47 protein-coding genes and 1 tRNA gene (1 of these 48 running past the window's edge) are annotated in these 57,671 nt (G+C 35.3%); 22 read left to right on the plus strand and 26 right to left on the minus strand.

Annotated features, from left to right (window positions below; genetic code table 11):
* Nucleotides 1–29: 29 nt before the first annotated feature.
* Genes IIF7_RS14045 through IIF7_RS14055 form a run of 3 tightly spaced genes read right to left on the minus strand, consistent with a single transcriptional unit; the run spans nt 30 to nt 7,286 of the window.
* Nucleotides 30–2,915 carry a M16 family metallopeptidase gene (locus IIF7_RS14045; RefSeq protein WP_084842336.1) on the minus strand — a complete coding sequence of 962 codons (2,886 nt, stop codon included), beginning with the start codon at nt 2,913–2,915 and terminating at the stop codon, nt 30–32.
* The gene (locus tag IIF7_RS14050) at nt 2,915–4,282 is read right to left on the minus strand and encodes a RagB/SusD family nutrient uptake outer membrane protein (protein ID WP_245801645.1); all 1,368 of its coding nucleotides are present in this window, start codon (nt 4,280–4,282) and stop codon (nt 2,915–2,917) included. Before IIF7_RS14050 ends, IIF7_RS14045 begins: the two co-directional genes overlap by 1 nt.
* 43 nt (nt 4,283–4,325) lie before the next feature.
* Complete coding sequence (locus IIF7_RS14055; RefSeq protein WP_139801336.1) at nt 4,326–7,286, minus strand: SusC/RagA family TonB-linked outer membrane protein; 2,961 nt, start codon at nt 7,284–7,286, stop codon at nt 4,326–4,328.
* A 712-nt stretch (nt 7,287–7,998) separates the two neighbouring features.
* On the opposite strand from IIF7_RS14055, the gene IIF7_RS14060 reads away from it, so the two are divergent.
* Nucleotides 7,999–8,304 (plus strand): helix-turn-helix domain-containing protein, encoded by a 306-nt coding sequence (locus IIF7_RS14060; RefSeq protein ID WP_176218964.1) that lies wholly within the window; start codon nt 7,999–8,001, stop codon nt 8,302–8,304.
* Nucleotides 8,305–8,569: 265 nt separating this feature from the next.
* Here IIF7_RS14060 and IIF7_RS14065 read toward each other — a convergent pair whose 3' ends face one another.
* Nucleotides 8,570–10,363 carry an SLC13 family permease gene (locus tag IIF7_RS14065; protein WP_084842470.1) on the minus strand — a complete coding sequence of 598 codons (1,794 nt, stop codon included), beginning with the start codon at nt 10,361–10,363 and terminating at the stop codon, nt 8,570–8,572.
* A 97-nt stretch (nt 10,364–10,460) separates the two neighbouring features.
* A tRNA-Gln gene (locus IIF7_RS14070) sits at nt 10,461–10,533 on the minus strand.
* A gap of 304 nt (nt 10,534–10,837) precedes the next feature.
* Here IIF7_RS14070 and IIF7_RS14075 point away from each other — a divergent pair.
* Together IIF7_RS14075 and IIF7_RS14080 are read left to right on the plus strand one after the other, a co-directional pair.
* Nucleotides 10,838–14,143 carry a DUF2723 domain-containing protein gene (locus IIF7_RS14075; protein ID WP_084842340.1) on the plus strand — a complete coding sequence of 1,102 codons (3,306 nt, stop codon included), beginning with the start codon at nt 10,838–10,840 and terminating at the stop codon, nt 14,141–14,143.
* A gap of 51 nt (nt 14,144–14,194) precedes the next feature.
* Nucleotides 14,195–14,842, plus strand: a complete 648-nt coding sequence (locus IIF7_RS14080; RefSeq protein ID WP_084842341.1) for a polysaccharide deacetylase family protein — start codon at nt 14,195–14,197, stop codon at nt 14,840–14,842.
* Here the strand turns inward: IIF7_RS14080 and IIF7_RS14085 are convergent.
* Complete coding sequence (locus tag IIF7_RS14085; RefSeq protein WP_084842342.1) at nt 14,839–15,135, minus strand: thioredoxin family protein; 297 nt, start codon at nt 15,133–15,135, stop codon at nt 14,839–14,841. The genes IIF7_RS14080 and IIF7_RS14085 overlap by 4 nt on opposite strands.
* A gap of 123 nt (nt 15,136–15,258) precedes the next feature.
* The gene (locus IIF7_RS14090; protein WP_084842343.1) at nt 15,259–16,473 is read right to left on the minus strand and encodes a metallophosphoesterase; all 1,215 of its coding nucleotides are present in this window, start codon (nt 16,471–16,473) and stop codon (nt 15,259–15,261) included.
* 202 nt (nt 16,474–16,675) lie between these two features.
* Here IIF7_RS14090 and IIF7_RS14095 point away from each other — a divergent pair, with 202 nt between their 5' ends.
* From IIF7_RS14095 to polA, 3 genes are all read left to right on the plus strand, one after another.
* A complete protein-coding gene (locus IIF7_RS14095; RefSeq protein ID WP_084842344.1) occupies nt 16,676–17,650 on the plus strand; it encodes an isoaspartyl peptidase/L-asparaginase family protein in 975 nt (324 codons plus the stop codon).
* An 18-nt stretch (nt 17,651–17,668) separates the two neighbouring features.
* Complete coding sequence (locus IIF7_RS14100) at nt 17,669–18,991, plus strand: sugar MFS transporter (protein ID WP_084842345.1); 1,323 nt, start codon at nt 17,669–17,671, stop codon at nt 18,989–18,991.
* Nucleotides 18,992–19,105: 114 nt separating this feature from the next.
* On the plus strand, nt 19,106–21,934 hold the full coding sequence (gene polA / locus IIF7_RS14105) for a DNA polymerase I (protein WP_084842346.1): 2,829 nt from the start codon (nt 19,106–19,108) through the stop codon (nt 21,932–21,934).
* Nucleotides 21,935–22,108: 174 nt separating this feature from the next.
* On the opposite strand, the gene IIF7_RS14110 is transcribed toward polA, so the two are convergent.
* The gene (locus IIF7_RS14110) at nt 22,109–23,644 is read right to left on the minus strand and encodes a RagB/SusD family nutrient uptake outer membrane protein (protein WP_245801646.1); all 1,536 of its coding nucleotides are present in this window, start codon (nt 23,642–23,644) and stop codon (nt 22,109–22,111) included.
* 54 nt (nt 23,645–23,698) lie between these two features.
* On the minus strand, nt 23,699–26,773 hold the full coding sequence (locus IIF7_RS14115) for a SusC/RagA family TonB-linked outer membrane protein (protein ID WP_084842348.1): 3,075 nt from the start codon (nt 26,771–26,773) through the stop codon (nt 23,699–23,701).
* A gap of 755 nt (nt 26,774–27,528) precedes the next feature.
* Here IIF7_RS14115 and rplM point away from each other — a divergent pair.
* The 6 genes from rplM (at nt 27,529) to IIF7_RS14145 (ending at nt 32,276) form a co-directional block, all read left to right on the plus strand.
* Nucleotides 27,529–27,984 carry a 50S ribosomal protein L13 gene (gene rplM / locus IIF7_RS14120; RefSeq protein ID WP_084842349.1) on the plus strand — a complete coding sequence of 152 codons (456 nt, stop codon included), beginning with the start codon at nt 27,529–27,531 and terminating at the stop codon, nt 27,982–27,984.
* Nucleotides 27,984–28,370, plus strand: coding sequence for a 30S ribosomal protein S9 (gene rpsI, locus IIF7_RS14125; RefSeq protein ID WP_084842350.1), 387 nt, complete (start codon nt 27,984–27,986; stop codon nt 28,368–28,370). The genes rplM and rpsI overlap by 1 nt, the downstream gene beginning before the upstream one ends.
* Nucleotides 28,371–28,535: 165 nt before the next feature.
* The gene (gene rpsB / locus IIF7_RS14130) at nt 28,536–29,339 is read left to right on the plus strand and encodes a 30S ribosomal protein S2 (protein WP_084842351.1); all 804 of its coding nucleotides are present in this window, start codon (nt 28,536–28,538) and stop codon (nt 29,337–29,339) included.
* 90 nt (nt 29,340–29,429) lie between these two features.
* Nucleotides 29,430–30,257, plus strand: a complete 828-nt coding sequence (tsf, locus tag IIF7_RS14135; protein ID WP_084842352.1) for a translation elongation factor Ts — start codon at nt 29,430–29,432, stop codon at nt 30,255–30,257.
* A 64-nt stretch (nt 30,258–30,321) separates the two neighbouring features.
* A complete protein-coding gene (locus IIF7_RS14140) occupies nt 30,322–31,044 on the plus strand; it encodes a tRNA1(Val) (adenine(37)-N6)-methyltransferase (RefSeq protein ID WP_084842353.1) in 723 nt (240 codons plus the stop codon).
* Nucleotides 31,045–31,100: 56 nt separating this feature from the next.
* On the plus strand, nt 31,101–32,276 hold the full coding sequence (locus IIF7_RS14145) for an acyl-CoA dehydrogenase family protein (protein ID WP_084842354.1): 1,176 nt from the start codon (nt 31,101–31,103) through the stop codon (nt 32,274–32,276).
* Between the two features lie 58 nt (nt 32,277–32,334).
* Here IIF7_RS14145 and IIF7_RS20870 read toward each other — a convergent pair whose 3' ends face one another.
* Entirely contained in the window at nt 32,335–32,508 is a 174-nt protein-coding gene (locus IIF7_RS20870) for a hypothetical protein (protein WP_176218965.1), read from the minus strand.
* Nucleotides 32,509–32,627: 119 nt separating this feature from the next.
* Here IIF7_RS20870 and IIF7_RS14150 point away from each other — a divergent pair, with 119 nt between their 5' ends.
* Nucleotides 32,628–33,407 carry a DUF3050 domain-containing protein gene (locus IIF7_RS14150; RefSeq protein ID WP_176218966.1) on the plus strand — a complete coding sequence of 260 codons (780 nt, stop codon included), beginning with the start codon at nt 32,628–32,630 and terminating at the stop codon, nt 33,405–33,407.
* On the opposite strand, the gene IIF7_RS14155 is transcribed toward IIF7_RS14150, so the two are convergent.
* The 8 genes from IIF7_RS14155 to trmB all read right to left on the minus strand — a co-directional run bounded on the left by IIF7_RS14155 (nt 33,399) and on the right by trmB (nt 38,978).
* Nucleotides 33,399–34,103, minus strand: coding sequence for a hypothetical protein (locus IIF7_RS14155; protein WP_084842355.1), 705 nt, complete (start codon nt 34,101–34,103; stop codon nt 33,399–33,401). The two genes, IIF7_RS14150 and IIF7_RS14155, sit on opposite strands and share 9 nt — an antisense overlap.
* An 89-nt stretch (nt 34,104–34,192) precedes the next feature.
* Nucleotides 34,193–34,528, minus strand: coding sequence for a 2Fe-2S iron-sulfur cluster-binding protein (locus tag IIF7_RS14160; RefSeq protein ID WP_084842356.1), 336 nt, complete (start codon nt 34,526–34,528; stop codon nt 34,193–34,195).
* A gap of 33 nt (nt 34,529–34,561) precedes the next feature.
* Entirely contained in the window at nt 34,562–35,623 is a 1,062-nt protein-coding gene (locus IIF7_RS14165) for an NAD(P)/FAD-dependent oxidoreductase (protein ID WP_084842357.1), read from the minus strand.
* Nucleotides 35,624–35,749: 126 nt separating this feature from the next.
* Nucleotides 35,750–35,992 (minus strand): NifU family protein, encoded by a 243-nt coding sequence (locus IIF7_RS14170; RefSeq protein WP_084842358.1) that lies wholly within the window; start codon nt 35,990–35,992, stop codon nt 35,750–35,752.
* On the minus strand, nt 35,993–37,135 hold the full coding sequence (locus IIF7_RS14175) for an Mrp/NBP35 family ATP-binding protein (RefSeq protein WP_084842359.1): 1,143 nt from the start codon (nt 37,133–37,135) through the stop codon (nt 35,993–35,995).
* A gap of 199 nt (nt 37,136–37,334) precedes the next feature.
* Complete coding sequence (locus IIF7_RS14180) at nt 37,335–37,676, minus strand: MGMT family protein (protein WP_084842360.1); 342 nt, start codon at nt 37,674–37,676, stop codon at nt 37,335–37,337.
* Complete coding sequence (locus tag IIF7_RS14185; protein WP_084842361.1) at nt 37,673–38,296, minus strand: LysE family translocator; 624 nt, start codon at nt 38,294–38,296, stop codon at nt 37,673–37,675. Before IIF7_RS14185 ends, IIF7_RS14180 begins: the two co-directional genes overlap by 4 nt.
* Nucleotides 38,297–38,303: 7 nt before the next feature.
* Nucleotides 38,304–38,978 (minus strand): tRNA (guanosine(46)-N7)-methyltransferase TrmB, encoded by a 675-nt coding sequence (trmB, locus tag IIF7_RS14190; protein ID WP_084842362.1) that lies wholly within the window; start codon nt 38,976–38,978, stop codon nt 38,304–38,306.
* Between the two features lie 190 nt (nt 38,979–39,168).
* Here trmB and IIF7_RS14195 point away from each other — a divergent pair, with 190 nt between their 5' ends.
* Nucleotides 39,169–40,227 carry a glycosyltransferase gene (locus IIF7_RS14195; RefSeq protein WP_084842363.1) on the plus strand — a complete coding sequence of 353 codons (1,059 nt, stop codon included), beginning with the start codon at nt 39,169–39,171 and terminating at the stop codon, nt 40,225–40,227.
* Here IIF7_RS14195 and IIF7_RS14200 read toward each other — a convergent pair.
* Nucleotides 40,159–41,244, minus strand: coding sequence for a sensor histidine kinase (locus IIF7_RS14200; RefSeq protein ID WP_084842364.1), 1,086 nt, complete (start codon nt 41,242–41,244; stop codon nt 40,159–40,161). The two genes, IIF7_RS14195 and IIF7_RS14200, sit on opposite strands and share 69 nt — an antisense overlap.
* On the minus strand, nt 41,244–41,927 hold the full coding sequence (locus IIF7_RS14205) for a response regulator transcription factor (protein ID WP_084842365.1): 684 nt from the start codon (nt 41,925–41,927) through the stop codon (nt 41,244–41,246). Before IIF7_RS14205 ends, IIF7_RS14200 begins: the two co-directional genes overlap by 1 nt.
* 173 nt (nt 41,928–42,100) lie before the next feature.
* On the opposite strand from IIF7_RS14205, the gene IIF7_RS14210 reads away from it, so the two are divergent.
* From IIF7_RS14210 to IIF7_RS14225, 4 genes are all read left to right on the plus strand, one after another.
* Nucleotides 42,101–44,890, plus strand: coding sequence for a TonB-dependent receptor (locus IIF7_RS14210; RefSeq protein ID WP_084842366.1), 2,790 nt, complete (start codon nt 42,101–42,103; stop codon nt 44,888–44,890).
* A gap of 52 nt (nt 44,891–44,942) precedes the next feature.
* Nucleotides 44,943–46,928 (plus strand): hypothetical protein, encoded by a 1,986-nt coding sequence (locus IIF7_RS14215; protein ID WP_084842367.1) that lies wholly within the window; start codon nt 44,943–44,945, stop codon nt 46,926–46,928.
* Nucleotides 46,929–47,086: 158 nt separating this feature from the next.
* Complete coding sequence (locus IIF7_RS14220; protein WP_084842368.1) at nt 47,087–47,431, plus strand: T9SS type A sorting domain-containing protein; 345 nt, start codon at nt 47,087–47,089, stop codon at nt 47,429–47,431.
* A 204-nt stretch (nt 47,432–47,635) separates the two neighbouring features.
* Nucleotides 47,636–48,622 (plus strand): LuxE/PaaK family acyltransferase, encoded by a 987-nt coding sequence (locus IIF7_RS14225; RefSeq protein WP_084842369.1) that lies wholly within the window; start codon nt 47,636–47,638, stop codon nt 48,620–48,622.
* Between the two features lie 259 nt (nt 48,623–48,881).
* Here the strand turns inward: IIF7_RS14225 and tyrS are convergent, their stop codons facing one another.
* Entirely contained in the window at nt 48,882–50,177 is a 1,296-nt protein-coding gene (gene tyrS, locus IIF7_RS14230) for a tyrosine--tRNA ligase (protein ID WP_084842472.1), read from the minus strand.
* Nucleotides 50,178–50,258: 81 nt separating this feature from the next.
* On the opposite strand from tyrS, the gene IIF7_RS14235 reads away from it, so the two are divergent.
* On the plus strand, nt 50,259–51,296 hold the full coding sequence (locus IIF7_RS14235; RefSeq protein ID WP_084842370.1) for an NAD-dependent epimerase/dehydratase family protein: 1,038 nt from the start codon (nt 50,259–50,261) through the stop codon (nt 51,294–51,296).
* Here the strand turns inward: IIF7_RS14235 and IIF7_RS14240 are convergent.
* Genes IIF7_RS14240 through IIF7_RS14250 form a run of 3 tightly spaced genes read right to left on the minus strand, consistent with a single transcriptional unit; the run spans nt 51,293 to nt 53,909 of the window.
* On the minus strand, nt 51,293–51,835 hold the full coding sequence (locus IIF7_RS14240) for a DUF4296 domain-containing protein (RefSeq protein ID WP_084842371.1): 543 nt from the start codon (nt 51,833–51,835) through the stop codon (nt 51,293–51,295). The two genes, IIF7_RS14235 and IIF7_RS14240, sit on opposite strands and share 4 nt — an antisense overlap.
* Complete coding sequence (locus tag IIF7_RS14245; RefSeq protein ID WP_084842372.1) at nt 51,835–53,178, minus strand: dihydroorotase; 1,344 nt, start codon at nt 53,176–53,178, stop codon at nt 51,835–51,837. The genes IIF7_RS14240 and IIF7_RS14245 overlap by 1 nt, the downstream gene beginning before the upstream one ends.
* 2 nt (nt 53,179–53,180) lie before the next feature.
* The gene (locus tag IIF7_RS14250) at nt 53,181–53,909 is read right to left on the minus strand and encodes a polyprenol monophosphomannose synthase (protein WP_084842373.1); all 729 of its coding nucleotides are present in this window, start codon (nt 53,907–53,909) and stop codon (nt 53,181–53,183) included.
* Between the two features lie 102 nt (nt 53,910–54,011).
* On the opposite strand from IIF7_RS14250, the gene IIF7_RS14255 reads away from it, so the two are divergent.
* Together IIF7_RS14255 and IIF7_RS14260 are read left to right on the plus strand one after the other, a co-directional pair.
* A complete protein-coding gene (locus tag IIF7_RS14255) occupies nt 54,012–54,671 on the plus strand; it encodes a DUF4271 domain-containing protein (protein WP_084842374.1) in 660 nt (219 codons plus the stop codon).
* Nucleotides 54,672–54,694: 23 nt separating this feature from the next.
* Entirely contained in the window at nt 54,695–55,441 is a 747-nt protein-coding gene (locus IIF7_RS14260; protein WP_084842375.1) for a uroporphyrinogen-III synthase, read from the plus strand.
* An 84-nt stretch (nt 55,442–55,525) separates the two neighbouring features.
* On the opposite strand, the gene pckA is transcribed toward IIF7_RS14260, so the two are convergent.
* Together pckA and IIF7_RS14270 are read right to left on the minus strand one after the other, a co-directional pair.
* Nucleotides 55,526–57,136 carry a phosphoenolpyruvate carboxykinase (ATP) gene (gene pckA / locus IIF7_RS14265; protein ID WP_084842376.1) on the minus strand — a complete coding sequence of 537 codons (1,611 nt, stop codon included), beginning with the start codon at nt 57,134–57,136 and terminating at the stop codon, nt 55,526–55,528.
* Nucleotides 57,137–57,212: 76 nt separating this feature from the next.
* The gene (locus IIF7_RS14270) at nt 57,213–57,593 is read right to left on the minus strand and encodes a DUF423 domain-containing protein (protein WP_084842377.1); all 381 of its coding nucleotides are present in this window, start codon (nt 57,591–57,593) and stop codon (nt 57,213–57,215) included.
* A gap of 49 nt (nt 57,594–57,642) precedes the next feature.
* Here IIF7_RS14270 and IIF7_RS14275 point away from each other — a divergent pair, with 49 nt between their 5' ends.
* Nucleotides 57,643–57,671 carry the 5' end (the start) of a saccharopine dehydrogenase family protein gene (locus tag IIF7_RS14275; protein ID WP_084842378.1) on the plus strand. It continues 1,345 nt past the right edge of the window, so 29 of the gene's 1,374 nt are visible here — the first part of the coding sequence; it begins with the start codon at nt 57,643–57,645; the stop codon falls past the right edge of the window.

The following is a 57,671-nucleotide window of genomic DNA, read 5'->3' on the forward strand; positions in this document are numbered from 1 at the left end:
TTCAGACAGAGTTTATTTTACACTCTCTTTTATTTATCCAATAAAAACTCATATTTATTATGATCATTAATCAATTTCTTTGCAAGAGTAATAATGTCTTCCGTCTCTATAGAATTAACAAATTGTTCTTTTTTTAAAGGATCTACCCAAGGCGTATCGAATCGATAATACTCATATAGTTGTTGTGATATTTCTCGCTGCTGCATACCTCTCCCCTGAGTGCTATACTTTGATTTAATTTGTTTCATTCCAGCATCAATAACATTCTGGGGAATTTTACCATTCTTTATAGAATATAGGATTCTATTACTTTCTTTTCTGACCCGGTTCAGATCCTTAAAATCACAAAATACACTTATGGCTAATTCTAATCTCAATGCTTCGAAATTATATCCACCGGAAGCAGTTAAATCATACAATCCTATCCCATCCTTAAATCTTAAATTCCAAAAATAAGCCTTTGTAATTGCTGCCAATGCTTCGAGTTTAATCCATTCCTCCCAATCTAATCTCTTTTTATCTTTTAAAATTCTTATACTATAAATTCCATTTTTCGATTTATAGTATTTTGGGGTAGGAATTGAAATATAATGTCTTTCAGGATAACTTCTATTTTCATTAAATCTACTCGCTTTCAAATCACCAAAAGTTTGACTTGGTAAATTTCCCAAATATTTTCGAACAAGATTCAGAACAGGATCTAAAGGAAACTCTCCACTAAATATAAAAGTAAATGCCTCAGGCTTACCAAATAATTCTCTATAAGATTGCATTCCATTTTCTAAATTTGTTCCATCAAGACTTTCGAATAATTCAGTTCCCATTAAGTTTTTTCTAGGTTCATCCAAAAACTCATCTATTTTATTACTAAAATCTACAGAGTTTAAAGGGTAAGAAGGTTCTTTATATTTCTTTTCCTCAAGACGTTTCCAATCATTGAAAGCTGCAACATCATATCTTATATTTGAAAAATACAGATAAACTGTCTGCAACATCGTCTCTAAATCATTCAGATCAGATTTTGCTTCTATCCCACTTTCAATGTCTGTGATATATGGAAATGCACCCAAAAAATGATTTGTATTTTCTCTAAAAAAATATTTTAAATCAAATTTATTTATAGTATCTAACCCAGTATGCATTAAAAATTTAGGTGAGTTTAAAGCAGAAACCTGATAATCTTCAGGTAAATGCGATGCGCCAACTCGACGAAATCCATGCATTACAATTTTTTTTTCATCCAAGCCTTTTGTCGGATGGTATGATTTAAAAATAGCCTTGACTCCATTTTCTAACTTGATTTCTAGTGCTCCGCTTTCTCCTATACAACTGCTTATAATAGACGATTTTTTCAGTTTTTGAAGCTTATTTTTATCTAACAAAGCTGTGATTTTGTTTGGGTAACTAAACTTCGGAACAGTATCATTATTAATTATACCCTCAAGCGAAGACCTAATATCATACTCTGAATAGTTTAAGAGCTGGTGACCTTCTGGCGCTACTAGACCAATATCATTTGGCATACTTATCATATATTTATTGAGTAATAAATTTAAGTTCTTCAAGTTCATTTTATTTAACCAATCTAATAACTCATCCTTATATTGAAGGTTAAATTGCTCTTTATATAAAAAGTGATTCTGAATATCATTGACCCAATATTGTGACGTCTTAAAATATGAAGAGTTGAAATTACTGACAAGTTCATTTCTTATATCCTGCCATTCATCTTCAAGTACACCTTTCCTAAGCAATTGATTGAGGATATAAATTGATTTTTCAATACCTTTCCTTCCGGAATCCTCATCACAATTTATATTAAGCTCTAAAAAATTTTCAGGAAAACTTCTGTTATCAGAATTGACGCTATAGGCATAATCAATATTATAGTCGTTAGTTATTGCAGCAAGGCGACTTGATATTACCTTTTCCGCAATATTTGATAATACTCTTTGTTTCCACTTTTCCAGTTGATCCTCTGCTTTCGATTCTCTATTTCTGAAATAAAGATGCCATTGTAGATCATTTTTTGCCAACTCTCTTTTGTTTTCCGGCTTCCTAGCAATACTGACGTATTGATTAGGAAGATTTTTATAAAGAGAATCACATTTATCAAAAGGCAAAGTCCTTTTTGAAGAAGGTAGTTTCGAAAATCCAGAAATAATTATTTCTTCCATTTTATCAAGATCTTCGATATCCCCAACAATACTTACCCCCATCAAATCAGGTTGATACCATTCCTCATAAAATGAACGTAAATCCGTTATCTCAAAAGTTTGCAAATGGTCAAAAAAACCAGTTTTATCATTATAACAAGGAAAAAGACCATTAATCATCCTTTTATTAGCAAAATAATCTTCAGGATTATCCCCATGCCTAGAAAGGAATTCTTGCTGAATACTACTTCTTTCAATATCCACATCATTCTTACTTAAGGTCAATTCAGAAGCTATTTCCTTGAACCAGTGTAATCCCATAGTAAGAGCTTTAGAATTACCTACAGGAATTTTAGCAATATACTTTGTAGAATTCATTCCAGTATAGGCTTTAATATTCGATAATGTTAAACCTGCGTCATTAAAACTTGTACTATTCAAAATCCCTGATCTAAAATTTGTACTTTCCCGAAAAGCTAAATGCTCTATTATATGGGAAAAATCCATTTGATTTCTGGATTCAGCTTTATGTCCAACTTGAACTAAAAAACGAATATCTAAGACTTTACTATCCTGAACTTTTTTCAAATAATAAGTCAGTCCATTAACTAATCTACCTTTTCTAAAGCTTCTCGAATCAAAATAATTACTATCTAAATTCTCCTGAGAAAATAAAGTATTTACTCCACCATTAGTTAGGCTATAAAAAACCAGAAATAATGATAGAAACTTTTTAGCTTGTTTATCTTTCAACTTCATCAATATCCTGGATTCTGGGTTAGCATATTATTTTTCTGACGTTCCTCTTCTGGAATAGGAAACAAAATATCCGTATCTTCCCAGAACTCGTTGCTTTCAGAAAGAACTAAAGACGCAAGATTTTTTCTTTTAAGGTCTAACCATCTATGCCCCCATTCGGTAAATAATTCTTTTTCCCGCTCCTCTAAAACCATCATTAAAAGATCTTCCTGATTCAGATTCGAAATTGATGATCCTAATACAGGGATACCTGCACGTTCCTTAATTCTATTTAAATCCGCAATTCCACCCATAAAATTTCCTTGCATAATCCTGGCTTCAGAACGTATAAGGTATTGCTCTGCCAAACGCATAACCATTGAATATTCAGACACCGGCTCCGTACTATAACGTATTTTATATTTAAAGGAATAATAATCATCTCTGCCAGACTGAAAACCGATCCAATCTTCAAACCTTAAATCTTGTTCATTAAAACCCTGCACAAAACTTTCTCTTAATTGTACAGGTGTAATCGCCGCTATAACCGGATGAAAGACAAAGATCGCTCCTTCATAAGTATGCGTACTGATAGCGCCCCGCCCTAATGGGGATATTTGCCATATAGCCTCATTACTATTCGCTAAAAAGACATTGTTTAATTCGTCAAGCAATTCATAATTACCGGAAGTAATTATTTCGTTGCTATAGGTTTCCGCTTCATCCCAATTTTCAAGAAACAAATGTACTCTGGCTAAAAATGCCATTACTACCGATCGATTAACGTGAGTTCGTTCTCCTCCATTATATTCCAGACTAACTAACGTAAGACTACTCTCCAGATCAGAAAGTATTTGGTCATATATTGAAGATGTAGCAATCCGTTCCATAGTTGCATTATCTTCATAAGAAGTTGACAATATTAAAGGAACATCTCCATATAAATTAATTAAATAGAAGTAGCTAAATGCACGTATAAACAAAGCTTCTCCTTTTATCTGATCAACCACAGAAGGGCTTAAGTTTTCCGAGCCATCAATACCTGCCAAAATCCCATTAACCATGTAAATGATATTATAAGCACTGGACCACAAATAGAAATTACCAGTGTTTTGAGGATTAATTTCGTTAATTTCAAATTCCCGATAGGTTTGGTCATTTACTAAGATAGACTCTATTTCGTGAGCAGATAAACTCGCAAGCATGGTTACACTACTAGTATAACCGCTGCTAAAAGACGATTCTGCCAGTTGGTTGTAAACACCTTGCATAGCACTTTTGGCAGTCTCATCACTACCAAAAACCACATCTGTATTTATGCTATAATCTGGTGAACCAACTTCTAAAAAGTCCTCACAAGAAATTAATACCGAACACCCGAAAAGCATAATAATTATATTTATTTTATTGTATAATTTCATAATTACCTAATTAAAAATTTAATTGAATTCCTCCAGTCACACTACGTAGTTGCGTAAAACCTGTCCCCAGATATGGTGACTCAGGATCCAGACCTTTATAATCAGTAAATGTGTAAAGGTTTTGTCCGTTGATAAAGATATTAGCACTCGTAAATCCAATTTCTTGTATCAATGTATTGGGTAACTTATAAGTTAACGAAGCTGTTTTAAGCCTTAAAAAAGAAGCATCAACTATTGGGAAATTAGAGTTCAAAACATTATTATAAGCGGTTCTTGATGAGGTACTTTGTGAAATGTTTTGATAATCCGTATCATTATCTAAAACATCAGCTCTTTGATTACCAATAAATCCTGTATTAAATAGTCCTAGTGTTCCTTCCTGCTTTACAAAATCAACTAAGAACTGAAAACTAAATTGCTTATATTCGATTTGATTAGTAATACCTCCAAAAAACTGACGTCCACGATCCCAGGCATATTGCCGGTCTTCATAATCATATCTACCGTCTTCATTTACATCTACAAATGTATATTCTCCAGTTGTTGGATCCATTCCTTGGTAACTGTACAGCAAAGCTATGTTAAGCGGTTCTCCTACACGATAGGTATTCGCATAAGAAGATTCTTCTAATCCCGGGTAACTAACTAATTCATTCCTCGGAAAACTAATATTTAAGGAAGTAGTCCAATTAAATTTCTTAGATTGAATATTTAATGTTGACAACTCGATCTCCAAGCCTCTATTTTCAACAGTTGCTGGAAGATTTGCCTGTACAGAATTGAATCCTGTTATAGCAGGTAATGGATAACCTACTAACTGATCCGAAGATCTATTTCGGTACCAACTAATCCCTAAATCAATCCTATTTTTAAAAATGCTAAGCTCCGTGGCTATTTCAAATTTCTTGTTGGTTTCCCAAGAGAAATTAGGATTTGATAATTGTGTTGGGTATAAACCTCCAGGACCAGGTGTAGCTTCATAAGCATCGAGATATCCATAATCCCCTATTTGATCATTACCTGTAGTGCCATAACTACCTCGAAATTTCCAGAAGCTTATAACCGGGAAAAGCTTTTTCATAAAAGCTTCTTCACTAAAAATCCAGGCAGCTCCTATGGCGCCAAAATTCGCGAAACGATTATTAGCTCCAAAACGAGAGGAACCGTCTCTCCTACCAGTAAGATTTAGCAAGTATTTATTATCCCATTGATATCCAATTCTTCCAAAAACAGCATTATACCGGTATTCTGAATTAAAATATGAAACCGAACGTATGTTTTCTGCTGCATTTAGGTTTCCAATTAAAGACTCAGTAACATATCCTTCACCATATAAAGAAATTTGCCGTGTAGTTCGTTCTTGAAAAGTTGCTCCTAACAGAATTGATAGCTCACCTTTTAAAAATTCTGAATTAAAAATTAATTGGGGTTCGAAAATCCATGAATTTCTATTATTCTGTAGATGTCCAGATCTATTTTCGATATTATCCCAATTTTCCGGGTTGTATGATCGCTGTGGCCGTTTAACCAACTCATCTCCATCGTAATTGGTGTACCCCAGATTTGTTTTTAAATTAAGACCATTAAATATTTCATAATCCAGAGATAGATTGGTAATTAAGTTTTTTACTTCTGTATTACTCTTATTAAAAAAGCCTTCATACGGATTACTCCAACTAGATTCTTGCCAATCCTCCCAATTCAGCGTACCATCAGGATTAAATATAGATGGAGCATTAGGTGGTAATTCAAAAGCATAGGTGGTCATATTAAGATAACCTACCAAATCATTTTTATCTATCCCATAGTTCAATGAGAGATTTAAAGAAAGTTTATCATTAAGTGTTTTATGTGAAATTTGAGCCCCGGCAGATATTTTCCGGTAATTATAATCTCCGATAAATACGCTTCCCTGAGCATGATAGCCTCCACTGAGTCTGAAAGTTGTTTGTTTATTACCTCCTGATGAACTGAGAGTAACATCGGTAACCTCTGAAGTACCTCCAAAAAACACATCCTGCCAATCTGTATAGCGATTTGCATCCCAAACCAGCAAATCATAAGCATTTCCTACTGTTGGTTCAACATCATCATTCTCAAAAGCACGTCTACGCACATTTAAATATTCTTCTGTTCCTAATAGATCTACACGATTTGGGACCTCAGAATATCCTGTATAGGCTCTTATTTGAATATTATTCCTTGCCGATATACCTTTTTTTGTTGTGATTAAAACAACACCATTAGCTCCTCTGGATCCATAAATTGCAGTAGCATCCGCATCTTTCAGAATTTCTATGCTTTCTATATTAGATAGATTTAAGGTATTTAATGGATCTATCCCTCCGTTAAATGTCAAATTACTATTACTGTCTACCGGAATAGAATTTATGGGAACACCATCTATAATATATAAGGGGAAGTTCCCTTCTTCTCTTAAACTATTGGTACCACGTATTCGTATAGTAGAAGCGCTTCCTGGAATATTACCATTAGGAATAACCTCTACACCAGCCATACGTCCCTGAAGGGCTTGTAAAGGACTGGTTACCGGCTGTAATTCGATTTCTTCAGCAGTAACTCTGGAAATATTCCCCGTACGCTCACGCTTAGTGGTATTATAATAACCGGCATTAATGATAACCTCATCAAGGGCATCAACAGCCGCATGAAGAGTGATATCACCAGAAAATGTTTCAGTTACTTGAACTATAAATGTTTTAAATCCAATATAGGAGTACACCAGGGTATCCCCTACACTAGCATAAATACTATATTCACCATCGAGGTTGCTCATGGTACCGGTAGATGACCCCGAAACAATTACATTGACCCCGGGAATAGGAACACCTTCCTGATCTTTTACGGTTCCGGATATTTGTTGCTGTTGCAAGCTCGGGTGAGTAGGGGTTGCGGCATGTGCAGCTTTGGACAGGAACAAGAGTATTCCGCCTATAATTATTAGTGCCATGTATATATGGCACGAGTAATTATTTTTCATAATTTTACGTGTGATTTAAATGAAACAATGTTTTATTTAAGCTTAAGCCTTCCCCGTCCAGACGCCAATCTCGCGGGGAAAAGCTTATGCTCAGCTAAATGCAAATTAATCCCCGTCCTAATGATAAAGGAGCAGGGGCATGACGGCTCCCTATAGCCGACATTGTAATACTAACAATGTTCCCAAAGCCCATTTGGAGCTTTCCCAACCCACACTGTAAAAAATAGGGTTAACAGCACCCACGGGATGATATAAATTTTAGCCTGTCCCGCAACAAACTTATAATTAGACAAATATTTGATTCCCAAAACAATAAGCTTTAGGATTGCGAGACTTAAAAATTATAGAAAATCACTTTGAAAATTATGAAGAGACACGCCGGGTTTAAGAAAACAAAAAGGCGTGGAAACTCAGCTTATTGCGCGGGCGGTACTGGTATACCATTGGAACAATAAGAGAGCCCACGCCCCGGGTCGTGAGCATCTTGCTTATTCTCTCGTTCCAATTAAAAATTACCAGTTTTCCAGCACGAGATTCAAAGCGAATGCTTCTAATATTTTTACTTAAAGAAGTTTCGCAAAAATAATTTATTAATCCAAATATACATAATTTTTAAATCATTCTCTATCGAGAATAGATATTTTTTAAATAATAACGTCTTTGTTGGTTAAATAGTTCCATTTTGACCAAGAAAAACGCAAAGTCACCAAGAATACAACAGCAAAAATTAGTTGACACATTAGTTTGCAGGTTCATTGCTGAAAATTTTTTATCTCCACCTCATAACAACGAAGGAAAAGAGATATCTCAAAATGAATATTCAAAGATTATCGATATATCGTCATCAGTTTTATCTAAAATGAAAAATGAGGAAGGTTACCAAATACCTCTGTCTACTATAAATAAAATTTGTGAAAAGGAAAAAATATCACTTTCAGAATTTTTTAAGAAATTTGAAAAAAGATTTCCAGAAGCTATTATAAAGTAAATACAAAGAATATTTAGCATTTCTTAGATTACCATTCATCTTCCGGTTTTCCGTAATTACTTTTGATTTTCTCAAAGTAACGTCACGTAATTCGATAACTTGATAAAAAAAGTGATAGATGACAATAAAATTCATCAATCAAAATTAAGAAGTAATTAAGCAATGGCTTCTAGATCTTTCCCTTAAAAATTTTCATCTTACCTATCCAAAAGCTGAAAAAACTTAAATTCACAATAACTTTAAGTTTTTTTACATATAGATCCCTCTAAAACTTATAAAGCAGCGGAATTAATAGTGTAGCAATAATCCAGAATAGTATATTAAGGAGCGTCCCAACCTTTATAAAATCAAAGAATTTATACTGGCCAGCACTATACACCATAGTATTAGTCTGGTAACCTACCGGTGTCATAAAACTAGCTGAAGCAGCAAACATAATCGCCATTAAAAATGGCATTGGGCTCAGTCCTAAATTAACTGCAGTTGCTATAGCAATTGGTGTAAGTAATGCCGCTGCAGCATTATTGGACATGATCTCGGTTAACATAGAGGTTACTAAGTATAATCCAGAGACAATTGCTATTGGTCCCCAATCGCCTAAAGTTTCAACAAGTGTATTGGCAATCGTTAAATCCAAACCAGTATTACTCATCGCTGTTCCCATACTTAATGCCCCTGCCAACAGAAAAATGATTTTCCAGTTAATAGCCTGATACATTTCTTTCATTGATATTGTTTTCAGCAAAACCAATAGCGTAACACCCGTTATTGCTCCAACCATAATATCAAGGATATTAAATGTTGCTAATAAAACAACTCCTAAAATCACACTTATTACAGTGTAGAATTTTTTCTTATCAAAATCTGTGATTACATCTTCAGATAATACGATAAAAGGAGCATTTTGAGAGCTTCCTTTTTTCCTCAATTCTTTCACATAATGCGTTTTCACTTCAGCCAAAACAACATCTCCTGCTTTCAACTTTACATCATAAAGCTGATCATGCCTAACTTCTTCTCTATGCCTTATAGCCAAAGGAATCGCTCTGTAACGCCTTCTAAAATCCATAGATTTTAGGGTTTTCCCATCTATTTCTGAATTTGCCGTTAAAACCAGCTCTACAATGGTAGAATTTGTACCCTTAAGATCGTCATCTCCAATCTTTATCGAAGTACCAACAACAATTTTAGCCCTATCCTTTAAGGACTTTATTTTTTCAACATCACATCGCACTTTTAAAATATCTGATTTTTCAAGTATAAAATCTCCCGCTGGTAATGTAAACTTTTGATCTCCGCGCCTAATTTCTATGATGTCCATCTCTAGTTCTTTTACCAAACCGGAGTCCATAATCTTCTTTCCAATAGAACCGGAGTCTTCCAGAAGTTCAATTTCAGTTAAATAACCACTCATCTGAAATTTAGCTTTTAGATCTTTATTACTTTTTCGATCCGGTAAGATCTTTACGCCAAAAAATATCATGTACAATATCCCAACAAGCATAAAAATTAATCCAAGCGGAGTCATATCGAACATTGAAATTGGAATACCAGCCTGATCTTCAGAAATACTACTTACAAGAATATTAGTTGAAGTACCAATCAAAGTACAGGTTCCTCCAAAAATAGATGCAAATGAAAGCGGGATTAGCATTTTAGAAGGACTTTGGCCAGAAGAATGCGCTATCTGAATAATTACAGGAATAAAAACGGCCACTACCGGGGTATTATTTATAAAAGCTGAAATACCAGCAATAAGAATCATCATTAAAACGATTCCCATACTAAACCGATGTCTAAAAATGGAGGATAACCGATGTGCCATCACCTGTAAAGCACCGGTTTTAAGCAAGGCTGCACTCAACACAAACATAAAAGCAACCGTCATCGTAGCTTTGTTGCTAAAACCAGCCACGCCTTCCTGTGGAGAAATAACTCCGGTTAAAACCAAAACCAACATAACCGATAAGGCTACTAGGTCAATAGATAAAAGTTCGGTAGCAAAGAGAATAATTGCACCAACTATAACAACTAATGTTATAATGGCCTCGACAGACATATGTTCAAGCTTAGTATTAGTATAAAAAACCAAAGATAAATAAACCAATCCCTGATTAAAACAAAAAAGCCCTCAAAAAATTTGAGGGCTTTTTTTGTTGGCCTACTAGGGCTCGAACCTAGACTCTTCTGGACCAAAACCAGACGTGTTGCCAGTTACACCATAGGCCATTGCTGTAATGCGGATGCAAATTTAAAACAAAGTTTCATTTCCACAAACATTTTTGAAAAAAAATTTAGTTCCCCTATAAAAAAAACCTTGTTCAAAATTAAAATTAACAATAAACTACAACATATCAATATTCTACGTTTTTCGAACCAATTCTTGCATTCAAATAATTACTATAAGTTCTGACAAAAGTTAAGCACCTGCAGCCAGAATTCTACTAAAAATAAAATAGTTTACATTAGCGTTATTAAGGTGTTCAATATTTTTATTACTAAATTCGCCACACAAGATTCAAGAATATAACAAATGACAGAATTCAACTTTAAAAAGTGGAACATTATCACCGGTTGGGTGATCTTCGCCATTGCACTTTTTACTTATAGTTCGACTTTAGAGCCTACCGCTAGTTTTTGGGATGCGGGAGAATACATATCAACTTCAGCAAACCTGGAAGTAGGACATCCCCCAGGAGCGCCACTTTATCAAATGCTAGGTGCATTCTTTTCAACTTTTGCCCCAGATAATTCAAACATCGCTTTAATGGTAAACTTTATGTCTGGTCTGGCCAGTGCATTTGCCATTTTGTTTATGTTTTGGTCGATCTCAATTCTCGTAAGAAAAATTTCGGGTCCTGCTGAAAGTCTGAGTTTTTCAGGAAAACTTGCTGTTTTGGGAAGTGCAGCAGTTGGATCTTTAGCTTTTACTTTTACAGATAGTTTTTGGTTTAGCGCCGTTGAAGCCGAAGTTTACGCAGCAGCAGCCTGCCTCATGTCTATCATGTTTTATCTAGGACTGCTTTGGGAACGCGATATGTTCGAAGCTCGTGGAAACAAATGGCTTATATTAATCTCACTTGTAACAGGACTTACGTTTGGGATTCACTTTATGGGATTACTTACCATCCCGGCAATTGGCTTCCTTTATTTCTTCAAAAACTACCCAAAAGTTACTATTAAAAATTTTATCGTTGCCAATATTGTAGTGGTAGCCGTATTATTATTTATTTTTAAACTATTACTACCTTATACGCTTACATTTTTCTCGGCTTCAGAGGTTTTCTTCACTAATTCGTTAGGAATGCCTTTTAACACTGGGACGATTATAGCTTTTTTAGCTGTTATTGCTATTTTTTACTTCGGAATAAAATGGAGTATTAAAAACAAAAAAACCGAAGTAAACACCCTCCTACACTGTATTCTTTTTATATTAATTGGTTTCTCGTGTTGGATCATGCTGCCCATTAGATCCAATGCCCCTACAGTAATTAATGAAAATAGCCCAGATAACGCTAGAGAATTATTAGCATACTATAATAGGGAACAATACGGTGAAACTCATCTTTTCTTTGGGCCGCAATGGTCTGAAATGTACGCCGGTTTAGATGAAGAAAACCCTTACAGTGATAAAAAACCTAAATACGAAAAAAGTGAAAAATTAGGTAAGTATATTATTGTAAACGACTGGAAGAACACCAAACAAAATTTAGATGACGCTCACAAAACCTTCCTTCCAAGAATGTGGAGTACAGAGCACGCTTCTAATTATATGGATCTTACCGGGCCGCTTCAATTTACGGTTAAACAGGAATATCAGGGCGAAGAACGCTTAATGCAGGCGATCTCTCAATTTAAACAACGCTACTCTAATGGCGAGCTTGATAATAGCGACTATCATAAATTCCTTCAGCAATTTAGTGATTATATCGATGTTGAAAAACCAAGCGCTTCTGCCAATTTCTCTTATTTACTAGAATACCAGATTGGTTATATGTACTGGCGTTATTTTATGTGGAATTTTGTTGGACGCCAGGATGACATTCAGGGAAAATATACAGATTTACACGGAAATTGGTTAAGCGGCATTAAACCAATAGACGAGTGGCATATTGGGCCGCAGGATAACTTGCCAGACGATGTAAAAAATAATCCTGCTAGAAATACCTATTACTTCTTACCCTTCATTTTAGGTTTTATTGGTTTCTTTTTTCATCTAAATCGTGACAAAAAGAACTTTTGGGTGCTTTTAGTTTTCTTCCTGTTTACAGGAATTGCACTAAAAATATACTTAAATGAAAGACCATTCGAACCTCGGGAAAGAGATTATGCTTTAGTAGGATCTTTCTATGTTTTTGCTATGTGGATTGGATTTGGAGTTTATGCGATTTACGATAAATTGAAAAATTATGTCTCTCCAAAACTTGCTGCACCAATTGTAATTATTGCCTCGCTAATTGTACCTGGGATTATGGCTGCTGAAAACTGGGACGATCACGATCGCTCAGACAAGTATTCGGCTTTAGCAATGGCAAAAATGTATTTGGATTCTGTAGAACAAAACGGAATCATATTCACTATTGGAGACAACGATACTTTTGCGCTTTGGTATGCACAACAAATTGAACGATACAGGCTTGATGTTAGAATCATAAACACAAGCTTATTTGCAACCGACTGGTATATCGACCAAATGAAGCGGAAAGCCTTTGATAGTGACCCAATACCATCGCAATTAGAACATGAATTTTATAGCGGTAAAAATGATATCGTGGTGGGTCGCGAGATCACTCAGGACACTCTAAATATCAAACAATGGATGAATTATATTGAAAGTGACGATCCAAGAACAAAACTTGAATATTCTGAGGACGAAACCTTCAACACTTATCCATCTAAACATGTAAGAATTCCAGTAAACAAAGAAACTGTTCTTAAAAACGGAATCGTAGATCCTAGCGAAGCAGATTTAATCGTAGACCATATCGATATCGAAATTGGCTCTAACCTTATCTATAAAAACCGATTATTAATGCTAGACATTATCGCTAACAATAATTGGGAACGCCCAATTTACTTTACAGGCGGTAGCTACGGTGACGACGATTATCTGTGGATGAAGGATTATCTGGAATTAGAAGGTGTTGCCTACAAACTAGTACCTATTAAAACTCCTGTTAACCCAAGAAATCCATTTGATATGGGAAGGGTAAACACAGATAAAATGTACGATATCGTAACCAACTGGGATTGGGGTAATATGGGCGATCCAAATATTTACCATGACCCAGAAACTCGTAAAAACTCGATCACGTACAGGAGCAATCTTGCCCGCTTAGTAGAAAACTTACTTAACGAAGGTGATAAAGAGCGAGCTAAAGAAATCCTGGATCTTGGCATGGAAAATATGCCTGTAGATTATTATGGATATTATACATTATTAGAACCATTTATAGACGGTTACTATAAAGTTGGCGAAGATGAAAAAGCAAGACAACTTTGGAGTAAAGTAGCCGAAAAATATCAGCAAAACCTAGATTGGTATAGCGATTGGGATTTCCAAAGACAACGTCGTTATGCTGAAGAGATCTTTACCGATGTTGAACGCTATCGTGGACTCGTAGATATTCTTGTTAGAAATCAAGACGAGGAAATTGTTAAAGAAAAAGCAGCTGAATTTAATGATTACCTCAAAAAATTCCAGCATTTCTATTCTGAAGAGGAAGGTATCGAGCCAGAAATCTCTCCTGAAGAGCAATTGCGCCAGCAACAACTTCAGCAGGAATTAAACCAGGGGCAGGATGCCCAGGATTCTATTACAATCGATGCTGATCAATAAAATAAAATGGCCTTAAAATATCGAATTTCGATATTTTAAGGCCATATTTTCATGAATCGCTTTATTCTTAAATATCCGTGGATTTTAAAAAAGCTATACCCCAGAAGGCTTTCAAAAATTACTGCGGAAAACACCCTGTTTTTAACTTTTGATGACGGCCCAATTCCTGAAATTACTCCCTGGGTTTTAAATCTGCTTGAAAAACACTCGGCCAAAGCCACATTTTTCTGCATTGGTGATAATGTGCGAAAACATCCTGAAGTTTTTCTGCAAATAAAAGCTAAAGGCCACGCTATTGGCAACCACACCTTCAATCATTTAGATGGTTGGAAGACTTCAACTTCAGATTATATTGAGAATTTCAAAAAAGCAGAAGAAATCATCGAATCTCAGCTTCAACAAAAATTAATTTCCGAAGAAAAATTATTTAGACCGCCCTACGGAAAGATTAAAAATAAACAAGCCGCCAAAATCACCAATCTTGGCTATAGGATCGTAATGTGGGATGTAATTACCGGAGATTATGATAATACTTACAGTGCAGAAAAATGCTTAAAAAATACCCGAAATTTGATAAAATCGGGTAGTATTATTGTTTTTCACGATAGCCTAAAAGCTGAAAAGAATTTAAAATACGTCCTTCCAAAAATATTAGAAGAATATGCGCAAAAAGGCTGGAAATTCGAAGCTTTATTTTAAGCGTATTGCTCTAAAAGCGCAATGATAGATTCGGCATTTTGCTCACCACTTTTACGCCACATCATTTCACCATTTTTATAAATCATAAGCGTTGGCAAACCTTTCACTCTAAGTGCCTCGGCCAATTGCGTGTTCTTATCGACATCGATTTTAATCACTTTAGCCTTATCTCCAACCGCAGAAGCTACATCTCTTAACACCGGATGCATCTTTACGGAAGCTTCATTCCATTCAGTATAAAAATCGATAAGCACTGGTATATTTAAACCTACTATTTCTCCAAATTTTGACATAAAATTGAGCTTTACTCGATATTTGAGGTTTTAAACTTTATTTTTTTTACTGAAGCCAGATCTATAAAAACCCGCTTCTAAACATGTAAAACGCTATATAATCAAATATAGCAAAAATTGTTACTAGGCAGGAGCAGCACCTTTACGTAATTCTATCACACTAATTTCTGGCCACATCCCAACTCTTCCAGGAAAAGCTAGATACCCAAATCCCCTATTTACGTTTATATATCTATTATTCTCCTTATAAATCCCAGCCCAGTTTTTATAACGATACTTTGCCGGACTCCATTTTAAAAAACCGGGAATTTCTATTCCAAATTGCATACCGTGTGTATGCCCACTTAAAGTTAAATGATAAAATTTGTTATGATCCTTTACTTTTTCCTGCCAATGTGAGGGATCATGACTTAAAAGTATTTTAAAATCATGATCAGCAACATTTTTACCCGCTAAATCAAGATCACCTGCTTTTTTAAAGTGACCTCCTCCCCAGTTTTCAACACCAACAATGGCGATTTTTTCACCATTTTTTTCCAAATAGCGATGTTCATTCAGCAACAAATCCCATCCCATCTCGGCATGAGTAGTTTTTAAATCATTTAAATTTTGTTCTTTCTCACTATCACTATTCCAATTTACATAATCTCCATAATCATGATTTCCCAAAATAGAGTAAACACCGTCTTTTGCGCTAATAGTGCTAAAAAGGCTTTTCCAGTCCTTCATCTCTGTAGCCTTATTGTTTACAAGATCTCCTGTAAAAAATACAACATCAGTCTCTTGTTCCTTTAGCAAGTTTACTCCGTAAGCTACTTTTTCATGATTATCGAAACTTCCACTATGCACGTCACTAATCTGGCCAATTCTATATCCATCAAAAGCTTTGGGCAAATCTTCAAAATACAAGGTGTATTTTAGTACTCTAAAATCGTACCTCCCTTTAAACATTCCGTATAAAACCGAAACAAAAGGAATGGCAGCCAAACCAAGTGCAATTTGACTTACAAACTTTCGCCTTCCTGGTGCTTTGTAACCCGTTCCTGAAAAAGCTTTGAAAATCCCGATAAAAAAACGTACAATATCTTCTCCAAACATAAAGATCACCAGCACTAATTTTGCAAGCAAAAAAGCCAGAACAATCCCAAAAGCAAAACCAATAGCACTAAAAAAACCACCTCCAGAAGATTGCCATTGATAAACAAAATTACCAATTACCAAGAGGCTGATTAAAAAATAAACAACAGCAACAAGCCAAGATCGATTAAGACTTCGTAAAGCCTGATAAGCATAAATATCGATAAGTAAATAGAAGGCAATAAACAGCAGCCAGCGCATAGAAAAGTAATTTATTTAGCGAAGGTACTTTTAATCAAATCTTTAATAGGTATTTTTAAAACTAATTTAACGTAATAATCCCCGTAAACACTAGGCCGATCATTATAAAATCATAAAATTAACAGGCATAAAATTGCGAGTTTACGCTTTAAAGTCTACCTTTCCGACAAAATACTCAGCTAAAACCTTATAGCTACGAATCATGAAACGTAGAAATTTTATAAAAAAAGCAGGAATAACGGGGGCTGTGTTAGGAACAACACCTTCAATTTTTGCTAAGGATTTTTCGGTGAATCAAAACACAAAAAAATCTTCACTTCCAATAGCAATTGCCACCTGGAATTTTCACGAAGCTACCAAAAGAGCAGGAGAACTTTTAGACAACGGAACTTCAGCTTTAGATGCCGTTGAACAGGGTGTTATGGTTGAGGAAGCAAACCTTAAAAATACCACTGTTGGAAATGGTGGTGCACCAGATCGTGATGGAAATGTAACTTTAGACGCTTGTATTATGTCTCCAAACGGAAATGCAGGATCTGTGGTTTATCTTAAAAATATTGAACATCCGGTTTCTGTTGCTCGTAAAGTAATGGAAGACACTCCTCATGTAATGCTCGCCGGTGAAGGTGCTTTACAATTTGCCATTCAAAATGGTTTCAAAAAGAAAAATCTACTTACCGAAAATTCTGAAAAAGCCTGGAAAGAATGGCTTAAGGAAAAAGAATACAAGCCAATAATCAATATAGAAAACCACGACACTATTGGTATGCTTTGTATTGATAAAGACGGTGACATCGCAGGAGCTTGTACAACATCTGGCCTTGCTTACAAAATGAACGGTCGTGTTGGAGATTCTCCAATTATTGGCTCGGGATTATTTGTAGATAACGAAGTTGGTGCCGCAGCCGCTACCGGAATGGGTGAAGCCATTATGAAAAGCGTTGGTAGCTTTTTAGTGGTAGAACTTATGAGAAACGGTAAATCCCCTCAGGAAGCCTGTAAAGAAGCTATCGAAAGGATTGTAAAGAAAAACGATAATCACAACGACTTTCAAGCCTGTTTTATTGCTATAAACAAAAATGGCGAAGTTGGTGGTTACAGTATTCACGACGGATTCTCGTACGCAAAATACCAGGACGGAGAAAACAAAAACGTAAAATGTAAAAGTCACCTGTAGTGTACAGGTTCAATATTTATGAGCACAGAAAACAACACTAATAAATCTTACCGCACCGCATTTCTATTCTTAACAATTCTGTTTTTTTTATGGGGGTTTATTACGGTACTTGTAGATTCTTTAATTCCAAGATTAAAAGAAGTATTTACGCTTAGTTATTTTCAGGCAGGGATGGTACAGTTTGCTTTTTTTGGAGCCTTCTTTTTGTTATCTATCCCAGCAGGATATATCCTTTCTAAAATTGGATATAAAAAAGGTATAATTTTAGGACTTAGCACTATGGCTGCTGGATGCTTATTATTCTGGCCAGCAGCATCATATAGAGTTTTTTGGATATTCATGTTAGGTTACTTTGTATTAGCCGGCGGAATCACCATTTTACAGGTTGCCGCGAATCCTTACGTTACCATTTTAGGGCCAGAGCGCTCTGCCTCCAGTAGACTTAATTTATCACAGGCATTTAATTCTTTAGGAACTGCTATTGCACCAGCCATTGGAGCATTGTTTATCTTAAGAGATAAGGTTATGACCACTGCGGAAATTGAAGCTTTATCTGCAGCCGAACAAAAAGCTTATTATATTGCTGAAGCCGGAGCAGTACAAAAACCATTTTTGGGTATTGCTATTTTTATCGCCGTAATTGCACTTGTTTTCGCTTTTGTAAACCTACCAAAGGTTGGTAACACAGCAGCATCTAACGACTATGGAAGGGTTTTAAAAAACAAAAACCTAATGCTGGGAGCCGTGGGATTGTTCTTTTATGTTGGGGCTGAAGTTGCCTTAGGAAGTTATATGGTAAATTACTTCTTAACATTAGAACTTTCAGACATTATAAAATCAACGCCATATTTACGCAATATCGCCCAATGGATTTTAGATACTGGCCTGGAGAATGCAAGTAGCATGGCCGTAGTAGGAGTATTTGTTACTTTTTACTGGACAGGCGCTATGATTGGTAGATTTATTGGTTCGTACTTAACCAAAATCTTTAACCCGGCGGTTGTACTTTGTGCTTTTGCAGCTTTTGCGATTTTAATGGTAAATATTTCTAATCTATCAGTTGGAGTGATCGCAATGTGGACGATTATTGCTGTTGGTTTATTCAACTCGATTATGTTCCCAACCATTTTTAGTTTAGCATTAGATGGTTTAGGAGACGACAAACCACAAGGATCTGGTGTTTTATGTACCATGATTGTTGGAGGGGCTGTTTTACCGCCATCTTTTGGATTTTTAACCGATAGATTTGGATTTAGCGTAGCCTTTATTTTAGTAATGGTTGCTTATGCTTACATTTTCTTCTACGGATTTATAAACCGAAAAAGACAGGTAGAAATTTAAACTGAATAAGATCAATATTGTAAATAAAAACCGTTCATTTTTATGAGCGGTTTTCTTTTTGTGTAACATTATCTTCGTAGTTTTGGGAAGATACACATAAATTTTCCAGAAAATATGGCCGCTCAAAAAAGACTGTTTTTAGTAGATGCTTATGCGTTAATCTTCCGTGGATACTATGCTTTTATAAAAAACCCAAGAATAAACTCCAAAGGTTTTGATACTTCAGCGATCATGGGTTTTATGAATTCGCTTTTCGATGTAATCCGTAGAGAAAAACCAGATCATTTAGCGGTTTGTTTTGATAAAGAAGGTAGCCAGGTAAGAACTGAAATGTTTTCAGATTACAAAGCGAACAGAGATGCTACTCCAGAGCCGATAATGCAGGGAATCCCATATATCCAAAGTATTCTAAAAGCTATGCATATTCCGGTTGTGGAGTTGCCGGGTTGTGAAGCCGATGATATTATTGGAACTCTCGCAAAACAGGCGGAAAAAGAAAATTATCAAGTATACATGGTTACGCCAGATAAGGATTTTGCTCAGTTGGTTTCTGAAAATATTTTTATGTATCGCCCGGCGAGAATGGGAAACGGAATTGAAATTTGGGGTATTCCTGAAGTTCAGAAAAAATTTGAAGTAGAGCGACCAGAGCAGGTAATCGACTTTTTAGGAATGATGGGAGATGCTGTAGATAACATCCCTGGTTTACCCGGAGTTGGAGAAAAAACGGCAAAAAAATTCCTAAAAGAATTTGGCTCTATGGAAGAACTTTTAGCGAATACTGATAAGCTAAAAGGGAAAATGAGAGAAAAAGTAGAAGCTAATGCCGAACAGGGAATTCTTTCGAAAAAATTAGCCCGAATTATTATCGATTGTGATGTAAAATTCCATGCTGAAGATTACGAGCTCTCGATGCCCGATTCAGAAAAAGTTCAGGAACTTTTCGACGAACTCGAATTTAGACGTTTAAAGGATCAATTTATAAAATTATTTAGCGGAGAAGAAGAAACTAATCAAACACAGGTGACCAATTCGCCTTCCGCTAAGAAAAATGCGCAAACTGCAGGTGCAGGTCAATTTTCGTTATTTGGCGGCGGTGACACTTCAGAAAAAATTGAAAGTACCAACAGCCGAAAAACTTTAAAAGATACGCCACATGTCTATCAAAAAGTTGATACCGGTTTAAGCACGCGTTTGTTCATTCAGAAATTAATGAAACAAAAATCGGTTTGTTTTGATACTGAAACGACAAGTTTGAATCCGCTTGAAGCAGAACTTGTAGGTATTGCATTTTCATGGGAAGCTGGTAAAGGCTATTATCTTCCGTTTGAAGAGGATAAAGAAAAGTCACAGCAACTTATCGAATTACTAAGACCATTTTTTGAATCTCCAGAAATTGAAAAAATTGGGCAGAACCTAAAATATGACATTAAAGTTTTAGACAAATATGGTATCCATATCGAAGGGCCTACTTTCGATACAATGATCGCACATTATTTGATCAATCCGGATATGCGCCATAATATGGATGTTTTAGCTGAAACCTACCTTAATTATACTCCGCAACCTATTTCAGAATTGATAGGTAAAAAAGGCAAAAATCAAAAAAGCATGCGCGATGTTCCTTTAGCTGAACAAACCGAATATGCTGCGGAAGATGCCGATATTACTTATCAGCTTAAAGAATTTTTCGAGAAAGAACTGGACGAAGCTAAAACTCGTAAGCTTTTTAACGACATTGAAATGCCGCTGGTTGAAGTCCTAGCAGATATGGAGATCGAAGGAATTAATCTGGATCTGGATTTTCTTAAATCACTTTCTGAAGCTTTAGATCGCGATATTAAAGAATTAGAAGCTAAGATTTATGAAGCTGCCGGCGAAGAATTTAAAATTAGTTCCCCAAAACAACTTGGGATTATTCTTTTTGAAAAATTAGCTTTAGTAAAGAAACCAAAAAAGACCAAGACAGGGCAGTATTCTACCAGTGAGGATGTTCTCTCTTATTTAGCGCCAGAACATGATATTGTTCAACACGTTTTGGATTATCGTGGCTTAGTAAAATTACAAAATACTTATGTTGATGCTTTACCTGGACAGGTTGAAAAAACGGGAAGAGTTCATACAGATTATGTTCAAACCATTGCTGCGACAGGAAGATTAAGTTCTAACAATCCTAACTTACAAAACATCCCAATTCGAACCGAACGCGGAAGACAGGTACGAAAAGCTTTTGTACCAAGAAATGAAGATTATATTTTGTTGGCTGCCGATTATTCTCAAATAGAATTACGTATTATCGCTGCTCTTAGTGAAGAAGAAACGATGATAAAAGCCTTTAAAGATGGTGAAGATATTCACGCTTCAACAGCATCTCAGGTTTTTAATGTTCCTATTGAAGAAGTAACAAGAGAACAACGTAGTAATGCGAAAACAGTAAATTTCGGGATCATATATGGGGTTTCGGCTTTTGGACTTAGCAATCAAACCAGTTTAAGTAGAGCTGAATCTAAAGAATTGATCGATACTTATTATAAAACTTACCCAAAACTTAGCAATTATATTGCAGATCAGGTTTCTTATGCCAGAGAAAACGGCTATGTATCAACTATTTTAGGCAGAAGAAGATATTTAAAAGACATCAACTCTCAGAATGCCGTAGTTAGAGGTGCTGCTGAACGTAATGCCGTAAACGCCCCAATACAGGGAAGTGCTGCAGACATTATAAAAATTGCAATGATCAATATTCACAAAAAACTGGAAGAAGAAAAACTACAAACCAAAATGCTTCTTCAGGTTCATGATGAATTGGTCTTTGATGTTTACAAACCTGAACTAGATAAGGTAAAAGAACTCATAAAATCTGAAATGGAAAACGCCTATCAGCTAAAAGTACCTTTAGATGTAGATTTAGGAGTTGGACAGGATTGGCTTGAAGCACATTAACAGAACTAAGAAAACTACCTCGGGGCAAGCCCTTGAGGCATTCGTTGGAAACAAATTTTTAATTTCGAGGGAAGCCTCGGGGTATTATACCCTTTAGCGGTGCCAATAAAAAAAGCTCCCACCGAAAAGTGGGAGCTTCTAAAACTTCGAATATTAATTGAGGTCTAATTCAAATTACCATCCTGGGTTTTGTTGTTCGGCTAGGGTTGGATTATTATTAACTTCTTGTTGTGGTATTGGCCATAAGAATCTATAATCTGAGTAAGGAACAGCCTGTACACCATAAGGCCCTTCAAATGGTGTTCCCAATTCATACTCTTCAGCATTAGGAACTGAGTTTGCGTATTTTTGAGGAATACCATCATAATCGATATATTGATCATTCTGTAAACGGTGAATATCTGGCCAACGGCGACCTTCCATTAAAAACTCAATTCTTCTTTCAGCAATAATAGCCTCTACTAAAGCATCTGTATTCGCAAAATCTGAAGCTGTGTAGCTTTGTGTTGCAGGATTAGCTAAGGCTCTGTCACGCACCATATTTAAATACTCGATAGCATCATCTGTTTGACCTAATCTAGCAGAAGCTTCTGCCATACTTAATACTGTTTCAGCAAATCTTATTACAGGTGAAGGATCTGTATAGGTTACATCATCTTTATATTTCAAAGTATACTTAACTCCTGATCTGGTAGAAATTAAAGAACCTTCTTCTCTTCGAAGATCATCCTCTAACCAATATGAATCTCTCCAGATTATAGGACTAACTACTACTAAACCTCTTCGGTTATACTGAGATGCAAGAGCAGCGTTAACCCCTGGATTATTATTTGCTGTATTTTCTATAGAAAATATAGACTCTGAGTTTGAGTATCCACTTTCAAATGGTACACCAGGTGTTTCAGTTAAAGAATACACGCCCATTAAACGCTCTCCTTCCTGTAAAACCATATCCCAATCGTTCATGTGTAAATAAGCTCTTACTTTAAATGCGATAGCAGCTTCTTGTGTTGCTCTAATAAGCCCAGCTGTTCCTCCGCGCTCATCACGAGTTGGCAGCAAAGATTCTGCCATATCAAGATCTTCCAGAATTCTTGTATAATTCTCTGCAACAGTATTTCTTCCCTGCATTAAACCGTCAGCTATATTTGCTTCAGTTGTAAAAGCAACATCTCTATAAGGCACTCCTAAATGACCTGCATCTGGAGTATCATCATAAGGACGTGCAAAATGAAACATTAATTCTAAATGTGAAATTGCACGCATAAAATAAGCTTCTCCAGAATACTCATCACCTAATTCAGCATCTATAACACCATTTTCAACAGCAGTACTCACTCCATCTAAAATGATATTAGCTCTATTTATTAATCGATAAGTATCACTCCAGTAATACACATTATTAGCTGTAGTTTGATCGTAAGTTGCGGTATAAGTTAACTGATAAAAAGTAGCAACATTTACTACATCTTCACCACGGTTATCACCTTGTTGCACAAAGGCAGCTCCAAATGGATAACCACGACCATTCCCTCCATAATCACCTCTTTGTGCTGCGTTATACATTCCTGTTACAGAAAGCTCTATTAAACCGGGAGTAGAAAAAGCTGCATCTTCAGATATTTGATTATAAGGCTCTAGATCTAAGACATTCTCTTCGTTACAAGAAGCGAAAAGCAGGAGTAAGGCAACAATAGCTGATTTACTCATTAAACTTAGAATTATATATTTTTTATTATTCATATTCATATTTATTTTCTAATTCTACAATCCAATATTCACCCCAAGAGAAAACACTGAAGATCTTGGCGTTAAGTTAAGATCTACTCCATTAACTTCCATCTCTGGATCTGCACCAGAATAATCTGTAATTATCCAAAAATTCTGACCCTGAGCGTAAATTCTCATTTTAGTTAAACCTATGGATTCTAAAACATCTGATGGCAAAGAATAACCTATACTTAAATTGTCTAATTTGATAAAATCTCCATCCTCTACGAATCTTGTTGTAGCACTAGAGCTTAGGTTCACAAAGGTGTTTGATGCAGCCCACAATCTAGGCGTCCATCCATCCCCAGGATTTTCAGGACTTTGCCATCTACCTAGAATTTCAGTACCATTATTTGTAAAGTTTTGGTTTAAAAGATCTCTTCTTGTAGCATTGAAAATCTTGTTACCACCACTAAACCTGAATAAAAATCCCATATCAAAATTCTTATAGGTAAAATTAGATCCAATACCACCAAAGAATTTTGGTATACTATTGCCAAGTATTGTTCTATCGTCTACAGAGCTTAAACTTGCAGATTGTGAAACATCCCCGGGATTAGAAGGATCGAACACGGCGTAAGTACTTGTAGGTATATTTCCTTGTACTAAGCTACCATCTCCTTTATAGTAAACAGGGTTTCCATTTTCTGGATTTACTCCCCAATATCTAAATCCATAGATAGAGTTAATCGATTCTCCTTCTCTGGTTATTGTATAGTTATTACCTGAAATCCTATCCTGACCGTTAACTAAAGATTTAACTTCGTTATCTACAAAAGAAACGTTACCGTTTAAAGTCCAGGTGAAATCTTCAGTTGAGATCATTCGTGCTTCAAGAGCGATTTCAACACCACTATTTTCTATTGCACCAATATTAGAACTATAACTATTCCCTGGGATACCAAGTGACATTGGTGTTTCTAAATCTAGAATTAAATCGTCTGTATCATTTAAGAAATAATCAAAATTAAGACTTAGCCTGTTATTAAACATTCTTAAATCGAAACCAAAATCGTACTTAATACTTGTTTCCCAACGTAGGTTATCATTTCCGAATTGAGCATAAGCAATACCATTAGCATCCCCATACTGTGCAGATCCGTAAAGACCTAAATAAGGATAATTTCCTATTGAAACATTCCCTACTCTACCATAAGAACCTCTAAGCTTAAGATCTGAAATAAAACCAACATTATCCATAAAAGCTTCTTCAGAAATCGTCCAACCAGCAGAAACTCCAGGAAAAGTACCATATCTATTTGCTTCAGGTAGAGAAGACAATCCATCACGTCTTAAACTCCCCTGAATAAAATACTTTTCTCTAAAATTATAGTTAATTCTACCCGCATACGATATAAACCCGTTCTCTGAAAAACCACCTCCAGAACCCTGAATTCCGTAAGAACCACTAATTAGGTTTCTATTGAAAAACTCGTTTGAAAGATCTGTTCCTGTACCAGAGAAGCTACGATCTTCCTGCTTTTGATATTCAGTAATAAGCACAACTCCAAGATTATGATCTTCCCCAAAGGTATCGTTATAACTTAGGATATTTTGCCAGTTCCAGCGTACTCTGTCATTATTACTATTTTGCACTCGGCCATTAGATCCCTGACCGTCTCCATGAACTGGACTATAATATAAGAAACCATTAGTTCCTATTTGATCGACACTCACCTGAGTTCTAAAATTAATTTCTTCTATAGGTGAAATATCGGCGTAAACATTTGCGATTAATCTATTAATTTTAGAATAGAAATCATTATTCTCTATTGGATACATAATATTAGGAAGATTATCTCCTATTAAACCAATATTATCCCATCTTCCAACAAGATTATCAAATTCAAAGTCAATATTATAACCTGTAGGATGATCTGGATTATAAATCGGCACGTTTGGATGTTGCCTTGTTGCACTAAAAATGTTTCCAGAAAGAGAGTTACTTCCTGTATTTAATCCTGTGTATTCTGTTCTGGTAAAACCAGCATTCATACCCACACTAATCCAGCTACTAACTTCTTGATCTAGATTTGCTCTAAGTGTATATCTAGTCATTTCGTTAGGATTTGCAACACTTTCCTGATCTGTATATCCTAAAGAGAAATAATATTTTGTACTAGATGTACCTCCAGAAACAGAAAGTCCATAATCTTGCTGTAAAGCGCTACTTCTTAATACGGCATCCTGCCAATCTGTATCAAAATCTGTCCCTGCAGCCCAATCTGCCTGTCCTCTATTTGACCTTTTTTCGTTGGAAATCATTACGAAATCCTGACTCCCTAATAAATCAAATTTTTCTGGAGAAGCAAAACCTACCGTAGAATTTACATTTATAGAAACTCTACCTTCACGACCAGATTTTGTAGTTATTAAAACAACTCCATTCGCAGCTCTAGAACCATAAATAGCTGTTGCAGAACCATCTTTTAATATTTCTATCGATTCTATATCATTAGGGTTAATATCCCCTAAGGCATTTGTAGAAGCATAACCTCCAACATCCCCGGTATAAATAGGAATACCATCTACAACAATAAGTGGATACGTTCCAGAAGTAATGGAAGCAATACCACGAATTCTAAAACGAGGCGATTCACCAATAATACCGCTTTGTGTAGTTACCTGAACCCCGGCGGCTCTACCTGCCAATTGAGACTCGAAACTTGGTGTTATTAAATCTGAAATTTCATCTCCTTTAACCTGTGAGATTGCTCCAGTAACTTCGCGTTTGGATTGTATGCCCCCATAACCAGTAACCAGTACTTCGTCTAATACCTCATTGCTGGTCTCAAGAGTAACATTAATTTGATTGGAATCCCCTACTGTAACTTCTTTTGTTACATATCCCACGAATGAAAATACAAGTTTTTGTCCAACCGAAGCGTTTATAGAGTACTCCCCATCAAAGTTGGTTTGAACACCTCTATTAATAGACGGAATTGTAACATTCACACCCGGAACAGCCATCCCATTTTCATCGTAAACTACCCCCGTAATTTCTTTCTCTTGAGCAAGCCCTACATAAGAAATCAAGAACATGAAGTAAATCAGTAATCTTTTTATCATATTAATAACTTTTTTTGTTAATCTAAATGTAATAATTCAGCACAATCGATTCACAAGAGCCATTATATTTACTAAATTGAAATAAAAACCACGTTTTACTGAATAATTCATTTTTTATTTAACCTAAAAACAAACAAAACGTTTACGTATAAAATTTATTTAAGAATTGTATAAAACTAAATCAGGGTAACATATTCCAACGAATTAACTGAGAAACGTCAAATTGTAAAGTCTAGGGAATCATTTTAGCCAATAAAGAGACCGAAAAAAATTTCGAATTAAAAGCTATAGGTTTCGTGTGCAGAGATTTCTAAAAGATAAAAACCCCGTTTGCTTTACCCTACATTGCAAACGAGGTTTTCAGACTAACACTAAAAATTATATCATTTGATTTGAGCTATCAAATTCATTTTCAGGATGCAAATTTAAAAACTTAAAATAAATTTAAGAATATTTTAACTTTTTTAACACCTTTTATCACTCAAATTCATCCTTTTGCCGATAAACAAAACTTACGACACCCCTAATATGATCTTAAAATTGATTCAAAAATCAATAAATAGGATAATTTAGATATTACCTAAACCATGAAAATCTTTATATATTTGACTATCAAAATATTTCCCTCCAATTTTTAATAAAATTGCTATTTGCTATATAAATTTATAATTGTACATTTGCACCCCTGAATTTCCCTATGCTACAACTTTGGGATCAGGAATGGAATGTTTAATTATTAAGTAAATTTATTTAGTGTGGACACATTAAGCTACAAAACAGTATCAGCCAACAAGGCGACAGTAACCAAAGAATGGGTACTTGTAGATGCTGAAGGACAGACTTTAGGCCGCCTATCTACTAAGGTAGCAAAAATCCTTAGAGGTAAGTACAAGCCAGACTTCACCCCACACGTTGATTGTGGAGACAACGTAATTGTTATCAACGCAGACAAAATCAACTTAACTGGAAAGAAATGGGATGCTAAAGAATACATCCGTCACACAGGCTATCCAGGTGGACAAAGAAGTCTAACTGCTTCAGAATTATTTACAAAAGCGCCAGAGCGTCTTGTTGAGAAAGCAGTAAAAGGAATGCTTCCTAAAAACAAATTAGGATCAGCACTTTTCCGTAATTTAAAGGTTTATGCAGGAGCAGAACACGATCAAGAAGCTCAAAAACCTAAAACTATTAACTTAAACGATCTTAAGTAATGGAAGTAATTCACAAAATTGGTCGTAGAAAAACGGCTGTTGCACGTGTTTATGTTTCTGAAGGAAAAGGGAACATCACTGTAAACAAAAAAGATCTTAACGATTACTTTACTACAAGTACTTTACAATATAAAGTAAACCAACCTTTCAATCTTACTGAAAACGCAGGTTCTTTTGATGTAAAAATCAACGTGTATGGTGGAGGAATCACAGGACAGGCAGAAGCTATCCGCCTTGCTTTATCTAGAGCAATGGTAGAACTTAACGAAGAGAATAAAACTACTCTTAAGCCAGAAGGATTACTTACAAGAGACCCTAGAATGGTTGAACGTAAGAAATTTGGTCAGAAGAAAGCTCGTAAGAAATTCCAGTTCTCTAAACGTTAATATTTATTGGGCAGTTACCCAATTAAGTTCATTTAAATTAAAAATTTTGTTGTTATCTCGATCATTGTTATCGAGAGTTAGTTTAGCATCTAAACGATTAGGGCCATACTTAACAAGTAGCCACCTGGTTGTTGCTATCTCAACAGAAAGTAAACTATTACAAAAATGGCAAATAAAGTAGAAGTTAAAGAATTACTTGATGCAGGTGTACATTTTGGACACCTTACAAGAAGATGGAATCCAAACATGGCTCCTTACATCTATATGGAGCGTAATGGTATTCACATCATCAACCTATATAAAAGTGCTGCTAAAATGGAAGAGGCTGGTGAAGCCCTTAAAAAAATAGCAGCTAGCGGCAGAAAAATACTTTTCGTTGCTACCAAAAAACAAGCAAAAGAAATCGTAGCTGAGCAAGCTGACAAAGCAAACATGCCTTACATCACAGAAAGATGGCCAGGTGGTATGCTTACCAACTTCGTTACTATCCGTAAAGCTGTTAAGAAAATGGCTTCTATCGATAGAATGAAAAAAGACGGTACTTTTAATACTCTTTCTAAAAAAGAACGTCTTCAGGTAGATCGTTTAAGAGCTAAGTTAGATAAAAACTTAGGATCTATTGCAGATATGACCAGACTTCCAGGTGCATTATTTGTTGTAGATATCACTCGTGAACACATCGCAATAAAAGAAGCTCAAAAATTAAACATTCCAATTTTTGCTATGGTAGATACGAATTCAGATCCTCGTGAAGTGGATTATGTAATTCCTGCTAACGACGATGCTTCTAAATCTATCAACAAAGTAGTTTCTTATGTTTCAGAAGCTATCGTAGAAGGTTTATCTGACAGAAAATCTAACAAAGATTCTAAAAAAGCTGATAAAGAGGCAAAAGCCACTAAGAAAGCTGATAAAGCAGAATCTAAACCAGAAACTGTAACAGCAGACGCTTCTAACGAAGAAGAATAAAAAATAACATTTTGGTAAATTATATGAGTCGTTTAGTTTCTTTCTTTACAAATTAACTAAGCGACTTATTCATTAAAAACTAAAACAACTATGGCAAAGATAACCGCCGCTGAAGTAAATAAATTGAGAAAAGCGACAGGAGCAGGAATGATGGACTGTAAAAAAGCTCTTGTTGAAGTTGATGGTGATTTTGACAAAGCAATCGAAGTTCTTCGTAAAAAAGGACAAAAAGTAGCTGCAAAAAGAGCTGATAGAGAATCTTCTGAAGGTGCTGCTATCTCAAAAGTAAATGCAGATGCTACTAAAGGTGCTGTTATTTCTTTAAATTGTGAAACAGATTTCGTGGCTAAAAACGATGATTTCGTAAAATTAGCTAACGATATTGCAGACCTAGCCCTTAATTTCTCTACAAAAGAAGAGCTTTTAGCTGCAGATTACAATGGTATCTCTGTACAGGATAAACTTACTGAGCAAACAGGTGTAATAGGTGAGAAAATCGAGATCGGATCTTTCAAAACATTAGAAGCTCCTTTCGTAGGTTCTTATATTCACGCTGGTAACAAAATTGCTGTTTTAACTGGTCTTTCTAAAAATGTAGAAGGTGCTGAAGAAGCTGCAAAAGACGTTTCTATGCAAGCTGCTGCTATGAATCCTGTTGCTCTTAACGAAGAAGGTGTAGATCAAACTACTATCGAAAAAGAAATTGAGATCGCTAAAGATCAATTAAGAGCTGAAGGAAAACCAGAAGAGATGTTAGATAACATCGCTAAAGGTAAAATTAAGCGTTTCTTTAAAGATAACACTTTAGTAAACCAGGCTTTCATTAAAGACAACAAACAAAGTGTTGCAGAATATGTAAAATCTGTAGATTCAGATCTTAGTGTTGTTGCTTTTGAAAGAGTTGCTTTAGGAGAATAATTTCTTCGGAAAAATATATTTATAAAAACCGCTTCTTTTGAGGCGGTTTTTTTATTTTAAATCTATGTCTAAAAAACCATTTATATTTAAACAATTTGAAGTACAGCAGGATCGATGCGCCATGAAAATAGGCACAGATGGTGTACTTTTAGGCGCATGGGCCGATATTCCAGAAAATACAAATAGTATTTTAGATATTGGCACTGGCACAGGCGTAATCGCTTTAATGATGGCTCAACGCTCATCTGCACAACTTATCGATGCCTTAGAGATCGATGAGAATGCTTACGAACAAGCCGTTGAAAATTTTGAACAAAGCGACTGGGGCGATCGTCTTTTCTGTTATCATGCCGAATTTGGTGAGTTTGTTGAAGAAATGCAAGATGAAGAAAAATATGATCTAATTATATCCAATCCTCCATTCTATAATTCAGATTACAAAACCACTTCAGAAGAACGCGATATCGCTCGTTTTCAGGACGCCCTCCCATTCAAGCTTTTACTGGAAGGATCAACCTATTTATTATCTGAAAAAGGGAAATTAGCCGTAATTATCCCAAAGAATCAGGAAGAAAATTTTCTGGATATCGCTAAAAATTTCGGTCTTTTTCCAGAAAAGATCACATACGTAAAAGGCTCTCCAACCGCAGAAATAAAAAGATGTCTAATTCTATTGAATATCAATTCAACTAAAACAGCAAAAGACGAATTAATTATAGAACACGACAGACACCAATATACCAAAGAGTATAAAAATCTCGTTTCTCCTTTCTACTTGAAAATGTAATTTCTATTGATTCCTAGTAAAAACTTGGTTACATTTAATGAAACTACACTGTACACATGAAACCAGATCTTTTTACTTCGCCAGATTATTACAATCTTGATGATTTACTGAACGACGAACATAAAATGGTTAGAGAAGCCACTCGTTCGTGGGTTAAAAAAGAATTAAGCCCAATAATAGAAGATGCCGCTCAGAAATCTGAATTTCCCAAAGTACTACTAAAAGGCTTAGCTGAAATTGGTGCTTTTGGCCCCTATATTCCTGAAGAGTATGGCGGTGCTGGTCTAGACCAAATTTCTTATGGCATTATGATGCAGGAAATTGAAAGAGGCGATAGTGGCATACGCTCTACCGCATCTGTACAATCTTCTTTGGTAATGTATCCCATCTATGCTTATGGATCTGAAAAACAAAAAAAGAAATATCTTCCTAAATTGGCTTCTGGAGAATTAATTGGATGTTTTGGTTTAACTGAACCCGATTTCGGCTCAAATCCCAGCGGAATGCTTAGCAATTTTAAAGATGAAGGAAATCATTACTTACTTAATGGAGCTAAATTATGGATTTCTAACGCTCCTTTTGCAGACATCGCCATAGTATGGGCTAAAAATGAAGAGGGTAGAATACACGGACTTATAGTTGAACGAGGCATGGAAGGCTTTTCTACACCAGAAACTCACAACAAATGGTCCCTTAGAGCAAGTGCTACCGGAGAATTAATCTTTAATAATGTAAAAATCCCAAAAGAAAATCTTTTACCTAATAAAAACGGATTGGGCGCACCACTTGGTTGCCTCGATTCAGCTCGATATGGGATTGCCTGGGGAGCTATTGGCGCTGCAATGGATTGTTATGACACTGCATTAAGATACGCTAAAGAAAGAATACAGTTTGGTAAACCAATTGCCGTAAAACAACTTCAGCAGAAAAAATTAGCTGAAATGATCACTGAAATCACAAAAGCGCAATTATTAGCCTGGCGCCTGGGAAGCTTAAGAAATGAAGGGAAAGCAACTTCGGCACAAATATCTATGGCTAAGAGAAATAATGTAGAAATGGCCCTAAAAATCGCTCGTGAAGCACGACAAGTCTTAGGTGCGATGGGAATAACAGGAGAATACAGCATTATGCGCCATATGATGAACCTGGAAAGCGTAGTTACTTATGAAGGTACACACGATATCCATCTTCTTATTACAGGACTAGATATCACAGGACATTCGGCCTTCTAGAAAAATTCATGTTGAAATTCGATAAAATCGACTATAATTTTTTAAAACTTATTCTTAATTATAAAAGATCAAAACAAGGGCAACGTTTACAACGCTTGCCTTTTTTATATTTCTCACAACATTCTTTTTTCAATTTCACTTCCTTTTTAGGCACAACTCCGTCTATCCTAAGGAAATCTTTAGATTTTTCAGAATAAAAAATAATGATATGAAAATGAGTTAATCCAATCATAATACCTTTCAATTTAAAGAGAATTACCGAAATTTGCTACCAACATTCTTTAAAAAGACTGTTATAATTTTAAAATCCCTAAGCTAGCTACTATTTTTGCAGCAAATTTAAGTGAAGCTATGATCAAAGACATCAATAAAGTTCTAAAACCACAGGTAGAAACTTTACTAAACCACTCCTTATATGCAAAAGTGACTTCTCCCAAAGAATTACAGATATTTATGGAGCATCATGTTTTTGCAGTTTGGGATTTTATGTCTTTACTAAAAGCTTTGCAACAAAGTCTTACCAAAACTACAAATCCGTGGTTTCCTGTAGGCGATCCTGAAACAAGATATTTAATCAATGAAATTGTACTAGCCGAGGAAACCGATGTTAATTTCTACGGAAAACACCAAAGTCATTATGAAATGTATATTGATGCTATGGAAAAAGCAGGTGCAAATACCACCAAAATCAATAAGTTTCTAGACCAGGTAATTCACGGCACAGATATTTATTTAATTATCGCGGCAAGCGATTTACCGTGGAGTATCAAGCAATTCTTAAAATTTACTTTTGAAACTATTTCTGAAGGTAAACCACATAAAATCGCTTCTGCTTTTACTTTTGGAAGAGAAGGATTAATACCAGGCATGTTTACCTCTATTATTGGTAATATTCAGAAGAATTTTCCTGAAAAAGACCTTCAATTATTCAAATATTACTTTGATCGCCATATAGAACTAGACGACGATGAGCATGGGCCCATGGCTTTTGAAATGATTGCACATCTTTGTGGTAATGACACCAAAAAATGGCAGGAGGTTGAAGCTGTAGCGCAAAAAGCTTTAGCCGCAAGGATTGAATTATGGGATGGTATTGAAAAGGAAATTCAGGAAGAAAAAATACTAAAATGAAAACCCGAATCCAATATTAAAGATTAATCCATCAAATAATAAACTTTGCGGAGCCTCATCTGCAGCAAAAAGTTCATCAAAACTTTCAGATTCTCTTCTAGTCTCGCCATTGTATGTAAAATCGAATTCGATATCCTCTGGATAAGAACTAAAGGCATAACCCACTTCTGGCCTAAAGTAAAACAAACCTCCAAGTTTAGCTCCTAATTTAAGATTGAAGGAATTGTGCGTAAAATCTATATCTGCAGTGCCTTCGTAACTCTGCACATCTCCATACATTTCTGGCTGATAATCGTAAATTGTAGCATCAAAATTTAAACTACTAAAACTTGCCCCTACATAAAGCCCCTTGCCCGGTTTAAAAAGGTAATAATTTAATCCTCCTTCAAAATAACTAAACTTAACATCTGGATCCTGACTATTATTATCCTCTTCAACATCATCGCTTAAAAATTCAGATAAAAACCCAAAATTGATATTAGAATATTCAACATTGGCAGCAAGGCGATTATTAAAAAGCGGAGTAACATATTCTACATTCCCTCCAACGATATTTGGGAATCCTACTTTTACTCCTATTCTTAATGGTCTTATTTTCTCACCATATTCACCTATAGATTGCGCAGAGACACTAAAACCAAAAAAAATTACAGAAACAAAACAAACTAATTTTGAAATTTTCGAGAGAGCTTTCATATTTTAAGTTTGTTTAAAATTAGAATACCTTTGAAACAAAAAAAATACCCGAAATTGGGTATTTTTAAGTCAAATTTATTTTTTGAAAATTAGGTTGATTCTGGCGCCAGCTTAACCTCTAAACCATCTAAATCCTCTGTAATAGGAATTTGGCAACTTAAACGGCTATTATCTTCTACAAAGAATGCCTGATCTAACATATCTTCTTCCTCAAAACTTTGCTCTGGCAACATATGCTCTAAATTAAGCACATAACACTGGCAAGAGGCACACATCGCCATTCCCCCACAAATACCTACGGTACCTTCAGGAGCAAGTTCGTAAGAACGGATTACTTCCATTAAATTCATATTCATATCTGTAGGTGCGTCTACAGTATGCGCTTCACCTTCTCTGTCGATGATGGTAATTTTTATATCAGACATGTTTCAATATTTTGAAGCTTGATGCTTCTACTACTAATTTATACTCTTAACAACTTCTTTTTTGGCTTCTTTTCTACTTCCGTCGAAACCATTTACGCCACTAACAGTGGTATATTTCATCACATATTTCTTATCTGGAAAAATACGCTGATAAGCACTTTGGCACATAATTGCTGCCTCATGAAAACCACAAAGAATAAGCTTTAATTTACCAGGATATGTATTTACATCTCCAATAGCATAAACGCCTGGAATATTGGTTTGATAATCGTACGTATTATCCACCTTTATCGCATTCTTTTCTATTTCTAATCCCCAATCACCAATTGGCCCTAGTTTAGGAGATAAACCAAACAATGGGATAAAATAATTGGTTTCTTTAATCTCTTCGCCCAAAGCGGTATCCTTATGTCTAATTACTACAGCATCAAGATTGTCTTCTCCCTTAAGATCAACAACCTCTGCATTAGTAATAAGTTTTATTTTTCCGATTTTAGATAATTCTTCAACCTTTTCCACGGAATCTAAAGCTCCTCTAAACTCTTTTCTACGATGAACCAAAGAAACTTCTGAAGCCACATCGGCAAGAAAAATAGCCCAATCTAAGGCAGAATCTCCCCCTCCGGCAATAACAACTTTTTTATCGCGATAAACTTCTGGTTCTTTAATCATATACGCCACACCCTTATCCTCGAAATTTGCAATATTCGCAATAGGCGGCTTTCTTGGTTCAAAACTTCCCAAACCTCCGGCAATAACAACAACCGGCGCATGATGCTTAGTTCCTTTATTTGTAGTAACTATAAAACTCCCATCGTCTTGTTTATCGATAGTTTCAGCACGTTCTCCTAAGGTGAATCCAGGTTCAAATGATTTGATTTGCTCCATAAGATTACTCACAAGATCTCCTGCAAGCACCTCCGGAAAACCAGGGATATCATATATTGGTTTTTTAGGATATATTTCTGAACATTGCCCACCAGGTTGTGGCAAGGCATCGATAAGATGACATTTTAATTTTAACAATCCTGCCTCAAAAACAGTAAAAAGTCCTGTTGGCCCTGCACCAACAATTATCATATCTGTTTTAATCATGCTGCTTGGGTTAATTTAAAGTCTACTCGAAAATTCATTTTTATTTCATCTAATATCGATCTCTATTGCATCCGGAAAACAAAAATTATTTTCTAATAATTACCCCTAGTGTTATTTTAGGGTAATTTACTTTTGAATATTAATTACTTCTTCTATCTGCGGAACGTATTTTTTTATCGTCATTTCTACCCCAGATTTTAAAGTCATTTGATTTACTGAACAACCCACACAAGCACCTTCTAATTGTACTTTTACCAAACGGTCGTCTTCAATCGCAACCAAAGAGATATCGCCCCCATCACTTTCTAAAAAAGGACGAATTTCGGCTAATGCCTTTTCTACATTAAGTTTTACTTCTTCGCTTGTCATTTACTTAGTTTTAACCGCACTACATCCAGCCATTGTGGTGATCTTAATCGCCTCGGTTGGAGGTAAGCTTTTGTTTCTGTTTACCGTTTCCTGAACCATATTTCTGGTAATCTCTTTAAAAGATTCCTCTAAAGGAGTTTCTTCCTGAAGTGCCGCAGGACGACCTATATCACCAGATTCTCTAAGGCTTTGCACCAAAGGAATTTCTCCTAAAAATGGCACCTTTAAATCATCAGAAAGGTTTTTAGCTCCCTGCTCTCCAAAAATATAATATTTATTATTCGGCAACTCCTGTGGGGTAAAGTACGCCATATTTTCAACAATACCCAGTACAGGTACGTTTATGCTTTCCTGCTGAAACATTGCTACACCTTTTTTAGCATCTGCCAAAGCAACATTTTGTGGTGTACTTACCACAACTGCTCCTGTTATTGGCAAAGATTGCATAATAGAAAGGTGAATATCTCCTGTTCCAGGAGGTAGATCTACTAAAAGAAAATCTAATTCTCCCCAGGCGGCATCAAAAATCATTTGATTTAATGCTTTCGCAGCCATAGGCCCTCTCCAGATCACGGCCTGGTTTGGCTTTGTGAAAAATCCGATAGAAAGAATTTTTACTCCGTAATTCTCTACAGGTTTCATTTTAGATTTCCCGTCAACATTTACAGATAAAGGTCGCTCTGCCGCTACATCGAACATAATTGGCACAGATGGCCCGTAAATATCGGCATCTAAAACTCCAACCTTAAAGCCCATTTTAGATAAAGTTACTGCTAAATTTGCTGTAACTGTAGATTTCCCAACACCACCTTTTCCTGATGCAACCGCAATTACATTCTTAATTCCAGGAATTGGTTTTCCTTTAATTTCAGGAGCTTTTTTCTCGGCTGCAGGTGCTTCAACTTTTATATTTACTTTCACTTTAGCTTTTTCGTAAACGTGCTCATGAATAGCTTTCATCACATCTACTTCAGCTCTCTTTTTTATATGAAGCGCTGGCGAGCTTAATACTAAATCTACAACAACCTCGTCTCCAAAGGTCATAACGTTCTGCAAAGCACCACCTTCTACCATGTTTTTGCCCTCACCGGCAACACTAATAGATTCTAATGCTTTGATTATTTCTTTTCTATCTAATTTCATAAAAATTTTTAGTCAGAATATCTTCTAATTAGATCGATTCTAAACGCAAATATACTTTGAAATGCTAAGAACACGAAGCATTTATAAAGAATTGATCTATTATATCATAAACACAAGTAATTCAGTTTTTCTGAATTGAAAACATTACAAATTTAGTGTAGCAAAAATCTAAAACCTTACAGAAAGATTTTTCTTAAAACTACGAATTCAACTCGATAATAGGATCCCAAAAAATAGCTTCAAAATTAAGGATTTTCAGCTCGTGAATTTGTACGCCTTCAGCTTCCAATAATTGCTGCATGGCATTAGAACCTCCAAAATGGCTTTTACCGGTAAGAATTCCGTTTCGATTTACTACTCGATGTGCAGGAACATCATCTCTATTTTTGGAAGCATTCATAGCCCATCCTACCATTCTAGCACTTTTAGCCGCACCAAGATACTTGGCGATAGCACCGTATGAAGTTACACGACCTTCAGGAATTTGCGCAGCCACATCGTAAACCCGTTCAAAAAAACCAGATTTATCTACCGCACTCATGAATTCAAAATTCTAACAATGGTAATCACCACTAGAACTGCCATTAAAGCAGCCATAAAATAATTGGAATATTTAGCGAATTTCTCTGCTTTCTTTTCAATTTTAATAAAGGAAAGTACATATAAATAAAGGCTGGTAAAACTACCCAAAGCAGCTGCGCTTGCAAAAGCTACAATTTTAAACCAGTTATAACTAACGCCAACACCTACATTAAACCCACCAGCAATGGCGCAGAAATAAGGAATAGGAAAAATATTTAATGCCGCGATGAGCATTCCCTTATACAAACTGCTATTTTCCTTTTTCTTGGAATGCGCCGGCATTCCTTTTTTCTTTTTTGCCTGAACAAAAAAATAAACCCCTAAAATAACGAATATCACTAAGGCAGCCCTTAGCATAATCTTTTGTACAAATTCGTGCTCAAAGATATATTTGGCCAGTAAAACTGCAACAAAAGCCTGAAGAAGAATCACAACCGAAGCTCCGATTGCTACGAGCATCCCATTTTTTTTACCACGCTCAATACAGGTTTTAGCCACAGTCATGTTCACTAAACCTGGCGGCAATACTCCGAAAAGCGCTGCAAAATAAACGATGAGAAAAATCTTAGCTTCTTCCAAAAACCCTTTATTTTATTCTAAATTTAATATACGTAATTGGTTTTCCTTTTTCAAGATACTGCTTTTCGTAGAAAGTTTGTATCCCAGTTACTTCTTTTGGCGCACCTTCGTTTTTATATACATGATGATTGGCATAAAGCACTTCGTGACCTTCGCCATGCAATAAACCTAAAGTATAACCATGCATAAATTCACTATCGGTCTTTAGATTTACAACACCATCTTGCTTCAATATCTTTTTATACTTCTGTAAAAACTCGGTATTCGTTAAACGATGCTTGGTTCTTTTATATTTTATCTGCGGATCTGGAAAAGTGATCCAAATTTCGCTTACTTCATTTTCAGCAAAAGCATAATCGATAAGTTCGATTTGGGTTCTTAGAAAACCAACATTATTTAAACCGGCTTCTATAGCTGTTTTGGCACCACGCCAAAAACGTGCTCCTTTTATATCGATTCCTATAAAATTCTTTTCTGGAAAAGCCTGCGCCAACCCAACACTATACTCGCCTTTACCACAACCCAATTCTAAAACGATTGGTTGATCGTTCTTAAAAAAGTTAGTATTCCATTTTCCTTTATACTGAAACTCAGCCTCGGTAAGATCTTCTCTTTTTGGCTGAATAACATTAGAAAATGTTTCGTTCTCTTTAAAACGCTTTAATTTATTCTTACTTCCCACAGACGAAATTTAATTTTCGGCAAATTTATAGAATTATATTTCAGTTTTTAGCAAAGTTAATGCTACAAATGTATAATTTCAGTCTTCAAACACAAGCTTTTAGAAAACTGAAATTGAGATTTAAACCTTTAGTGATGTTTTTTTAATCCCAAAAAATCGATTAAAGTACCTACAAATTTATATTTGTAAAATGCAAAAAAAGCGAATTTTAGTGGCAGTTTTAAATTGGGGTTTGGGTCATGCGACTCGATGCATCCCAATCATTAAAGCACTTCTAAAAAACTCTTATGAGCCTATTTTAGCATCAGATGGTGATGCTCTGCGATTGCTAAAAAAAGAATTTCCACATATTATTTGTGTTGAATTACCTTCTTATAATATTAAATATACTGAAGATCCTTCGAATCTAAAATGGAAACTACTTTTTGACAGCCCCAGAATCTTAAGTGTGATTAAGGCTGAAAAAAAAATGACCCAAAAAATTATCCAGGATTATCAAATTTCGGGTATCATTTCAGATAATCGCTGGGGCGTAAGAAATAAGAAGATAAAAAGCGTCTTTATCACGCATCAACTAAATGTGCTTTCAGGAAACACAACCTACTTCAGCAGTAAAATTCAGCAAAAATTTATTCAGAAATTTAACGAATGTTGGGTTCCTGATGTGCCCGGAAGCAAAAACCTAAGCGGCATACTTGGTCATTTAAAAGAAACGACTTCAGCAATAAAATATATTGGACCTTTAAGCCGAATTGAGAAGCGTTCCTGGCCAAAAGTCTATGATTATCTAATCATTCTATCTGGCCCAGAACCTCAACGCACATTTTTAGAACTTAAATTACTAAAGGTTTTTGAACATACTGTAGCTAAGATTCTATTTATTAGAGGTGTTTTTTCTTCGGAAGAAATTAGCCTGAAAAACCCCAATATCAACATTAGAAACCATCTTTATGGTGCGGTTTTACAGCAAGCCATGAATAGTTGCAACTATGTAATTGCTCGCTCGGGTTACACTACGATTATGGATCTTAGTAAAATTGAAGCGAAAGCTTTTTTTATTCCCACTCCCGGGCAATTTGAACAAGAATATCTTGCCGAGCGTTGTGAGAAACTCGGCATTGCTCCATTTTGTAAACAAGAAGAATTTTCTTTGGAAAAATTAAAGAATTTAGATGAATTTTCAGGCTTCAGTAGTTTCAGTTTCGAGCACTCTTTCCGGGATCTCTTTGCTCTTTTCGAGCGTGAATGAAAATTCACTTCCTACTCCAAAAACACTTTCTACATAAATCTTTTCGGTATGCGCTTCGATAATATGTTTAACGATAGATAAGCCTAATCCAGAGCCGCCTTCTTTACGCGATCCACTTTTATCTACGCGATAAAAACGTTCAAATAAACGTGGAATATTGTCTTTAGCAATCCCCTCACCATTATCGGTCACCCTAACAATAACTTTATTTTTGATAAGATTTTCGATACTAATTTCGGTTGTACCACCTTCTTTACCGTATTTAATAGAATTCACCACCAAATTGGTAATTACCTGCTGAATCCTTTCCTGATCGGCTCTTACCCATATTGCTTCCTGGTATTCCATATCGAAGGTCAGCGTTATATTCTTTTTCGCCGCCTTCATTTCCAACAGATCAAAGGAATTTTGAATCAGTTCTACAATATCAAAATCTTCGATATAAAGATGCAAATCACCTGTTTCTAATTTGGTGATCATATCGAGATCTTTTACGATATAAATAAGTCTTTCTACTCCTTTACTGGCGCGCTGTAGATACTTTTTACGCACAGTTTTGTCTTTCATCGCTCCATCCAGTAAAGTAAGAATATACCCCTGAACTGTAAAAAGTGGTGTTTTTAACTCATGAGAGACATTTCCCATAAACTCTTTACGGTAATTCTCTCTTACTTTAAGGGTTTCGATCTCCAGCTTTTTATTCTCTGCAAACTTTTCTACCTCTTTGGTGAGAGTTGCCATATCTGTGGTTACCTGATTGGGACTAAGCGTAGAGGAATCTAATAAAGATACATCATCGTAGATTTTCTTAATCCTTTTATAGATAAAATTCTCTACCCTATACTGTGTTGTAAAAAATGAAAAAGTATAGCAAACCACGGCAAAACCCAGTAGCGCCCACCAATGAAAATTCCCTGAAAAATAAGAAAAAGCAGTCCATAGACCGCTTAAAAATAAGGTAAGATATAAAGAGGTCTTTATTGCAAATGTGTAGGACTTCTTAAATTTTTTCGCCATTAAACTACAAACTTATAACCAACTCCTTTTACGGTTTTAAAGCTGTCGTCACCAATTTTTTCTCTTAATTTACGAATATGTACATCTATGGTACGTCCTCCAACAACAACTTCGTTACCCCAAACTTTATCCAGAATATCTTCTCTTTTAAAAACTTTTCCTGGTTTTGAAGCCAATAGTGAAAGTAATTCAAATTCTTTACGAGGCAAAATCATCTCCTCTTTATTCTTTACTACTTTATACTCATCTCTATTAATAACAATCTCTCCTACTTTTACAATATTAGAGGTTGCTTCTTCGTCTCTAAATCTTCTAAGTAAAGCTTTTACTTTACTAATTAAGACTTTCGGTTTTATGGGTTTTGTGATATAATCATCTGCTCCTGCATCAAAACCTGCCATTTGCGAATAGTCTTCACCTCTTGCTGTTAGAAAGGTAATAATGGTTTCGTCTAACTCTGGTATTTTACGCATTTGTTCACAAGCCTCTATCCCATCCATACCTGGCATCATTACATCCAGTATAATTAAATGTGGGGATTTCTTCTTAGCCACCTTTACCGCCTCTGCTCCATTATCAGCAGTGATTACCTGATAACCTTCAGCAGAAAGGTTGTAACCAACGATCTCCAGGATATCTGGTTCGTCATCTACCAGAAGGATACGGATGTCTTTTTTCTTCATTTTAATATAAATTTTAACAAATACGCGGTAAATGTAATTATTAATTTGAACCTACAATTTAAGCATTTATTTAGTAACCTTTACATAACACTAAAATGACAAAGCGTTAATTTGCGGTTAACACAAGCTTTACATAACGCCCTTTAATTTGCACTCAAGAATCAAACAAAGGGATGAATAAATTTTTAGTACTTATTGCATTTTTACTTACTACTATAGTAAATGCACAAGAAACAACAGGTTCTATCGCAGGAAAGCTTACCGATCGCGAGATGAACGGCGAACCATTACCGTTTGCCAATGTAACAATTAAAGGAACTTCTAAAGGAACAACATCAGATTACGATGGTCTTTATGTACTGGACAAAATTGAACCAGGAACATATACCGTTGTGTTTAGTTTTATAGGATACGAGACTTTAGAAATACCAAATGTACAGGTTGTTGCAGATAAAATTACTGAAATCAACACAGATCTAGGAGCCAGTGCAGCATCTTTAGATGAAGTTGTAATTACTACAGTTTCCAGAAGAGATAGTGAAGTTGCTTTATTACTAGAGCAAAAAGGAGCTATAGACATTAAAGAAAGTATCGGAGCTCAGGAATTAGCTAAACTAGGAGTTTCTGATGCCGGAACCGCAACTACAAAAATATCTGGGGTAACAAGTAGTGAAGCCTCTGGAGATATCTTTGTAAGAGGACTTGGAGATCGTTACTTATATTCTACTTTAAACGGCTTACCAATTCCTTCAGATGACGTAGAAAGAAAAAATATTGATTTAGGACTTTTTTCGACAAGAGTTTTAAACAGTATTGCGATTAGCAAAACATACTCTGCTAATACCTCTGCAGATCAGGCTTCAGGTAATGTAGATATTAGCACCAGAACTTTAAGAGGATCTGAAGAATTAAATGCAGGACTTCGTGTTGGAGTTAATACTAATGTAACCGGACAATTCGATTCATTTAAAGTATCACCAAACCAAAGTGATGCTACACTTGGGTTTTACAGCCAATCAATCCCTGTTGGACAGGCTATTGAATATCAAAGCTGGAATACACAAACTGCAGATCTACCGGTAAACAGAAGATTTGCACTTACAGCAGGTAAGAAATTTGGTGATAAATTCAAATTATTATTTACTGGTTCTATCTCTTCTAAATTTGAACATAGAAAAGGTATTTTTAGAGAATATAGAAGTAACCAACTTTACGACTATTTCTCTGACGTAGAAAATTTTGAAAAAACAGATAACACTACAGCGCTGCTAGATGCTACTTACGAGATTAATGATGATCACGAAGTAAAAGCTACCAGTTTATTTATAAACAAACTTACAGACCAGGTATACGAAAGTGGGCGCAATGGTGAAGGTGTAATCTTCGAAGAAACAGCTCCTGCAGAAGGTCTTAACCAGTTTGTTAGAGATCAAAATATTAAGCAAACAAGAATCCTGATTAATCAACTTCACGGTAAACATCGTTTTTTCGAGAATAACGAATTAGATTGGGGTGTTGGTCTAAACCTTGTAAATGCAGATGAGCCAAATCGTATTCGTAACGAAGTAAACTATGATGGTGAAGACTTTGTTCAATTAGGAAGAACAGGTGGTTTCCAACAACGTAAATCTGGACAAAAAATCGAGGATGTAGAGTTTAATGCTTTTGCTGAAGACCAGATTACTTTTGCTGAAAATGATAGCTTAAACCAAAATGTATATTTACAGGTTGGTGGTAACTTTAGAAATAAGGATCGTGATTTCCAGTCAAAATTTTACGGAGTTGAAGAAGATGGTTTAAACACCGTAAACCCTATTTCTATTGATGATTTTTCAAATGTATTTACTCCAGACAATTTTGATAATGGTGATGTAAGTCGTAACAACTTACCTACAGATCGATATGTTGCCAACCTAACTTCTTACGGCGGTTTTGCTACCTTCAATTATGGTAAAGGAAAATGGAATGTAAACTTAGGTGCAAGATTCCAAAGAGATGAACTTGATGTTAGATTTAGAGTAAACAACTATCCTTCTACAAGACCTCAATATTCTATAAAAGAATACGACAATATTTACCCTAGCTTAAATGTAAAGTTTTCTCCTAGCGAAAATTCTAATATTAGACTTGCTGCCAGTAAAACAATTACTTTACCAGAGTTTAAAGAAATTGCTCCTTTCGAGTATGTATCTCAAACAGGACAGGTTACACGTGGTAATCCTAACCTGGATGCTTCTACAAACTATAATTTAGATTTAAAATACGAATTCTTCCCAAGCAATGGGCAGCTAGTTTCGTTAACCGGATTCTACAAAAAGATAGAAGACCCTATTAACAAAGTTCAGGATAGAGGTGCTGCCGGAGTATTTAGTTACTTTAACGCTGGTGAGGAAGCAAATATCTACGGAATTGAACTAGAAACCAGAGTTGACATTATTGATTCTGAAGATGAAAATGCTATCGATTTTGGAGTTGGTTTTAATGCTTCTAGAATGTGGCACAAACAAGATCTTAAAGACGTTTATGAAGATGGTACTTTTATTAGAACTTTCCAATACAACAACAAAACCGAAGTAGGCTTACAAGGAGCGTCAGATTGGATTTTTAATGGATCCTTAAACTTTTCAACCGAAAATTCAGATAGAGCATTTAGAGGGTCTATCGTAGCAAATTACCAGTCTGATAAGATTTATGCCCTAGGTGCTCCTGAAGTTCAAACACAAACAGATGTTTTCTATAACGACGAGATTGTAGAAAAAGGATTTGTGACTTTAGATGCCATAATCAGTAAAAACTTTGGAGAAAACTGGTCAGTTCAATTTAGAGGACAAAACCTTTTAAATCCAGAAATAGAAAGATACCAGGCTGTTCGCCCTAGTACCACCGGAATTGAAGCCGATCAAACAGTAAGATCGTATTCTCGTGGGGCAGTTTTAAGCCTTGGTGTAGGATATTCATTCTAATAAATGACATAAAAATTAACTAAAACTCAAATTAGAAATTAATTAAACACTTATGAAAAACAAAACTAAAAATTTGTATCTAGTATTGTTTGCAATGTTTGCTTTAGGAATTACAAGCTGTAGCAATAACGACGATTTTCCACTAGATGACGACGGAGGTGAAAACCCTGAAGAACTAGACCCTTCTAACTGGCAGGGAACAATCGAAGATGATTTAACATTAGATGCAACTGAAACATATAATTTAAGCGGAGTAATTTCTGTTGAGGCTGGAGCAACTCTTACCATACCGGCAGGAACTCAAATCGTAGCAGATACTGATGATGACGATGATTCTTCAACTAACGTTTATATCGTTGTTCAGCAAGGAGCTATGATAGATATCCAGGGAACTTCTTCTGCTCCTGTTGTTATGAGTGCTGCAAGTGGTAACTCTGGTAGCTGGGGAGGTCTTATAATCGCTGGTAATGCTGTTACTACAGAAGGACCAAACTCTGTAGCAGAAGTTGGTGGTATTGTTTACGGTGGTAGCAATGCTGAAGACAACTCTGGTTCTATTAATTACTTAGTGATCGAAGATGCTGGTGCTCAAATTAACTCTGAGTCTCAGTTTAACGGTCTTTCACTTTACGCTGTAGGTTCAGCAACTACAATTAACAACGTTGCTATTAACAATGGAGCTGATGATGGTGTAGAATTCTTTGGTGGATCTGTTAGTGCAACTAATCTTTACTTAGAAAATAACGAAGATGACGCTGTAGACTGGACTGAAGGTTGGGACGGTGGCGTAGAGAATGTGTATGTACTTCACACTATCGAGAATTTCTCTACTGCAATCGAGGCTGATGGTCAAAACAATATGCCAACAATTACAAACTTTACTGCCGTTTCTACAACTGGAGGAATTGCTTTACAGTTTAAAGCATTATCTGGTGCTACAATTACTGGTTTATCTTTAAGTGGTTATGATACTACTGTAGATATTACTGAAACAGGAAGAACTGATCTTTCAGGAATTCAAATTGAAGGTGCAGATGCAGATGCAGACCTAGATTATAACGCTGAAGCTACTGTAGACGCTACAATGTTCGACTGGGTTGGAAATCGCGCTAATGTTGCTGTTTTACCAGGAACTATTGACAGTGACATGTCTTTAAATGCTTCTACAATGTACGTTATCAACGGAGTTGTTTCTGTTGAAAACGAAGCAACTTTAACTATTCCTGCAGGAACGCATATTACTGCAAGAACAGATGAAGATACAGATGGAACAAGTGTTTACATCGTAGTACAAAGAAATGCTATGATCGACATCCAGGGAACTGCTGAAAATCCAGTTGTTATGAACTCTACTTCTGGTAGCGCTGGTAGCTGGGGCGGACTTGTAATCGCAGGGAACGCAGTGTCTACAGATGGTGTTAACTTAATTGCCGAAGTTGGAGGTATTGTTTACGGTGGTGATGACCCTACAGATGATTCGGGCTCTATTTCTTACCTTATTTTATCTGATGCGGGAGCTTCAATTAATGCTGAATCTCAATACAACGGTCTTTCTTTATACACTGTTGGTTCTGGTACAACTATCGATAACGTAGCTATCTTAAACGGTGCAGATGACGGAGTTGAATTTTTTGGAGGATCTGTATTCGCTACAAATCTTTACTTAGAAAACAACGAAGATGATGCTGTAGACTGGACTGAAGGATGGGACGGTGGTGTAGAGAACGTTTATGTTTCTCACACAATCGAAAACTTCTCTACGGCTATCGAAGCTGATGGGCCAAACAATATGCCTACAATTAAAAACTTTACTGCCGTTTCTACAACTGGAGGAATTGCTTTACAGTTTAAAAAACAATCTGGAGCGGTAATCGAAGGATTATCATTAAGTGGTTATGCAACTATTATCGATCTTACTGAAGATGGTAGAACTTTAGCTGCTACAGATATTACAATAGAAGGTGTTGTTGCAGATTTAAATGCTGCTTACGATGCTGCTGCTACTGTAGACGTATCAATCTTTGATTGGGCTATGTAATCAACATAGAATATAAATTAGAAAAAGGGCTGCAATTGCAGCCCTTTTTTATTCCTAATCTGTTAAAAATAACCTAAATACATTTTATCGAATTAAGCAAATTTTAGGTATGATTTTTGATTTTTTATTGTAAGTTTGCAATAACCGACTAAGAAAGCATGAAACAAAATTATCTCTACAGTCTTATTTTGGGATTATTTTTACTGGTAGCTGCTCCTGCAACTGCTCAGGATGCTGATACGCGCATGCCAAAGAAAACAACTACAGAAACTATAGAAGGTCTTAGTCTTTATCCAAACCCAGTCTCTGGAGATAAAATTTACATTACAAGCACTAAAAATCTAGAAAAAGAGATCGAAATCTATAACGTTCTTGGAAAAGCCATTAAGAAAACTAAACTTCGTGGTAAAGAATTAGATATATCTTCGCTTGTTGCCGGTATTTACATCGTAAAAATAAAAGAGCAAAACGAGATCGCTACTCGTAAGCTTGTCGTTAAATGAAGAGGAGAGGCTTCGGCCCACGTCGATCATTATAAAGACAATATTCGCTATTATTCACATTAATTATTCCTGAAGATTTTATTCTTTTTAACTTTGCTCAAAATACCTTTTGCAAACCATAAGGCATTTGTTACAAAATTATTTTTCATTTCGAGATAAACTCTGGAACATTTAATCTCGATTATCCTGTAAAAATTGCAGACAATGCAGCAAAGCAAAATTTTTGATATTGAATCTGAAGATGATTTTTTAAAAATTAGTCTCGAAATCTTCCAATATCAATTTCAGAATAATAAAGTTTATCAGCGCTTTTGCCAACTCTTAAAGAAAACTCCAAAAAACGTTTCTCAACTAAGCGATATTCCATTTCTGCCAATCGAGTTTTTTAAAACTCATCATATTATTGCTGAAGATAATGAAATTAAACCTGCTGAAATCACTTTTACCAGCAGCGGAACCACCGGAAGCACTACAAGCAAGCATTTTGTAACCAATTTGGGCATTTACAAGGATAGTTTCAACAAAGCTTTTGAGCAATTTTATGGTCCGGCTGAAGACCTATGCATTTTAGCACTACTTCCATCCTATTTAGAACGCGAAGGTTCTTCTTTGATTTATATGGTAGAGCATCTTATTCAAAAAAGTGATCAAAAAGAAAGTGGCTTCTATTTAAACAATCTTGATGAACTGAAAGAAACCTTATTAAAACTCGATAAAAGCGGAAAAAAGGTCCTCTTGATCGGTGTTTCTTTTGCGCTTTTAGACCTTATCGAAAATCATCAATTTCAGCTAAAAAACACTATAATCATGGAAACCGGCGGAATGAAAGGTCGCCGCAAGGAAATGATAAGAGAAGAACTACACAGTATACTTTCTAAGGGCTTCGGAGTTTCTACAATTCATAGTGAATATGGCATGACAGAGTTGCTATCACAAGCCTATTCTAAAGGAAATGGGGTGTTTGATTGTCCACCTTGGATGAAGATCTTAATTAGAGATCCTGAAGATGCTTTTACTTCAGTTAAAAAAGGAAAAACCGGCGGGATAAATGTAATCGATCTGGCCAATATCAACTCCTGTTCATTTATTGCCACCCAGGATCTTGGGAAAATTAATAAAGACAATTCTATAGAAATTCTTGGAAGATTCGACAACAGCGATATTCGCGGTTGCAACCTTATGGTTTTATAATTTCAGCCTTTCTTTAAACGAGTGTTATTTTTATCAAAAAGCTGTAAGCACACTGAAAGATAACCGACTAATTTTTCACAGAATAGGAGAAGTCAAATGTATTCTGTAGCTAAGTGAAATTTTTTCATATTAGATTGGTTAGTTAGTTGAATCCCCTCTTGATAAATTCAGGAGGGGATTTTTAATATATAACTTTAGGCAACCACTAATATTAAAATTTCCGATACAAATATCAGATAAACTAAGTCTTTTTAAAGGACTAAGCCACTACTATTATATAAGTATTCTTTTTCCCTTTATTTAAGATCACATACTTATCATTAATAAGATCGTTAACGCCAATAGTATAATCTTCTGTAACCTTTTCTTTATTTACTGAAACCGAATTTTCTTTTAAGGCTCTTCTTGCCTCACCATTAGATTTTAAAAAATCGGTTTTAGCAGCTAAAGCACCAATCATATCTAAACCAGCTTCAACATCTGCTCTAGAAACCTCAGCTTGCGGCACACCCTCAAAAACATCTAAAAACGTAGCTTCATTTAAAGATTTTAGATCTTCAGCAGTACTTTTCCCGAATAAAACTTCAGAAGCTTTTACAGCATTATTATAATCATCTTCAGAATGCACCATTACCGTAACCTCTTTCGCCAATACTCTTTGTAATTCTCTCAAATGAGGTGCTTCCTGATGCTTTGCAATAAGCGCTGTAATCTCTTCTTTACTTAAAAATGTAAAGATTTTGATATATTTTTCAGCATCGGCATCACTGGTATTTAACCAGTACTGGTAAAATTTATAAGGCGAAGTTCTATTGGCATCTAACCAGATATTTCCACCTTCGGTCTTACCAAATTTTGTTCCATCAGCCTTCGTAATTAATGGGCAGGTAATTGCATAACCTTTACCATCGCCAATTCTACGAATCATTTCGGTTCCGGTAGTAATATTTCCCCACTGGTCGCTACCTCCCATTTGCAAAGTACATTTATGCTCTCTAAACAAATGAAGAAAATCGTAACCCTGCACTAACTGGTAAGTAAATTCAGTAAAAGACATCCCTTCAGATGCATCTGAAGATAAACGCTTTTTAACCGAATCTTTAGCCATCATATAGTTTACACTAATATGCTTCCCAACGTCACGAATAAATCCAAGAAAAGAAAAATCCTTCATCCAGTCGTAGTTATTCACTAAAACGGCAGTATTATCTTCAGCTCCTTCAAAATCCAAAAATCTTGAAAGCTGCTCTTTTATTGAATTTTCGTTATGTCTTAAAGTAGCTTCATCTAACAAATTACGCTCTGCAGATTTCCCTGATGGATCTCCAATCATTCCCGTTGCACCACCAACCAATGCATAAGGTTTGTGCCCTGCTAACTGAAAATGACGTAGCATCATTACGCCAACCAGGTGACCAATATGCAAAGAATCTGCCGTTGGATCTATCCCAACATAAGCAGCACGCATTTCTTCGTTTAGATGTTCTTCTGTGCCCGGCATCACATCGTGAATCATCCCGCGCCAGGTAAGCTCTTCAACAAAATTTTTGTTCATAATTAACAATTTGTTCTTAAAACAGCTGTAAAGATACCATTTACTCTTATTTTTCCTAAGTGCTTTAGCTATATTTACCACATGATTTTAGTTACAGGTGGTACCGGTTTAGTAGGCGCTCATTTACTTTTAAAACTGGCAGAACAAAGAAATAAGATAAGAGCGATTTATCGACCAGAAAGTGATTTGCATAAAACCTTAGAAGTTTTTTCGTATTATCACTCTAAAGATGAAGCTGAACGCCTTTTTAAACGAATAGAATGGGTTATTGCTGAAATTACAGATGTACCTCAGCTTAACGAAGCTTTTCAGGAAATCACTCAGGTTTATCATTGCGCCTCTTTGGTTTCTTTTAATCCTAAAGACGAAAAAGCACTTCGAAAAATTAATATTGAAGGAACTGCCAATATCGTAAACCTATGCATTGCCAATAAGATTGAGAAACTTTGCTATGTAAGTAGCATCGCAAGCTTAGGTAAGCCAATCATAAAATCTGAACCTACTACTGAAACGACCAATTGGAATCCTGAAGCAAATAATAGCGATTATGCCATCTCTAAATATGGTGCTGAAATTGAAGTTTGGCGCGCCTCACAGGAAGGTGTAAAAGTAATTATTGTAAATCCCGGAGTGATTATTGGCCCTGGTTTTTGGAATAAAGGAAGCGGACAATTATTTACTCGTATCCACAAAGGATTAAACTATCATTTTCCTAAAGTAACCGGTTTTGTTGGCGTAAAAGATGTTGTAAACGCTATGCTACAACTTATGTCTTCTGAAATTTATAACGAAGGCTTTATTTTGGTTTCTGAAAATCTTAGCTTCAGAGAAGTTTTAGAATCTACCGCTGAAAATATAAACAAACCAAAACCCCAAAAAGCTTTAAAGAAATGGATGATTTCTATTGGTTGGTTTATACAAAAAATAGCATCATTTTTTGGCTATAATCCTAGTATAACTAAAAGTGACATCTCAGGAATTTTCCAAAAATCGATTTATGATAACTCGAAAATAAAAAAGGAATTAAACTTTAAATTTACACCGGTTAGAAAGGTAATTGCAGAAACAGGAAAGCTTTTTCTAAAGGATTTAGACAGAAAAGAAAGTGCAAAAATTTAGTTTTCCTTCCCCTTTAAGGAATCTAAAACCTTACTATCTTGCTTTAAACTATCCAGTAGTTTCTTTCCTTCTATAGAAACTGAATCTATCTTAGTACTATCCACTTCAAGAGAATTTAACTGCTTTTTAAACTCTGGGCGAGACTTTTCTCTTTTAGCTTTATTGATAGAATCTTTTACTCGATTTTCTTCAGCAATTAATTCGTCAAAGTGAGTTTTTAATGACTGTAGCGAGTCTTTAACCTTGTCAAAAACTCGCTCGTAATCATCATATTTTTCAGTATAATAAGCATTGCTTTTTTCAAACTGAACACTATCTATAGCAAACTTATCATAGATATACTGGTCTGGTTTTATACCAGTTTGCTCCAACATTATTTTATTATAGTTTCTGGCAGCATTTACTATTGCCATTTCGGTAAGAATATCTACCATCTTATCCTCTGGAATAAGATTTTTAGGCTTGCCCATATGATTTACATCCTGGCAGGAAAGCCCAATAAAAACTATAAAAATAATGCTGTATTTAACCAATTTCATTATCTATCAAACTCCAATTGCTGTGCCACATTACTAAAAGGCTGGTGCTTAAAGTTCTTATATACCAAATGGCCGTTCACAAAAGTATGTGTGATTCTAGATTTAAACGTCACACCCTCAAAAGGAGACCAACCACATTTATATAAAATATTATCAGATTTTACCTGCCATGGTGCATTAAGATCTACCAAGACTAAATCTGCCTTATAACCTTCTCTAATATATCCTCTATCTTTTATATCGAATAATATTGCGGGATTATGACACATTTTTTCTACGATCTTCTCTAGAGAAATTTTCTCCTGGTGATAAAACTGTAACATTGCTGGTAATGCATGCTGCACTAAAGGCCCTCCACTAGGTGCTTTTGTATATGGATTTTGTTTTTCCTGTTTAGTATGCGGAGCATGATCTGTAGCTACTACATCCAAAAGATCATCATTAAGTGCTTTCATTAAAGCTTCCTGATCTTTCTGGGTTTTAACCGCAGGATTCCATTTAATAAAAGTTCCCTTTTTCTGGTAATCATTATCATTAAACCAAAGATGATGAATACAAACTTCTGCAGTAATCTTCTTGTCTTTTAGAGGCTTTTTATTGCTGAAAAGTTCTAATTCTTTAGCTGTAGATACATGAAAAACATGTAACCTTGCCCCGGTTTTTTTGGCCAGTTTTACAGCATTTGAAGAAGATTTATAACAAGCTTCTTCACTTCTTATCTTTGGATGAAGCTCGATAGGAATATCATCTCCATAACGCTCTACACATTCTTTTAAATTATTCTGAATTGTAGTTTCGTCTTCACAGTGCACGGCAATTAATAACGGAGATTTAGAGAAGATTTCCTCTAAAACTTTTTGATCATCTACCAGCATATTCCCGGTTGAAGAACCCAAAAACAACTTTAAAGCGGCTGTTTTTTTAGGATCTACTTTTAAAACCTCTTCCAGGTTATCGTTTGTACCACCAAACATAAATGAATAGTTAGCATAAGATTTCTCTGCAGCAGTAGCAAATTTCTTATCCAACTCTTCTATAGTAGTAGTTTGTGGCAATGTATTAGGCATTTCGATAAACGAGGTAATCCCACCTGCAACAGCTGCCCTACTTCCTCTTTCAATATCTTCCTTGTGGGTTAAACCAGGCTCTCTAAAATGTACCTGATCGTCGATAACCCCCGGCAAAAGATGTGTTCCTTCAGCATCAAATATCTGGACATCTGGAGATTTTGCACTTATAGTTTCTGCAATCTCTTTAATAATTCCATCTTCAATAAAAACATCACCTTCAGTAATCTTACCTTCATTTACGATTTTGGCGTTTTTAATCAGGACTTTTTTCATCACTACTTTATTCTGTTAAACAGACTTTTTACTTTCATTTTAATTACTCCAAAAACGGCCTCATAAATAATTGAACCGCTCATTTTAGAGGTTCCCCTTGTTCTGTCGGTAAAAATAACGGGGACTTCAGTTACTTTAAACCCTAAAAGATGCGCTTTAAACTTCATCTCTATCTGAAACGCATATCCTACAAACTGTATTTTATCCAGTTTTATACGTTTTAAAACTTCTTTTTTATAGCATACATAACCCGCCGTGGTATCTTGTATATCCATGCCAGTAATAAACTGAACATATTTAGAGGCTAACCAAGACATTAATACACGATTCATTGGCCAGTTAATCACATTAACTCCGGTAACATACCTGGAGCCAATAGCAACATCTGCACCTTCCCGCTTGCAGGCATTATATAATCGTATAAGATCGTTGGGATTATGGGAAAAATCGGCATCCATCTCGAAAACATAATCATATTCCCGCTTTAAAGCCCATTTAAATCCATGAATGTACGCAGTTCCTAAACCTGTTTTCTCTTGGCGTTCTTCAAGAAAAAGCTGTTCTGGAAACTCGGCCTGTAGCGTTCTAACTCTAGTAGCCGTACCATCTGGCGAATTATCATCTACCACCAAAATATGAAATTTACGCTGCTGTGAAAAAATATTTCTAATAAGCCGCTCTATATTCTCTATTTCATTAAAAGTGGGTATAATAATTAGCCCATGAACCATTCTAGCAAATTTTGCACAAATGTAGGCATTTTAAACAATGCTTTCTTTTGTTTTTAAGCTTAGTTTTTATCACATTACTTTAAATTTGCAAAAAAAATAAACGTGCAGGCCATAGAACGTTATACCGAACCTTTAGACTGGATTACTATTATATTTATTATATGCTTTATTTTAATTGTACTAGTTAGGAACCTGTATACAAATCGTTTTAACGAATTTCTCTATATTTTAACCTCTAACAAATTTATGTTGTTTAAAGGAAAAGAGAACAACGCTTTTCATGGATTTAACATATTACTTTTTAGTGTAAACGCCCTTTCTATATCTGTTCTAATATTCTGGTTTTACAAATATTACACTAATCCTTCTCCTGCTAATTACCTTTTTATATATATACGAATTCTTACGGCTTATGTGTGCTTTATCCTTTTAAAATTTGGGGTAGAAAAAATCATCTCAAATATCTTTAATATCGATAAAGTGATCGATATCTATTTATTTCAAAAATTAAGTTATCGTAATTATATAGCACTGCTAGTCTTCCCAATTACACTTTTATTAATCTATACGCTTAACATTAGCGATTTATGGGTTTATGGGGTTGCTGGATTTATACTTTTAGCCAATTTAACAGGCATATTTAACATCTTTAAGCAGTATCAAAAGTTAATTAGCGCTAACTGGTTTTATTTTATTTTGTACCTTTGCGCTCTTGAAATTGCACCGTATTTTATTTTATATAAGCTTATTACAGTGTATTAAACGATCAGATAAAGAATTGATATATGAAAGTGAAAACAATTTTGGTTTCTCAACCAGAGCCTAAAATAGAAAATTCTCCTTATTTCGAGCTGGAGGAAAAGCAAAAGGTTAAAGTTGATTTCATCCCTTTTATTCATGTAGAAGGTGTTTCTTCTAAGGAAGTTAGACAGCAAAAAGTAGATCTTTCAAAACATACCGCCATAATCCTAACCAGTAGAAATGCAGTAGATCACTTTTTTAGAGTTGCTGAAGAAATGAGGTTTAAAGTACCAGATTCTCTAAAGTATTTTTGCCTAAGTGAAGCAGTAGCCTATTATCTTCAGAAATATGTGGTTTACAGAAAACGTAAAATTTATGTTGGTAAACGTACTTTTGAAGAACTTTCTCCACTTATTAAAAAGTATAAGAACGAGAAATTTTTACTTCCGTCTTCAGACATGCTAAAACCAGTAATTCCAAAAACTCTTGATAAATTAGGAGTACAATGGAAACAGGCTGTATTTTACAAAACTGTAGTAAGTGACCTATCCCACCTAAGCGATGTAACTTACGACATTTTAGTATTCTTTAGCCCAAGCGGAATTAAATCCTTATTTGAAAACTTCCCAGATTTCAAACAAAACAATACAAGAATAGCTGTTTTTGGTAATACAACAATTAAAGCTGCAAAAGAACACGGACTAACCGTAAACATTAAAGCTCCAACTTCAGAAACGCCATCAATGACCATGGCGCTTAATAAATATATTGCTGAAGTTAATAAGAAATAAAAATTACCTTCTATTAAAATTCGAAATCCGGTGTTTTATTTAAAAAGCACCGGATTTCTTCATTTACAACATTAACAAATAATACTAGTCATTATATTCTAAAGAGACCGGACCTCCCATTAAAATTTGCTGACTCGCATATTCTTTAAACTGAGAAAAATTAGCATGAAATGTATAAGCAAGCTGCTCGGCTTTCTCATCGTAAAATTCTTTATTTTCCCATGTATTTCTTGGATTTAAAATTTCATTTGGCACATCTGGACACTCTTTTGGCATTTTGAGTCCAAAAATTTCATGAGTTTCAAACTCTACATTATTAAAAGCTCCAGCAAGCGCAACGTTTATCATCGCTCTTGTATATTTTAACTTCATTCGTTGGCCAATTCCATAAGAACCACCTGTCCACCCTGTATTTACCAGCCATACATTTACATTAGCTTCTTTCATTTTTCGGCTTAGCATTTCAGCATAAACTGTTGGGTGTAAAGGCATAAATGGAGCGCCAAAACATGCTGAAAAACTTGGTTGTGGTTCTTTAATTCCTTCTTCAGTGCCAGCCACTTTTGCGGTATAACCACTAATAAAGTGATATGCAGCCTGGCCGGCCGATAATTTACTTATAGGAGGTAAAACTCCAAAAGCATCGGCGGTTAAAAAGAAGATATTCTTAGGATTTTCTGCTACAGACGGCTTTTGAATATTTTGAATATGATCTAAAGGATAACTAACTCTTGTATTCTGGGTAATACTTGTATCAGTATAATCTACCTCGCCATCTTTAAAGACGATATTCTCTAAAATTGCACCCGGTTTTATCGCATTATAGATATCGGGTTCATTTTCTTTAGAGAGGTTTATCACTTTAGCATAACAACCACCCTCAAAATTGAAAATCTTATTATCTGGCGTCCAGCCATGCTCATCATCACCAATAAGCCTTCTATTAGGATCTGCAGATAGCGTTGTTTTTCCTGTACCAGATAAACCAAAGAAAATAGCGGTATCCCCATCTTCTCCCACATTTGCTGAACAGTGCATAGGTAAAGTGTTTTTATAAACCGGCAGAATTAAATTTAATACCGAAAAAATTCCTTTTTTAATTTCTCCCGTATATCCAGTTCCTCCTATTAACGCAATCTTTTTATTGAAATTTAAAATTGCAAAATTTTCCTGTCGTGTACCATCTTCTTTGGGATTAGCTTTAAAACCAGGGGCATTAACAATTAACCAGTCTTCTTTAAAATTTTGCAGTTCTATTTCAGTTGGTCTTAAAAACATATTATAAGTAAACATATTAGACCATGGATATTCGTTAATTACACGAATATTTAATTTATAATCCTGGTGCGCACAGGCATAGGCATCTCTTACAAAAAGTTCTTTTCCAGACAAATAACTGGTAACTTTATCATATAATTTATCGAATTTGGCTGAATCAAAAGGAAGATTAATATCTCCCCACCAAACGCGATCTTTAGTTATTTCATCTTTTACAATAAAACGATCTTTTGGTGACCTGCCAGTAAATGTACCGGTGTTAATGGCCAGAACGCCATCATTGGTTTCTTTTCCTAAATCACGTTTTAAAGTTTCCTTTTGTAGTTGTTTTGATGAGATTTGATAATTTGCAGTCACATTTTTAATTCCGTACTTCTCTAACGAAATCGTTTTCGTAATTATGTCTTTTAAATCCATAATTAAAAGGTTTGTATGGTTTGTATAGCAGCAAATTTAAAAATCTTCAATAAATCTACTAATTTAAAACTTTAAATTATTGATATTTTAACTTTAAAGCCTTAAAAATAAAAAGTGTCCAACCTACAATTAATAAAGCTCCTCCCAATGGGGTCACTAAAGCGATACTGCTAAAATCCAATCCCGCCAATTGATCCAGACTTAATAAATAAATAGAACCACTAAAAAATACAACTCCAATTAAGAAAAACCAGTAAATAATATTGCTTTGTAACTTCGAAAAACTAGCTAAGCCAATAAGCAAAAGAGCATGATACATCTGGTAGCGCACTCCGGTTTCAAAAGAGGTTAAAGTTTCTGCTTCTAACACACTTTTTAATCCGTGAGCTCCAAAAGCACCAAGAATTACAGCTAAAAGTCCAAATATCCCTCCTGTTACTAAAAATCTACGCGTCATACTACAAGTTTTAATACCTTAGTTAGCATTACACAAAATTAGTTCAATTATGCAACAAATCCTGTTAATTGGTGCCGG

It is taken from the genome of Zunongwangia atlantica 22II14-10F7, from assembly GCF_002094855.1.
In the GTDB taxonomy this organism is placed as follows: domain Bacteria; phylum Bacteroidota; class Bacteroidia; order Flavobacteriales; family Flavobacteriaceae; genus Zunongwangia; species Zunongwangia atlantica.

What these genes read in the sequence shown, in the direction of transcription:
- IIF7_RS14140 (WP_084842353.1), top strand. Translation starts at nt 30,322, where the DNA reads ATGTCTAAAAAACCATTTATATTTAAACAATTTGAAGTACAGCAGGAT.
- rpsI (WP_084842350.1), top strand. Translation starts at nt 27,984, where the DNA reads ATGGAAGTAATTCACAAAATTGGTCGTAGAAAAACGGCTGTTGCACGT.
- IIF7_RS14050 (WP_245801645.1), bottom strand. Translation starts at nt 4,282, where the DNA reads ATGCTTTTCGGGTGTTCGGTATTAATTTCTTGTGAGGACTTTTTAGAA.
- IIF7_RS14150 (WP_176218966.1), top strand. Translation starts at nt 32,628, where the DNA reads ATGATCAAAGACATCAATAAAGTTCTAAAACCACAGGTAGAAACTTTA.
- IIF7_RS14045 (WP_084842336.1), bottom strand. Translation starts at nt 2,915, where the DNA reads ATGAAGTTGAAAGATAAACAAGCTAAAAAGTTTCTATCATTATTTCTG.
- IIF7_RS14195 (WP_084842363.1), top strand. Translation starts at nt 39,169, where the DNA reads ATGCAAAAAAAGCGAATTTTAGTGGCAGTTTTAAATTGGGGTTTGGGT.
- IIF7_RS14100 (WP_084842345.1), top strand. Translation starts at nt 17,669, where the DNA reads ATGAGCACAGAAAACAACACTAATAAATCTTACCGCACCGCATTTCTA.
- IIF7_RS14245 (WP_084842372.1), bottom strand. Translation starts at nt 53,178, where the DNA reads ATGAAAAAAGTCCTGATTAAAAACGCCAAAATCGTAAATGAAGGTAAG.
- IIF7_RS14210 (WP_084842366.1), top strand. Translation starts at nt 42,101, where the DNA reads ATGAATAAATTTTTAGTACTTATTGCATTTTTACTTACTACTATAGTA.
- IIF7_RS14165 (WP_084842357.1), bottom strand. Translation starts at nt 35,623, where the DNA reads ATGATTAAAACAGATATGATAATTGTTGGTGCAGGGCCAACAGGACTT.
- IIF7_RS14110 (WP_245801646.1), bottom strand. Translation starts at nt 23,644, where the DNA reads ATGAGTAAATCAGCTATTGTTGCCTTACTCCTGCTTTTCGCTTCTTGT.
- IIF7_RS14055 (WP_139801336.1), bottom strand. Translation starts at nt 7,286, where the DNA reads ATGGCACTAATAATTATAGGCGGAATACTCTTGTTCCTGTCCAAAGCT.
- IIF7_RS14170 (WP_084842358.1), bottom strand. Translation starts at nt 35,992, where the DNA reads ATGACAAGCGAAGAAGTAAAACTTAATGTAGAAAAGGCATTAGCCGAA.
- IIF7_RS14085 (WP_084842342.1), bottom strand. Translation starts at nt 15,135, where the DNA reads ATGTCAAAATTTGGAGAAATAGTAGGTTTAAATATACCAGTGCTTATC.
- polA (WP_084842346.1), top strand. Translation starts at nt 19,106, where the DNA reads ATGGCCGCTCAAAAAAGACTGTTTTTAGTAGATGCTTATGCGTTAATC.
- IIF7_RS14205 (WP_084842365.1), bottom strand. Translation starts at nt 41,927, where the DNA reads ATGAAGAAAAAAGACATCCGTATCCTTCTGGTAGATGACGAACCAGAT.
- IIF7_RS14220 (WP_084842368.1), top strand. Translation starts at nt 47,087, where the DNA reads ATGAAACAAAATTATCTCTACAGTCTTATTTTGGGATTATTTTTACTG.
- IIF7_RS14240 (WP_084842371.1), bottom strand. Translation starts at nt 51,835, where the DNA reads ATGAAATTGGTTAAATACAGCATTATTTTTATAGTTTTTATTGGGCTT.
- IIF7_RS14075 (WP_084842340.1), top strand. Translation starts at nt 10,838, where the DNA reads ATGACAGAATTCAACTTTAAAAAGTGGAACATTATCACCGGTTGGGTG.
- IIF7_RS14145 (WP_084842354.1), top strand. Translation starts at nt 31,101, where the DNA reads ATGAAACCAGATCTTTTTACTTCGCCAGATTATTACAATCTTGATGAT.
- tyrS (WP_084842472.1), bottom strand. Translation starts at nt 50,177, where the DNA reads ATGAACAAAAATTTTGTTGAAGAGCTTACCTGGCGCGGGATGATTCAC.
- IIF7_RS14235 (WP_084842370.1), top strand. Translation starts at nt 50,259, where the DNA reads ATGATTTTAGTTACAGGTGGTACCGGTTTAGTAGGCGCTCATTTACTT.
- IIF7_RS14180 (WP_084842360.1), bottom strand. Translation starts at nt 37,676, where the DNA reads ATGAGTGCGGTAGATAAATCTGGTTTTTTTGAACGGGTTTACGATGTG.
- IIF7_RS14080 (WP_084842341.1), top strand. Translation starts at nt 14,195, where the DNA reads ATGAATCGCTTTATTCTTAAATATCCGTGGATTTTAAAAAAGCTATAC.
- IIF7_RS14215 (WP_084842367.1), top strand. Translation starts at nt 44,943, where the DNA reads ATGAAAAACAAAACTAAAAATTTGTATCTAGTATTGTTTGCAATGTTT.
- IIF7_RS14250 (WP_084842373.1), bottom strand. Translation starts at nt 53,909, where the DNA reads ATGGTTCATGGGCTAATTATTATACCCACTTTTAATGAAATAGAGAAT.
- pckA (WP_084842376.1), bottom strand. Translation starts at nt 57,136, where the DNA reads ATGGATTTAAAAGACATAATTACGAAAACGATTTCGTTAGAGAAGTAC.
- IIF7_RS14095 (WP_084842344.1), top strand. Translation starts at nt 16,676, where the DNA reads ATGAAACGTAGAAATTTTATAAAAAAAGCAGGAATAACGGGGGCTGTG.
- IIF7_RS14260 (WP_084842375.1), top strand. Translation starts at nt 54,695, where the DNA reads ATGAAAGTGAAAACAATTTTGGTTTCTCAACCAGAGCCTAAAATAGAA.
- tsf (WP_084842352.1), top strand. Translation starts at nt 29,430, where the DNA reads ATGGCAAAGATAACCGCCGCTGAAGTAAATAAATTGAGAAAAGCGACA.
- IIF7_RS14200 (WP_084842364.1), bottom strand. Translation starts at nt 41,244, where the DNA reads ATGGCGAAAAAATTTAAGAAGTCCTACACATTTGCAATAAAGACCTCT.
- IIF7_RS14065 (WP_084842470.1), bottom strand. Translation starts at nt 10,363, where the DNA reads ATGTCTGTCGAGGCCATTATAACATTAGTTGTTATAGTTGGTGCAATT.
- IIF7_RS14115 (WP_084842348.1), bottom strand. Translation starts at nt 26,773, where the DNA reads ATGATAAAAAGATTACTGATTTACTTCATGTTCTTGATTTCTTATGTA.
- IIF7_RS14155 (WP_084842355.1), bottom strand. Translation starts at nt 34,103, where the DNA reads ATGAAAGCTCTCTCGAAAATTTCAAAATTAGTTTGTTTTGTTTCTGTA.
- IIF7_RS14090 (WP_084842343.1), bottom strand. Translation starts at nt 16,473, where the DNA reads ATGCGCTGGCTGCTGTTTATTGCCTTCTATTTACTTATCGATATTTAT.
- IIF7_RS14225 (WP_084842369.1), top strand. Translation starts at nt 47,636, where the DNA reads ATGCAGCAAAGCAAAATTTTTGATATTGAATCTGAAGATGATTTTTTA.
- IIF7_RS20870 (WP_176218965.1), bottom strand. Translation starts at nt 32,508, where the DNA reads ATGATTGGATTAACTCATTTTCATATCATTATTTTTTATTCTGAAAAA.
- IIF7_RS14160 (WP_084842356.1), bottom strand. Translation starts at nt 34,528, where the DNA reads ATGTCTGATATAAAAATTACCATCATCGACAGAGAAGGTGAAGCGCAT.
- IIF7_RS14175 (WP_084842359.1), bottom strand. Translation starts at nt 37,135, where the DNA reads ATGAAATTAGATAGAAAAGAAATAATCAAAGCATTAGAATCTATTAGT.
- IIF7_RS14270 (WP_084842377.1), bottom strand. Translation starts at nt 57,593, where the DNA reads ATGACGCGTAGATTTTTAGTAACAGGAGGGATATTTGGACTTTTAGCT.
- rpsB (WP_084842351.1), top strand. Translation starts at nt 28,536, where the DNA reads ATGGCAAATAAAGTAGAAGTTAAAGAATTACTTGATGCAGGTGTACAT.